Origin of the sequence: uncultured Sulfitobacter sp. (genome assembly GCF_947497275.1) — a bacterium.
GTDB lineage: Bacteria > Pseudomonadota > Alphaproteobacteria > Rhodobacterales > Rhodobacteraceae > Sulfitobacter.
In genome coordinates this window covers 1-54,093 of the sequence record NZ_CANMFS010000014.1, presented here as the reverse complement: position 1 = coordinate 54,093, position 54,093 = coordinate 1, and the positions used below count along the sequence as shown (strand labels likewise).

The 54,093-nt window shown below is 58.1% G+C and carries 67 protein-coding genes, 1 tRNA gene and 2 pseudogenes (1 of these 70 only partly in view); 18 read left to right on the top strand and 52 right to left on the bottom strand.

The window, feature by feature from the left end; genetic code table 11:
• From Q1A06_RS19245 to Q1A06_RS19230, 4 genes and pseudogenes are all read right to left on the bottom strand, one after another.
• On the bottom strand, positions 1 to 443 hold the 5' portion of the coding sequence (locus Q1A06_RS19245) for an efflux RND transporter periplasmic adaptor subunit (RefSeq protein ID WP_299567530.1). It extends 811 nt beyond the left edge of the window; only the first 443 of its 1,254 coding nucleotides appear in the window; it begins with the start codon at positions 441 to 443; its stop codon lies beyond the left edge, outside the window.
• 334 nt (positions 444 to 777) lie between these two features.
• Positions 778 to 1,411: pseudogene (locus Q1A06_RS19240) on the bottom strand (tyrosine-type recombinase/integrase).
• 252 nt (positions 1,412 to 1,663) lie between these two features.
• The gene (locus Q1A06_RS19235; protein ID WP_299567528.1) at positions 1,664 to 2,101 is read right to left on the bottom strand and encodes a hypothetical protein; all 438 of its coding nucleotides are present in this window, start codon (positions 2,099 to 2,101) and stop codon (positions 1,664 to 1,666) included.
• A 134-nt stretch (positions 2,102 to 2,235) separates the two neighbouring features.
• Positions 2,236 to 3,024: a hypothetical protein gene (locus tag Q1A06_RS19230; protein ID WP_299567526.1), complete on the bottom strand. Its 789-nt coding sequence runs from the start codon at positions 3,022 to 3,024 to the stop codon at positions 2,236 to 2,238.
• A gap of 31 nt (positions 3,025 to 3,055) precedes the next feature.
• Between Q1A06_RS19230 and Q1A06_RS19225 the strand changes: the two genes are divergently transcribed.
• Complete coding sequence (locus tag Q1A06_RS19225; RefSeq protein WP_299567524.1) at positions 3,056 to 3,415, top strand: hypothetical protein; 360 nt, start codon at positions 3,056 to 3,058, stop codon at positions 3,413 to 3,415.
• A 279-nt stretch (positions 3,416 to 3,694) separates the two neighbouring features.
• On the opposite strand, the pseudogene Q1A06_RS19220 reads toward Q1A06_RS19225, so the two are convergent.
• Positions 3,695 to 4,903: pseudogene (locus Q1A06_RS19220) on the bottom strand (IS1182 family transposase); the annotation flags it as partial.
• A 10-nt stretch (positions 4,904 to 4,913) separates the two neighbouring features.
• Between Q1A06_RS19220 and Q1A06_RS19215 the strand changes: the two are divergent.
• The 4 genes from Q1A06_RS19215 (at position 4,914) to Q1A06_RS19200 (ending at position 7,704) form a co-directional block, all read left to right on the top strand.
• Positions 4,914 to 5,675, top strand: a complete 762-nt coding sequence (locus Q1A06_RS19215) for a hypothetical protein (protein ID WP_299567522.1) — start codon at positions 4,914 to 4,916, stop codon at positions 5,673 to 5,675.
• Between the two features lie 2 nt (positions 5,676 to 5,677).
• A complete protein-coding gene (locus Q1A06_RS19210; protein WP_299567520.1) occupies positions 5,678 to 6,448 on the top strand; it encodes a hypothetical protein in 771 nt (256 codons plus the stop codon).
• A 263-nt stretch (positions 6,449 to 6,711) separates the two neighbouring features.
• On the top strand, positions 6,712 to 7,098 hold the full coding sequence (locus Q1A06_RS19205) for a hypothetical protein (RefSeq protein WP_299567518.1): 387 nt from the start codon (positions 6,712 to 6,714) through the stop codon (positions 7,096 to 7,098).
• 39 nt (positions 7,099 to 7,137) lie between these two features.
• Positions 7,138 to 7,704 (top strand): hypothetical protein, encoded by a 567-nt coding sequence (locus Q1A06_RS19200; RefSeq protein WP_299567516.1) that lies wholly within the window; start codon positions 7,138 to 7,140, stop codon positions 7,702 to 7,704.
• A gap of 283 nt (positions 7,705 to 7,987) precedes the next feature.
• Here Q1A06_RS19200 and Q1A06_RS19195 read toward each other — a convergent pair whose 3' ends face one another.
• From Q1A06_RS19195 to Q1A06_RS19175, 5 genes are all read right to left on the bottom strand, one after another.
• Positions 7,988 to 8,434 (bottom strand): hypothetical protein, encoded by a 447-nt coding sequence (locus Q1A06_RS19195; RefSeq protein ID WP_299567514.1) that lies wholly within the window; start codon positions 8,432 to 8,434, stop codon positions 7,988 to 7,990.
• Between the two features lie 697 nt (positions 8,435 to 9,131).
• Positions 9,132 to 9,208, bottom strand: a tRNA-Arg gene (locus Q1A06_RS19190).
• Positions 9,209 to 9,286: 78 nt separating this feature from the next.
• The gene (locus tag Q1A06_RS19185) at positions 9,287 to 10,672 is read right to left on the bottom strand and encodes a HAMP domain-containing sensor histidine kinase (protein WP_299567512.1); all 1,386 of its coding nucleotides are present in this window, start codon (positions 10,670 to 10,672) and stop codon (positions 9,287 to 9,289) included.
• Positions 10,673 to 10,747: 75 nt separating this feature from the next.
• On the bottom strand, positions 10,748 to 12,166 hold the full coding sequence (locus Q1A06_RS19180; protein ID WP_299567509.1) for an FAD-dependent oxidoreductase: 1,419 nt from the start codon (positions 12,164 to 12,166) through the stop codon (positions 10,748 to 10,750).
• Positions 12,163 to 12,897: a TVP38/TMEM64 family protein gene (locus Q1A06_RS19175; protein WP_299567505.1), complete on the bottom strand. Its 735-nt coding sequence runs from the start codon at positions 12,895 to 12,897 to the stop codon at positions 12,163 to 12,165. Before Q1A06_RS19175 ends, Q1A06_RS19180 begins: the two co-directional genes overlap by 4 nt.
• 296 nt (positions 12,898 to 13,193) lie before the next feature.
• Here Q1A06_RS19175 and rpmH point away from each other — a divergent pair, with 296 nt between their 5' ends.
• From rpmH to yidD, 3 genes are read left to right on the top strand one after another with little or no spacing between them, the layout of a single operon-like run.
• Positions 13,194 to 13,328: a 50S ribosomal protein L34 gene (gene rpmH, locus Q1A06_RS19170; protein WP_037911188.1), complete on the top strand. Its 135-nt coding sequence runs from the start codon at positions 13,194 to 13,196 to the stop codon at positions 13,326 to 13,328.
• 21 nt (positions 13,329 to 13,349) lie between these two features.
• Entirely contained in the window at positions 13,350 to 13,769 is a 420-nt protein-coding gene (gene rnpA / locus Q1A06_RS19165) for a ribonuclease P protein component (protein WP_299567501.1), read from the top strand.
• Positions 13,766 to 14,005: a membrane protein insertion efficiency factor YidD gene (gene yidD, locus Q1A06_RS19160; protein WP_299567498.1), complete on the top strand. Its 240-nt coding sequence runs from the start codon at positions 13,766 to 13,768 to the stop codon at positions 14,003 to 14,005. Before rnpA ends, yidD begins: the two co-directional genes overlap by 4 nt.
• Here the strand turns inward: yidD and Q1A06_RS19155 are convergent.
• On the bottom strand, positions 14,002 to 14,541 hold the full coding sequence (locus tag Q1A06_RS19155) for a DUF3833 domain-containing protein (RefSeq protein ID WP_299567495.1): 540 nt from the start codon (positions 14,539 to 14,541) through the stop codon (positions 14,002 to 14,004). The two genes, yidD and Q1A06_RS19155, sit on opposite strands and share 4 nt — an antisense overlap.
• An 85-nt stretch (positions 14,542 to 14,626) precedes the next feature.
• Between Q1A06_RS19155 and ttcA the strand changes: the two genes are divergently transcribed.
• From ttcA to Q1A06_RS19120, 7 genes are all read left to right on the top strand, one after another.
• Positions 14,627 to 15,493, top strand: coding sequence for a tRNA 2-thiocytidine(32) synthetase TtcA (ttcA, locus tag Q1A06_RS19150; RefSeq protein WP_299567492.1), 867 nt, complete (start codon positions 14,627 to 14,629; stop codon positions 15,491 to 15,493).
• Positions 15,494 to 15,566: 73 nt separating this feature from the next.
• Entirely contained in the window at positions 15,567 to 17,129 is a 1,563-nt protein-coding gene (locus tag Q1A06_RS19145; protein WP_299567489.1) for a bifunctional diguanylate cyclase/phosphodiesterase, read from the top strand.
• 118 nt (positions 17,130 to 17,247) lie between these two features.
• Positions 17,248 to 19,080, top strand: coding sequence for a membrane protein insertase YidC (gene yidC / locus Q1A06_RS19140; protein ID WP_299567485.1), 1,833 nt, complete (start codon positions 17,248 to 17,250; stop codon positions 19,078 to 19,080).
• On the top strand, positions 19,080 to 19,817 hold the full coding sequence (locus Q1A06_RS19135) for an MOSC N-terminal beta barrel domain-containing protein (protein WP_299567544.1): 738 nt from the start codon (positions 19,080 to 19,082) through the stop codon (positions 19,815 to 19,817). Before yidC ends, Q1A06_RS19135 begins: the two co-directional genes overlap by 1 nt.
• Positions 19,817 to 20,467, top strand: a complete 651-nt coding sequence (yihA, locus tag Q1A06_RS19130) for a ribosome biogenesis GTP-binding protein YihA/YsxC (RefSeq protein ID WP_299567479.1) — start codon at positions 19,817 to 19,819, stop codon at positions 20,465 to 20,467. Before Q1A06_RS19135 ends, yihA begins: the two co-directional genes overlap by 1 nt.
• Before the next feature lie 35 nt (positions 20,468 to 20,502).
• Complete coding sequence (argB, locus tag Q1A06_RS19125) at positions 20,503 to 21,366, top strand: acetylglutamate kinase (RefSeq protein WP_299567463.1); 864 nt, start codon at positions 20,503 to 20,505, stop codon at positions 21,364 to 21,366.
• A 300-nt stretch (positions 21,367 to 21,666) separates the two neighbouring features.
• Entirely contained in the window at positions 21,667 to 22,164 is a 498-nt protein-coding gene (locus Q1A06_RS19120) for a histidine phosphatase family protein (protein WP_299567456.1), read from the top strand.
• A gap of 10 nt (positions 22,165 to 22,174) precedes the next feature.
• Here the strand turns inward: Q1A06_RS19120 and Q1A06_RS19115 are convergent, their stop codons facing one another.
• The 17 genes from Q1A06_RS19115 to rplO form a co-directional block, all read right to left on the bottom strand.
• Entirely contained in the window at positions 22,175 to 22,966 is a 792-nt protein-coding gene (locus Q1A06_RS19115) for an amino acid ABC transporter ATP-binding protein (RefSeq protein WP_299567448.1), read from the bottom strand.
• A gap of 12 nt (positions 22,967 to 22,978) precedes the next feature.
• A complete protein-coding gene (locus Q1A06_RS19110; protein WP_299567430.1) occupies positions 22,979 to 24,277 on the bottom strand; it encodes an amino acid ABC transporter permease in 1,299 nt (432 codons plus the stop codon).
• Between the two features lie 27 nt (positions 24,278 to 24,304).
• A complete protein-coding gene (locus Q1A06_RS19105; RefSeq protein ID WP_299567413.1) occupies positions 24,305 to 25,549 on the bottom strand; it encodes an ABC transporter permease subunit in 1,245 nt (414 codons plus the stop codon).
• A 182-nt stretch (positions 25,550 to 25,731) separates the two neighbouring features.
• Positions 25,732 to 26,748 carry an amino acid ABC transporter substrate-binding protein gene (locus Q1A06_RS19100; protein WP_299567406.1) on the bottom strand — a complete coding sequence of 339 codons (1,017 nt, stop codon included), beginning with the start codon at positions 26,746 to 26,748 and terminating at the stop codon, positions 25,732 to 25,734.
• A gap of 196 nt (positions 26,749 to 26,944) precedes the next feature.
• Positions 26,945 to 27,658 (bottom strand): ATP12 family protein, encoded by a 714-nt coding sequence (locus tag Q1A06_RS19095; RefSeq protein ID WP_299567399.1) that lies wholly within the window; start codon positions 27,656 to 27,658, stop codon positions 26,945 to 26,947.
• A 3-nt stretch (positions 27,659 to 27,661) separates the two neighbouring features.
• Positions 27,662 to 28,342, bottom strand: coding sequence for an HAD-IA family hydrolase (locus Q1A06_RS19090; protein WP_299567381.1), 681 nt, complete (start codon positions 28,340 to 28,342; stop codon positions 27,662 to 27,664).
• Positions 28,339 to 29,388, bottom strand: a complete 1,050-nt coding sequence (locus Q1A06_RS19085) for an RluA family pseudouridine synthase (protein ID WP_299567375.1) — start codon at positions 29,386 to 29,388, stop codon at positions 28,339 to 28,341. Before Q1A06_RS19085 ends, Q1A06_RS19090 begins: the two co-directional genes overlap by 4 nt.
• Positions 29,385 to 29,765, bottom strand: a complete 381-nt coding sequence (gene crcB / locus Q1A06_RS19080; protein WP_299567370.1) for a fluoride efflux transporter CrcB — start codon at positions 29,763 to 29,765, stop codon at positions 29,385 to 29,387. The genes Q1A06_RS19085 and crcB overlap by 4 nt, the downstream gene beginning before the upstream one ends.
• Positions 29,766 to 29,796: 31 nt before the next feature.
• Positions 29,797 to 31,107, bottom strand: a complete 1,311-nt coding sequence (locus Q1A06_RS19075; RefSeq protein WP_299567364.1) for a replication-associated recombination protein A — start codon at positions 31,105 to 31,107, stop codon at positions 29,797 to 29,799.
• Between the two features lie 2 nt (positions 31,108 to 31,109).
• Positions 31,110 to 32,402 (bottom strand): trypsin-like peptidase domain-containing protein, encoded by a 1,293-nt coding sequence (locus Q1A06_RS19070; RefSeq protein WP_366523545.1) that lies wholly within the window; start codon positions 32,400 to 32,402, stop codon positions 31,110 to 31,112.
• Between the two features lie 220 nt (positions 32,403 to 32,622).
• The gene (rplQ, locus tag Q1A06_RS19065) at positions 32,623 to 33,039 is read right to left on the bottom strand and encodes a 50S ribosomal protein L17 (protein ID WP_299567342.1); all 417 of its coding nucleotides are present in this window, start codon (positions 33,037 to 33,039) and stop codon (positions 32,623 to 32,625) included.
• Between the two features lie 131 nt (positions 33,040 to 33,170).
• Positions 33,171 to 34,187 carry a DNA-directed RNA polymerase subunit alpha gene (locus tag Q1A06_RS19060; protein ID WP_299567337.1) on the bottom strand — a complete coding sequence of 339 codons (1,017 nt, stop codon included), beginning with the start codon at positions 34,185 to 34,187 and terminating at the stop codon, positions 33,171 to 33,173.
• A gap of 144 nt (positions 34,188 to 34,331) precedes the next feature.
• The gene (gene rpsK, locus Q1A06_RS19055) at positions 34,332 to 34,721 is read right to left on the bottom strand and encodes a 30S ribosomal protein S11 (RefSeq protein ID WP_067924149.1); all 390 of its coding nucleotides are present in this window, start codon (positions 34,719 to 34,721) and stop codon (positions 34,332 to 34,334) included.
• Between the two features lie 15 nt (positions 34,722 to 34,736).
• Positions 34,737 to 35,105: a 30S ribosomal protein S13 gene (rpsM, locus tag Q1A06_RS19050; protein WP_299567326.1), complete on the bottom strand. Its 369-nt coding sequence runs from the start codon at positions 35,103 to 35,105 to the stop codon at positions 34,737 to 34,739.
• Positions 35,106 to 35,425: 320 nt separating this feature from the next.
• Positions 35,426 to 36,073 carry an adenylate kinase gene (locus tag Q1A06_RS19045; protein WP_299567322.1) on the bottom strand — a complete coding sequence of 216 codons (648 nt, stop codon included), beginning with the start codon at positions 36,071 to 36,073 and terminating at the stop codon, positions 35,426 to 35,428.
• Positions 36,070 to 37,434, bottom strand: coding sequence for a preprotein translocase subunit SecY (gene secY, locus Q1A06_RS19040; protein ID WP_299567316.1), 1,365 nt, complete (start codon positions 37,432 to 37,434; stop codon positions 36,070 to 36,072). The genes Q1A06_RS19045 and secY overlap by 4 nt, the downstream gene beginning before the upstream one ends.
• A gap of 115 nt (positions 37,435 to 37,549) precedes the next feature.
• Positions 37,550 to 38,032 carry a 50S ribosomal protein L15 gene (rplO, locus tag Q1A06_RS19035; RefSeq protein WP_299567311.1) on the bottom strand — a complete coding sequence of 161 codons (483 nt, stop codon included), beginning with the start codon at positions 38,030 to 38,032 and terminating at the stop codon, positions 37,550 to 37,552.
• 266 nt (positions 38,033 to 38,298) lie between these two features.
• Between rplO and Q1A06_RS19030 the strand changes: the two genes are divergently transcribed.
• Entirely contained in the window at positions 38,299 to 39,111 is an 813-nt protein-coding gene (locus Q1A06_RS19030) for an FkbM family methyltransferase (protein ID WP_299567307.1), read from the top strand.
• Positions 39,112 to 39,177: 66 nt separating this feature from the next.
• On the opposite strand, the gene rpmD is transcribed toward Q1A06_RS19030, so the two are convergent.
• The 11 genes from rpmD to rpmC form a co-directional block, all read right to left on the bottom strand.
• On the bottom strand, positions 39,178 to 39,366 hold the full coding sequence (gene rpmD / locus Q1A06_RS19025; RefSeq protein ID WP_299567302.1) for a 50S ribosomal protein L30: 189 nt from the start codon (positions 39,364 to 39,366) through the stop codon (positions 39,178 to 39,180).
• A gap of 12 nt (positions 39,367 to 39,378) precedes the next feature.
• A complete protein-coding gene (gene rpsE, locus Q1A06_RS19020) occupies positions 39,379 to 39,984 on the bottom strand; it encodes a 30S ribosomal protein S5 (protein WP_299567298.1) in 606 nt (201 codons plus the stop codon).
• 119 nt (positions 39,985 to 40,103) lie between these two features.
• Positions 40,104 to 40,463, bottom strand: coding sequence for a 50S ribosomal protein L18 (gene rplR / locus Q1A06_RS19015; protein ID WP_299567293.1), 360 nt, complete (start codon positions 40,461 to 40,463; stop codon positions 40,104 to 40,106).
• Positions 40,464 to 40,474: 11 nt separating this feature from the next.
• A complete protein-coding gene (gene rplF, locus Q1A06_RS19010) occupies positions 40,475 to 41,008 on the bottom strand; it encodes a 50S ribosomal protein L6 (protein WP_299567542.1) in 534 nt (177 codons plus the stop codon).
• A 10-nt stretch (positions 41,009 to 41,018) separates the two neighbouring features.
• Positions 41,019 to 41,411: a 30S ribosomal protein S8 gene (rpsH, locus tag Q1A06_RS19005; RefSeq protein ID WP_299567289.1), complete on the bottom strand. Its 393-nt coding sequence runs from the start codon at positions 41,409 to 41,411 to the stop codon at positions 41,019 to 41,021.
• 12 nt (positions 41,412 to 41,423) lie between these two features.
• Positions 41,424 to 41,729: a 30S ribosomal protein S14 gene (gene rpsN / locus Q1A06_RS19000; protein ID WP_299567284.1), complete on the bottom strand. Its 306-nt coding sequence runs from the start codon at positions 41,727 to 41,729 to the stop codon at positions 41,424 to 41,426.
• 19 nt (positions 41,730 to 41,748) lie between these two features.
• Positions 41,749 to 42,312, bottom strand: a complete 564-nt coding sequence (gene rplE, locus Q1A06_RS18995) for a 50S ribosomal protein L5 (protein ID WP_299567278.1) — start codon at positions 42,310 to 42,312, stop codon at positions 41,749 to 41,751.
• Entirely contained in the window at positions 42,312 to 42,617 is a 306-nt protein-coding gene (gene rplX / locus Q1A06_RS18990; protein WP_299567274.1) for a 50S ribosomal protein L24, read from the bottom strand. The genes rplE and rplX overlap by 1 nt, the downstream gene beginning before the upstream one ends.
• Before the next feature lie 2 nt (positions 42,618 to 42,619).
• Complete coding sequence (gene rplN / locus Q1A06_RS18985; protein ID WP_025045929.1) at positions 42,620 to 42,988, bottom strand: 50S ribosomal protein L14; 369 nt, start codon at positions 42,986 to 42,988, stop codon at positions 42,620 to 42,622.
• Between the two features lie 115 nt (positions 42,989 to 43,103).
• Positions 43,104 to 43,340, bottom strand: a complete 237-nt coding sequence (gene rpsQ / locus Q1A06_RS18980) for a 30S ribosomal protein S17 (protein ID WP_299567266.1) — start codon at positions 43,338 to 43,340, stop codon at positions 43,104 to 43,106.
• Between the two features lie 14 nt (positions 43,341 to 43,354).
• Entirely contained in the window at positions 43,355 to 43,561 is a 207-nt protein-coding gene (gene rpmC, locus Q1A06_RS18975; protein ID WP_299567261.1) for a 50S ribosomal protein L29, read from the bottom strand.
• 203 nt (positions 43,562 to 43,764) lie between these two features.
• Between rpmC and Q1A06_RS18970 the strand changes: the two genes are divergently transcribed.
• Both Q1A06_RS18970 and Q1A06_RS18965 read left to right on the top strand, forming a co-directional pair.
• Positions 43,765 to 44,175, top strand: coding sequence for a DUF6636 domain-containing protein (locus Q1A06_RS18970; RefSeq protein WP_299567257.1), 411 nt, complete (start codon positions 43,765 to 43,767; stop codon positions 44,173 to 44,175).
• A 43-nt stretch (positions 44,176 to 44,218) separates the two neighbouring features.
• The gene (locus Q1A06_RS18965; RefSeq protein ID WP_299567253.1) at positions 44,219 to 44,830 is read left to right on the top strand and encodes a 2OG-Fe(II) oxygenase family protein; all 612 of its coding nucleotides are present in this window, start codon (positions 44,219 to 44,221) and stop codon (positions 44,828 to 44,830) included.
• On the opposite strand, the gene Q1A06_RS18960 is transcribed toward Q1A06_RS18965, so the two are convergent.
• The 13 genes from Q1A06_RS18960 to Q1A06_RS18900 form a co-directional block, all read right to left on the bottom strand.
• On the bottom strand, positions 44,831 to 45,034 hold the full coding sequence (locus Q1A06_RS18960) for a hypothetical protein (protein WP_299567249.1): 204 nt from the start codon (positions 45,032 to 45,034) through the stop codon (positions 44,831 to 44,833).
• 410 nt (positions 45,035 to 45,444) lie between these two features.
• Positions 45,445 to 45,858, bottom strand: a complete 414-nt coding sequence (gene rplP, locus Q1A06_RS18955) for a 50S ribosomal protein L16 (RefSeq protein ID WP_025045935.1) — start codon at positions 45,856 to 45,858, stop codon at positions 45,445 to 45,447.
• Positions 45,859 to 45,869: 11 nt separating this feature from the next.
• A complete protein-coding gene (gene rpsC / locus Q1A06_RS18950; protein WP_299567247.1) occupies positions 45,870 to 46,577 on the bottom strand; it encodes a 30S ribosomal protein S3 in 708 nt (235 codons plus the stop codon).
• Positions 46,577 to 46,957 (bottom strand): 50S ribosomal protein L22, encoded by a 381-nt coding sequence (gene rplV, locus Q1A06_RS18945; RefSeq protein ID WP_299567245.1) that lies wholly within the window; start codon positions 46,955 to 46,957, stop codon positions 46,577 to 46,579. The genes rpsC and rplV overlap by 1 nt, the downstream gene beginning before the upstream one ends.
• Positions 46,958 to 46,960: 3 nt before the next feature.
• Entirely contained in the window at positions 46,961 to 47,239 is a 279-nt protein-coding gene (gene rpsS / locus Q1A06_RS18940) for a 30S ribosomal protein S19 (protein WP_227271726.1), read from the bottom strand.
• 3 nt (positions 47,240 to 47,242) lie between these two features.
• Positions 47,243 to 48,085, bottom strand: a complete 843-nt coding sequence (gene rplB, locus Q1A06_RS18935; protein ID WP_299567242.1) for a 50S ribosomal protein L2 — start codon at positions 48,083 to 48,085, stop codon at positions 47,243 to 47,245.
• Positions 48,086 to 48,340: 255 nt separating this feature from the next.
• Positions 48,341 to 49,441 (bottom strand): PRC-barrel domain-containing protein, encoded by a 1,101-nt coding sequence (locus Q1A06_RS18930; protein ID WP_299567240.1) that lies wholly within the window; start codon positions 49,439 to 49,441, stop codon positions 48,341 to 48,343.
• 266 nt (positions 49,442 to 49,707) lie between these two features.
• Complete coding sequence (locus Q1A06_RS18925; protein WP_299567238.1) at positions 49,708 to 50,742, bottom strand: fatty acid desaturase; 1,035 nt, start codon at positions 50,740 to 50,742, stop codon at positions 49,708 to 49,710.
• Positions 50,743 to 50,918: 176 nt separating this feature from the next.
• A complete protein-coding gene (locus tag Q1A06_RS18920; protein ID WP_299567236.1) occupies positions 50,919 to 51,215 on the bottom strand; it encodes a 50S ribosomal protein L23 in 297 nt (98 codons plus the stop codon).
• A complete protein-coding gene (gene rplD / locus Q1A06_RS18915) occupies positions 51,212 to 51,829 on the bottom strand; it encodes a 50S ribosomal protein L4 (protein WP_299567234.1) in 618 nt (205 codons plus the stop codon). The genes Q1A06_RS18920 and rplD overlap by 4 nt, the downstream gene beginning before the upstream one ends.
• Positions 51,826 to 52,710, bottom strand: coding sequence for a 50S ribosomal protein L3 (gene rplC, locus Q1A06_RS18910; protein ID WP_299567232.1), 885 nt, complete (start codon positions 52,708 to 52,710; stop codon positions 51,826 to 51,828). The genes rplD and rplC overlap by 4 nt, the downstream gene beginning before the upstream one ends.
• Positions 52,711 to 52,729: 19 nt before the next feature.
• On the bottom strand, positions 52,730 to 53,047 hold the full coding sequence (rpsJ, locus tag Q1A06_RS18905; protein ID WP_025063450.1) for a 30S ribosomal protein S10: 318 nt from the start codon (positions 53,045 to 53,047) through the stop codon (positions 52,730 to 52,732).
• A 270-nt stretch (positions 53,048 to 53,317) separates the two neighbouring features.
• A complete protein-coding gene (locus Q1A06_RS18900) occupies positions 53,318 to 53,860 on the bottom strand; it encodes a hypothetical protein (protein ID WP_299567230.1) in 543 nt (180 codons plus the stop codon).
• Between the last annotated feature and the right edge of the window lie 233 nt (positions 53,861 to 54,093).

The following is a 54,093-nucleotide window of genomic DNA, read 5'->3' as shown; positions in this document are numbered from 1 at the left end:
ATTTCGAAATCCGCCTCCGCTTCAAGCAGGCTTGCGCGGGCGCTGGCCACCTGTGCCTCGGCGGCGGCGTGGCTGGCGATCTGGACCGACAATTGTGCATCCAACTGAACCGTGTCCAACCTTGCGAGCACCTGTCCGGCTTTAACGGGATCATTATAATCCACCAACACCTCGGCGATCGTCCCTGACAGTTCGGATGAAATTTCAACCTTGTTAGTCGGCTCTATTGTGCCTGTCGCCGAAACGCTCACCGTCAGGTCACTTTGGCTGACCGGTTCGGTGAGGTAGGTCACTTGAGAACGCTCTTCCGCGCTCTGCATCCACCAGACCACCAGCGCCCCACCCAGGACCGCTGCGCCAATCCACGCCAGCCATTTCACGGGATGGTGCTTTGCTTTTCCAACACCGAGGGACGCCTCAATCTCGCGTTGGGTATCATTCATTTTCCTGGTCCAATCCGATAGGGAACTCGCGCACCCTACAGCTATCGACGGACAGAGCCTTGATTTAAGTCATTCTACGTAGCCGGGAAAGCTTTCCGTCGCAGTTCATGGAATTTTCGATACCAAGATTAACCCCACAAACACCGTGGCCGAAAAGGCAGGTAGGACACCGGTTTGTGTCAAAGCATCGTTTGGGTCTGGTCAAAGGCTAATTCGGTCTTTGAAGAAGCATTTTAACGCACAGCGAAAGCCTGTTTCTGTGAAGCTGCGCCGCAGCGGTTGACGACCTAATTATGGTCCGGTTAGGGCCGTCCTTGTCGAACGGCCCAAATACTCATATTTCAATAGCTTCTGCTATTGCCAACGCATCTTCAAGTTCAACGCCCAAGTAACGAACTGTGCTGTCCATCTTCGTATGCCCCAACAGCAGCTGAACGGCACGCAGGTTGTCCGTCTTCTTATAGATCTGGGTGACCTTCGTGCGTCGCATCGAATGGGTGCGATAGGCGGTCACTTCCAAACCGATGGATGAAACCCAATCCCGCACGAAGCGGGTATATTGGCGTGTTGAGATGTGAAGCCGCTCGTGAAAACGCCCAGGCCAGAGATATTCGGATCCGACCATCAACGGATCTTCCATCCACTTCGCCACCGAGGCACGAGTGCCTTCGGAAATCTCGAACCGCACCGGTTTTTTGGGTTCTGCTTTGCAGCACCGACGCCCGTTCTTTGATCTGTCCGGACGCCATGACATCGACGACTTTCATTCGCGCAAGGTCACAGCCGCGCAGCTTGCTGTCGATCGCCATATTGAACAGAGCCAGATCGCGATGGCTTTCAGCAAGTTCCAGCCTGACACGGATCGCCCAGACATGTTTGGACTTCAGTGGTCGCTTTTGACCAACGATGCGCCCCTTATTCCACGCGGGGCGAAGTGCGCGAATGGCCGCTAAGTTTGGTGTTTGCATGCCAGTTCCTCCGATCCGCCATGCCCTCCCATATCGACAACCTGACGTTGACATTGCATCATATCATGAAATGCTGCTCTGCATCCGAGGTCGGCTTGGAGCCCAGAGCGGACCTGTTGATTTTGTGCTGCGAGCGGGAAACCCGGTCATTCATGCGAGCCGTAGCGAAAACGAAACTCTTAAGGATCAAGTTGCGGGACGAAGCAGACTTGCGCGTTTTGCAATCAGAATGGCGGCTATCGAGAAAAGCTCTTAACGCAAAGCACCGCCAGTTTCATGATGAAAACAGGCTTCTGTATCTTGCCATGTGTTGACGCGTTTTTTGAGTCTGTTAGGTAAAATCTGAAACCTGTGTGAGGAGCTCTGCGAATGACAAAAAAGATATGGTGCTCCTATTTGCTGCGGGACCTCACTGTTTCGACCCCGATGGTGGAAACTAAGCCGGATGTAGATATGTACGGACTCCCGGGACACTTCCTGTAAATTCCCTGATTTGGGATGGAGGAAGTATTCATGACAAACGAAGAACGCGACATTCAACACAAACTTAGAGTGTTCCAACACGCCGAGAAGATCTGCAATGCTCGCAAAGCTTGCCTGGTGCCAGGTTTTCAGTTTGTAGAGTCTTGCGACCAGACCGGAGCCTGAGTGGTTGTTCTCTTCGTCCCACTGTTCCCAATGCTGTTCCACCTCCCCGACCCGTTCTGGATGCTTGGCGGAAAAGCCGACACCGTGGGGCGGCGGGTCCTTGTAGATCTACATCGCCAAGTAGCCGGCATGCCGGCGGCAGGTTTGCCACTGGGCGTTGTTATGAACGACAGTCATTAGCGAACTTCATCGGAGGTAATGAAGTCCCACGGAATTTCACCGGCGAGCGGGTCCTTCCAGTGGTCCTTAAAGATTCGGGCGGTTGCGACCTCGGTCGAGATTTCCCGGTAGTCGGGGTTGCGCCTGAGCACTCGCATGGCAATGCGTTGGATTTCCTTGCTGATTTCGTCGCCGCGTTGCGCATATCCTCCCAGTGACACAAAGAAGCCGTGAAGCCTGTCTTGGGGTTGGTCCGTGAAGTAGCCCGCGTCGATCATCTCGTCCAGAAAGGTGAACTGGTCTTCCTTGAGGTTGACGACGGACATCAGGCTGTCGTTCTCGCCGTCGCGCGTTGAAGCCCAAGGGTCTGCGCCCGCCTTAAGCAGGATGCGCACCCCTTCGAGGTTGGCACCGCCTATGCCCATGGAGCGGATCATCGGCGAGCCATCAGGGGTTTGAAGCCGCGCATCGGGGTCGCCGCCTCGTGCGAGGTAGACCGTCAGGAGGCGATTGAGGTCCTTCTGGTGCAGCACGTCTCCGCTCGGAAGGGTGAGGTAGTAGATGAAATCGCGCGCCGATCCCTTGCTCGGGCGATCGATCTGGCGCAGATCGGCGCCTGCCACCACCAGCGCCTCGGTGGCTGCGATATTGCCCGAGGCGATGGCATGGAAGAGCAAGGTGATCTCGTCGCCGTAGCGGACATCAAGATCCTGCTGGAACGGCGCCAGATCAGCTTGGTCAACTTCTTCGCCACGTTCGATTTTTTGCGTCAGGCGGTAAATCGCGTCACCGTGTGGCTCGAACAAACGGTCAGCGCGTTGCGTAGGTTCGGGCAAGATGATCTCTTGCAGCCGCGCACTTATCGGGGAAAAGAACACCACGGCAGCGCAGGCGAGAAAAACTGCAATGATTGTGATTGGCTTGGGCATCTCAGTTGATCTTTACGACAATGGCCGGATCATGGAATTCTTCCGCTCGGGATGCAACCTTCGGATGATTGGCGCGGCCAAGCGCCTCAATCTAGCCCGCCAACACCGCGCAGCCCCACAATGTGCAAGTTCCCGCGACCGCGCCTACCACAAACCCGCCATTCAGCGGAGATCGGGCAATGACGGCAATGTTCCGCGTCTCGCTTGTCCACGCTGGCCGCAGCGGAAGTGCGGTCTTGGTTCGGGCGGAAATGTCACCCGCGAATAACCGGTCTGGCGACATGCGCTGCGACGCGACGATAGGGTTGCTGCAGATACGGACAGATGCTTCATCAGTAAAGGGTCAAAATCCGATAACGGCTAAGTCCGCTGTGCCGACCTTCACCCTCCGAAAATGCTGCATGATGCACGAATGGCTGCAAAGCGAAAGCCGCAGCGCAGAGTTGTGTGCCGACTTCAATGGCCGGTTAGGGCCGATTCTGTGGAAAAACTAACGTTTACGAGCGCAGAAATAGCTGTTCCAAATACGGCGCGAGCGCTTTTCCTGTCAGGCTTTTCGCGTTTGCTGCGGTGCGGGAAAGATCTTGGCCAATTTCCGGAGGTTTTGGGCGGTTGCGGCGACCAGGAATTCGTCATTTGCGCCGCATGGTCCACGTAATCGAAGCCGGCCCAAGCCAAGAATGCGTTTGAGGTGCGCGAAGAGCATCTCAACCTTCTTTCGGAGCTTCATCGAGATGTCGTATTGTTTGGTCTTGGCGAGGTCGCGTGCAACTTGCTGGGCGTCTTCGTGCTCCTCGCGGGTGATCTTGCGAGCTTCCGCATTTGGGCAGCATCTGGCTTTGGACGGACAGGCCTGACAGACCTCTTTCAGGGCGCGGTAGCGGGCTGTGCCTTTACCGCTCGGCCCACGGTTCGGGTCAGAGTAGTTGCGGCGGAACTGCTTTAGGGTGTGACCTTCAGAGCAGATGTATTGGTCGTTCTCGGCGTCCCACTCGAAGTCAGCCCGCGTCCAAGTGCCGTCGCTGCGCCCGGACTTGTCGAACACAGGGATGTGGGGCGCGATCTTGCGATCAACCAGCCAGCCCAGCATGGGTCCGGTGCCATAGACGGTGTCCGCGATCAGGCGTTCGGGATGCAAATCGAACCTGGCTTTCACCCTATCCAGCATGGTCCTGGTCGATCCGACCTCGGCTTGCCGGATGGATCGCGTGGCTTCGACATCGACAATCACACCATGATCCGTGTCGATCAGGTAGTTGTCGGAATAGCTGAAAAATGCCGGCCCCTTGCGTGCTGCGGTCCACTGACTGGCCGGGTCGGAATGCGAGCTGAACTTTGGCTACACCTTGCTGGCCGCACCGAATACTGCCTCATCCAGCGTGTCGAGATACTCCCGAACCGCGCGGGGTGCATCCGCCGGGTCGATAGTTGATGCGTCCCATTCCTCTTTGGGCGTCGAGTTCTGTTTGTTGGCGTCTGCTTCGATAAGGCTGGCATCAATCGCCATGCGCTGCCCACTAACAAGACCTTCCGCGATGCATCGCGCGACGGTTGTCTCGAACAGGTGTCGCAGAAGTTCACTCTCGCGGAAGCGCCCATGTCGATTCTTGGAGAAGGTGGAATGATCCGGGATCCGGTCACTTGGATCAAGGCGGCAGAACCAGCGATATGCGAGGTTAAGATGAACCTCTTCGCAAAGCCGCCGCTCCGACCGAATGCCGAAGCAATAGCCGACCAACAGCATGCGGATCAGCAGTCGGTACGTATTGGACTATTCCGACGTGACCTTTGGAGCGTTCTTTAACAAGTTCCGCATCGATATTCTTGGGCAAGAGTATCAAACATACGGCACCTCGAAGGCAAAGAAGATGCGGGCTTTTGGGGAGCAAGAGCCGGACCCAATCGTGGGAAAGGTATTGTCGGAGATGTTGGACTCGTATGTCGCGACCTGTGAACTCGGCGGAACCGAAATAGACAAGCCCGTCTTCGAAAAAGGCCGCGCCATTGTTGATCGTCTCCTCGGCAACAAAGCGAAAACGACGAGTGCTCCTAGCGAGAGCAGCTTTCTCGACACTGAGTTCACCATTCCGAACATTGGGAAGCTGCCTATCGATGCGCTTGTCGTACCTGTCATCGAGAAGCGTCTTGCAGAGGCCCGAATTGCCTTGAAGGCCGGTGCAAGCCTGTCAGTGATCTTCCTCTGCGGGAGTGTCCTGGAAGCCGTGTTGCTGGGCGCAGCGCAGAGGCACCCTGCGAAGTTCAACAATTCGAAGGCCAGTCCAACAAATAGCGCTGGCAGCGTGAAGAAGTTTCATGAATGGAGCCTTGCGCAGTTTATCGATGTTGCGTGTGAGATCGGCATGCTCAAACCCGATGTAAAAAAATTCGGGCACGGCCTTCGCGACTTCCGCAATTACATACACCCGTATCAGCAGCTTGCATCTGGTTTTACGCCGGATCAGCACACCGCCAAAGTCTGCTTTCAAGTCTTGAAAGCGGCCTTGGCCGGCGTAGCGGGAGAGCGCTGACGATGGACAGCTCTTATACTGCCTTTCACTTCTGGTCTGGGCACCGACGGCATTTGATCGACGAACACAACTTTTTCGTCTCACAGGCCCGCGAACGATTATTTTCGAAATTCGATGACGAGGAAATGAAGAGTGCGGCTGAGGCGCACGCAGATGAAACATGGGAGGGGATGGGTCGGCATTTTGATCCTGATCGACACGATCCGGGAGACTTCGCCGAACAGGCGTACGAAGCGGGCATGGACCTTTACTTGAGCCTTTGTGACATGCGGGAACAGGTTCTTTTTGCGATATTGGTTTCGATCTTCCACCGATGGGAAAAAGAGATACGCGACTGGCTCGTCAGAGAAATGCAGCACTGGTTGCCCGATGAAACGGCATTTCGCCGCGTCTGGTCTTCCAGCTTTGTTGAGGTTCTGAACCTTCTGAAAGACCTCGGCTTAGATGTTCGCGAGAAGCCTTATTACAAGGCGCTTGATGCCTGCCGTTTAATGGTCAACGTTCACAAACACGGAGACGGCAAGTCACTTGATGACTTAAAGAGGCGGTACCCAGAGTTGATCGCGTCCGAGGAAGAAATCGGGCAAGATCGAGAGTTAGCCCTCTTGTGGAAGGATCACACCAGCCTGCAAATTTCCGTGGAACAGTTCGAGATCGTTTCAGACGCCATCGTTCAATTCTGGAATGATCTGCCCGAGACAATCACTTTGGGTGAAATAAAGAAGTTGCCAAAATGGCTGCTTGATGCAGCACCAAGCATGAGCGTCAAGTGAAAGTCTGGTGGGCGAGCTGGCGCACAAATCATAACTCTTGCGCCAGTCGCCAAACTCTCGAAAACCGGGAACGAGAGATGGCGCACAAGCCCGGTGCAGATCGCAGATGAAGCGTGCATAAATCAGGACTCCTGCACGATGTTTGACCTGGTATGGAGACTATGATGAGACTTGAGGATATCGCTCCGGGCTTGCGCAGCCGAGCATTCGAATTTTTCTATTAGTTTTCGAGGTTTGAGTTTGCGCTCAAAGAGAATAGGTTCTTGAAGAACCCGAAACTAGGCTCACGCGCTGAACCTGGATGGGACCAGTTCATCGAGGCGCACGAAGCAGACTATGACCTATCCTCCGCGGGCTCCCAGCTAGTTGACGAGGCCCCACAGCGTCAGATTGTTGGGCTACACGGGCTTGAGTTCGTTCCAGTCGGCTTTGGCGATCAGCCATCTGAACTAGCGAGAGTTGTGCGGCTCCTCAAGACGGTTCGAAATAATCTCTTCCACGGAGGCAAGCACGGTGTCGAAGGTTGGGATGATCCAGAACGTACACTGCTTCTTATGAGCCTGTGTATCCGTGTTCTCGACGAACTAGACGAACTAGACGAACTAGACGAGCTAGCTGGGATAGACGCGGACTACAAGCGCTACTACTGACCGAAGGCGTCGGGCATAAGGCACGTAAGGAGCTTGTATATGGGGAACATGGGCGAACTGCACAGCAGGCTTCACGGCGGGTTGTGGCACACCACCCGTCCTGACCGCTTACTGTCCATCGTTGAAGCTCAGGCAATCTTAGTAGAACCGGATATCCATGATCGAGATAGGTCAAATACTGCCAATGGGCCGAAAAATTATCCAATTTCTCGAACGATTGGAGGCATAAGCCTATTTGACTTCAATGGGCTCCATCCAGAGAGCTATGAGAAGCAGTTTCCAGTGAGCTCCTGGCACTTCTTTGTCCCATATGTTCGGAGCTGGCAAGGTTCTGTGTGGCTTGAAATCGAACGCGACGTTGTAAGGGAACAATTGGTGTCATCCGAAGCTCTACTCCAAAAGTGGAAGAAAGAAGGATTTCACGGTCATAATATCTTGCCGGGATTGGAGGCCGCGCACGTTGGTGACCTGCCGATTTCGGCAATTAGATCTGCATTTCTAACGTGGGACGATGGGCGAGAAATTCGCGAATTTAATATCCGAGACTTCGATCACGAGTTCTTTAATCAGATGCTAAGAGAATGGCAGGAGGCTATCGGAAAGTAATTCACTAGTGCTCTGCACCTGACGCAAGATACCCGTGTGAATGCAGGCGTGAGGTTGTGAAGCAAGTAATGCGAGTGAAAACGACAAATGACTGCCGGCAGCCCTTTGCAGACGGTCATGCCGGGTGCGGCACCCGTCATGCCGCAACTGCGAAATGAGGGGCATCGTGGGGGTCTACCATGCGGACCTTGCTGCCACTCGTTGATTAAGCATCTGTAGCTGACATTCCCTAAGTGGCCTGCCACGTGGGAAATGTCGGTTAAGGGGATTGCGTCAGTCAGAACTAATCTCCCTCGCCTTGGAGGCGTTTGATCTCTTTTTCTGCGCAGCGGATGAACTCTTGTGCTTGTGCAATTTCGCTTTTTAGGAGGGCAATCCGCTTTGAATTTGGCTCTTGCTTGTGAACTGTTCGCGGCCGCTTGACGACAACCTCAAGTGGTTTGGCGATTGCCGATTTGTCCTTTCGATTTTCACGTTCTTGTTTCTTTTGCAGTTTCTTTTTGACTAGCTCATTGAAGCCCGCCTGCTTTGATACCCATGCCTCTAATGTCCCAATCCGCGCAACATCCTGTTGGACTTCGTCGCCAATGTTCTTCGGAAACTTCAGACCTTGTTTCCTGTTCGAAACACGGGCATCGGCAGCGATATTCAAGAGGATTTTTCTTTGTGCGCTCAACGATAGCGGCATAATTTGTTTTGCCGCTTTCTTGGCTGACTTCGTCTTATTCATTTTTCGCATCGGCTCATGTCTGGATACAGCAGGGTCATACGAGCTGAACGAACCGTCCGCCCTGACGATGGTATGACCGCCGCTGTAACCCCCTCGGCTCAATGCAAACCTTTCTCAAACTGTTACTTCAAGCATATTTGGTGCCAGAGGTTGGAGCAAGAATAGTCTTATTCAGTTCACCTGGATTTCCTGAGGTGGCGATAGAGCAATTGAGGTAATGGTGAAATTTCACTCCTAAGTTGACGCTGTTTGTGAGCTTCATCTGTGCGTGGCCAACCCCCGGCTTTGCAAAGCCGACGCTCGGACCGTCGTCCGAAGGTTAAAGGCGCACCAGATGAAAACTGGGAATCTTGCGTCAGGTGCAGAACACTAGCGGGCTGTCATTTTGGCGACGGGGCAGGCACGCTGCCGAGCGAAGCAGCCTCCAGCCAGTCATTGGCCAACATATACTATTTTTGAAATTCGGTTGATGTAGTGACGGTCCAATGTCCGCTCTGCGGGCTGCAACTGCAGCATTGGTCGGCACTGGTCAAAGGCAGATTTGGGCCGGAACCGCCATTTTCAATTAAGTACTTGAATCGACAAACCCCACTAGACAGGGCGCTTTTTTAAACGCTCCGTACCTATCTCTTTTTTCGAATAAGGTCAGTTTATGACGTAAAGGTCAAAGTCATGTGACGTCTTACAGAGGGGTAAATGGCGGACCGAGGAGGATTCGAACCCCCGACCCCCTGATTCGTAGTCAGGTACTCTATCCAGCTGAGCTATCGGTCCACTGCGTCGCGGTTTAGTCGGGCCGCTCCGTCAATGCAAGCCCTGTCTGACGCAAAAAATCACTCGCTCTGCATTTCACTATAATGTGTCATCGCCTTTGGGCAGTTGGATCCTGAATTCGGTCCCCTCTGGCCCGGTTTCAACAAGCTGGATGTCGCCGCCGTGCCCGCGCAAAAGTTCAGCGGAGATTGCGAGGCCAAGGCCCGAGCCGCCCTTACGAACGGACCCCTGAAAAGGTGCAAATAGGTGCTCCCGAGCCTTTGATGGTAACCCCGGGCCCGTGTCTGCGACGAAGATCGACCAGGCTGCGGGAGTCTCGCTGGCCCGGACGCAGACGTCGCCTGCCGTTCCGGACGCAATAATGGCCTGAGACGCGTTACGGACCAGATTACTCAGGACGCGGTGCATCTGTTCGGGGTCCGCGCGTATTTCCATATCCTGAGGCACCTGTGCACGCAATGTCACGGGATGCTGACCGACCCCCAGCCTTTCGCTCTCCAGAACTTCCACGACTAGATCGGCCAACCTCATCACAGTCAGCCTTGGGCCCGGCTCTTCGGCCTTGCCGAACGCGAGAGTGGATTCGCACAGGTGAACGGCCCTGCTGATGGAATTGACAAGTTTCGGAGCCAGCCGCGCCACGGCCGGATCCTCCGACATCTCGATCCGGTCCGTGAACAGTTGTGCGGTGGTCATGATGTTACGCAAATCATGGCTGACCTTGCTGACAGCCGCGCCAAGTTGCGCCAACCGCTCTTTCTGACGCAGGGCCTGTGTCAGATCGGTTTGCAGCTTCATCAAGGCTTCCTCCGCATCACGGAGTTCACGTACACCGGCGGAAGGCACAATGATCCGGCGGGCATCTTCCGGCGCCGCGGCGTAGCGTTGCATATGGGACACGACCCGCTCGATCGGATTGACCAGAAAAACGCGCAGCGCCATGAATAACAACACCGCGGTGATCATACAGATCGCGGCGGAAAGCAGAAGAATGCGCAAGCCGTAGTCGATCATCGCAGCCCGCAGCGGTGCGGTTTCCATCGTGACCTCGATCAGCAGTCCGGCGTCCCGCACCGGCGCGCCGATAACGCGGATCACTTCGTTCTTGGGCGATACAAGCCTGCGCAGCGCATCACCGATGAGAATGAGCGGGGAATCGTCGCGCAGATCGAAAGTACCGGCGATCTGCTGGGGCATCGGCGATGATAGAACCAGCTGGCGGACTTCGTCCCGGCGCAGGACGACGTTAAGCACTTCGGCATTGCGCAAAAGCTCCGCCTCCAGCTCCGCATCGATCATCTCTTCTGCAAGCAGCGTCAGCGAAGCGATCTGCGCACGCTCCAACCGATTGAGCATGTAATCTTCGCGAAAGCGCGCAATGGAAGGTACGAAAATCAGGATCTCGGCCAACATAACGAAGATCGTTGTGAGGATCAGCAATCGTCCCGAAAGTGAATTGAACATCGCCTTACCTTGCAATCGCCTGTCGGGACGGCGGGTGGGCTGTCGCCGCCAGGCGCAGGTCTCCCGCCGTCCTTATCATGGAACGACCCTCTGGACAAAGCCCACAACCTGCTTCACCAGATCGCTCTCGAAAAGTCTCGGGCTGAAGTAGGCGCCCGCCGCGCGTTTGTTGATTTCGCCAATCGTCGGATAGGGTGCGACCATGGCGGCGATCTCGCTCATCTTCATCTTGTTGGCCAGCGCCAGCGCCCACAAGTTGATCAATTCGCCCGCTTGATAGCCCACGATCGATGCCCCGACGGGCCGCCCCTTCACTACCATGACCTTGATGAAACCCTTCGTCTTGCGCTCGGCAATCGCGCGGTCGTTGTGATCATAGCCAAAGCGGACGATCTCGACCGAGGCGCCATGCTTGCTCTTTGCCTGTGCCTCCGTCAGGCCAACCTGCGCCAGTTCGGGATCGGTATAGGTGGCCCAGGGAATATGCGCTGTCTTGGCCTTCAAGGGCAGTGCAAACAACAGGCTCCGGATGATGACACTCGCGTGGTAACTGGCAACATGCGTGAATTGCATTCCCCCGGCGACGTCGCCGATCGCATATATCTTTCTGTTGGTAGTTCTCATACCTTCATCCACCTCGATACCCGTCTTCGTCGTTTCAATCCCGGCCTTGTCCAGATCCAGCCTTTCAGTGTTTGACTGTCTCCCGACCGCTATCAAAAGATGCGACCCTTTGAAAACGCGCCCGTCCTTCACTTCGACTTCGATCGCCCCGCTCTTGCCGCGCACCTGCGCAGCCATTGCACCTTCGGCGATCTCCACACCCTCGTCGCGCAAACTATCCAAAACCACTTTTGCCAGTTCCGGATCGTCCTTGCCCAGGGCCTTGTCGCCTTCGATCACTGTCACTGCACAGCCGAGCCGGACATGCGCCTGCGCCATCTCCATGCCGATCGGTCCGCCGCCGACGATCAGCAAGTGCTTGGGCTTTTCGCGCAGATCGAACAGGGTTTCATTCGTATAATACGGGACGTCCGCCAGGCCCGGAATGGGAGGGACAAGCGGAGAGGACCCTGTCGCGATGACGGTCCGGCGCGCAGAGATCACGGTGTCGCCCGCCTGCACCTCGGTCGGGGAAATGAAGCGTCCGAATTCGCGGATTACTGTGATGCCGAAACCTTCAAATCGTTCCTGGCTGTCGACTGGCGCAATCGTGGCGATCACGTCGGCGACATGATCCTGTGCGGCAGCATAATCCACCTCGCCAGCGCAATTGGCCACGCCGAACCGCGCCGAATGGCTTTGGCCATAGGCGGCCTTGGCGCTGGCGATCAAAGCCTTGGACGGCACGCAACCGTAGTTCAGGCAATCTCCCCCCATCTTGTGCCCCTCAAGCAGCACAACATTTGCACCCATCTGCGCAGCCCCGGCCGCCACCGACAGACCCGCAGATCCCGCACCGATTATCAGAACATCCGTTTTGATCCGCGTCATTTCAAAAGCTCCTTCTTGCCGGTAACGGCCTTGAGTCCGACGGGCAGCAGCGAAAGGGCGCAGAGACCGAGAATCGGCAGCAGAATATGCGGCTCGAAAATGATGCCCAGATCCGGCGTCTCGCCCCGCGCGAATACCGTCCCCAATCCGGCACCGACAGAAGTATACACCACCGATCCCGGTATGATGCCCAGAAACGTCGAGATGACAAACCGGTGCAGCGGCACCGCCAGCAGCGCGGGTATCAGGTTGGCGACAAAGAAAGGGACAGCCGGCACAAGACGGATGAAGAACAGCATCGACCACTGGTTCTCGTCGATCCCCTTCCTGATCTTCGAGACCCGCCCGTCGGACCCGTCCATCCGCGCTTTCAGTTTCTGCCCCAGACCGAAACGGGCCGCCAGAAAGATGAGGGTCGCCCCGATGGTCGCCCCGGTCACATTCACCGCGACGCCCAATACCGTACCGAACAGAAATCCACCCGTCAGCGTCGCAATGGCTGCACCCGGCAGCGAGAACCCGACAATAAGGACATAGGCAAGGAGGAAAACCGCGACGGTCAGTACGAAATTGCCATCACGAAACGCGATCAGCGCCTCGCGGTTGTCGCGCAAGGTCTCAAAGCTGAGATAATCACGCAATGCGAATGCACCAACGGCGGCGACGACCGCGATGATTGCAATCGGTCCATACCGCGCAATTGCGGATTTCTCTGTCTCTGTCTGGTTCATTCCGTGCTTCTTTCACTGCCCATGCCGCCTGCGGCCTTCCGGTCTTACATGGCGGTATCCGTGACGCACAGATACCCCCTCTCACGCGCGATTGATCTGTATGGTCCGCTATGCCGCGCATTCACCGTGGTTTGAAACATTCCGGACCCGGCCAGCGCCCCATTTGTTGCAGATAGCGCGAAATTATAGTGCGGCAGGGTTTGACTTGCCCGCCATGGCGCTTTAGAGGACGGGTCTGAATTGATGTGAGGCCGCGAATCTGCGGCCCGACCTGAACATGAGATGGAGCCGGAGCGATGAAACGCACCTACCAACCTTCGAACCTCGTCCGTAAGCGCCGCCACGGCTTCCGTGCGCGCATGGCGACAAAAGCGGGCCGCAAGATCATCAACGCGCGCCGTGCCCAGGGACGGAAATCGCTGAGCGCGTAAACCGCGCCGCGACGGAAATGTATGGCACCGCCGGAGACTGACCTGATTGGCACGCGCGCCGTCGGGGATAACGCTCCGGCGGTTTTGTCATGTTCTGCTCTCACCACTCTGACGAAGCGTCGTGAGTTTCAGCGTGCCTCGCGTGGCAAACGCGTTGCGATGCCCGGTTTCATCCTCCAGACGGTCCGCCGCCCCGCCGGAGAAGCGAACGGCATCCGCATCGGGTATACCTGCTCGAAAAAAGTCGGCAATGCGGTGGCCCGCAACCGCGCGAAGCGTCGTCTACGCGAGATTGCACGACATATCCTGCCGGGTGCAGGACGTGACGGTCACGACTACGTTCTTGTGGGGCGCCGGGAAACAACGGCTGCGTTGCCGTTTTCGCTGATGCAGGCCGATCTGGCCAAAGCCCTCGGCATCCTGCACGGAAAACGCTCATGACCCCGTTCGCGCGTCTCATTTCGCTTCCGGTCCTGTTCTATAGACTGGTCTTCAGCCCCTGGGTCGGCTTCAACTGCCGATACCAGCCCACCTGTTCTGCCTACGCTCTTGAATCGCTGGAAAAGCACGGCGGCGTCAGGGGCAGCGTGCTCGCTGTCCGCCGGATCTGCCGGTGCCACCCTTGGGGTGGCAGCGGATACGACCCGGTACCGGACCCTAGCGCCCACAGCGACTAGCGCTTTGCCTTGTCGAAAGTGATGATAACCTCGCCGATGTCCACGCCGTACTTGCGCATGTAGGCCCGGTTCAACACGCGCGTTTCCGAGGTTTTCCACATCCAGTCGTCGAAATTGACGCGCAGTGTGCCATCCGGCACCGGCAGGTCGATGCGGTACTTCCAGTTGAAGGTATCCCCACTCTCGACACCGACAGCCTCTCCAAGAACGCCGTCGGCGGTGCCGCGCCACGTCTGGTCCGCGACAATCGGTCCGGTTTTCTGCAGTCGCCATATGCGCTGCTCCGTAGTGCCGTCGGCATATTGGAAATCCTCGACTAGCTTGAGCGTCTGCCCGTCCCAGGTCCCCGTTACCACTACGTCAAACCGCCTTCGGACGGTTCCAAACACATCCTGAAACTGTCCCGTGGCCAAGGTGCGCCCGTCAAAGAACTCCTCCAGATCGAACTGCGCGTTCGACAGCTTTTCGTCGTTGATCGCGGGCTTGCCGACACACGCACTCAGGGTCACTGCCGCCACCATTGCCAGATACCGCATACGCCACACTCCTCGCCTGCAGGGCTTCAGCTTCTGAGGTAACGTGATATAGACAAAATCAACCCCGAACGGACGGACCTTCGCCATGCTAGACCAGCCAGAAGACATTCATGCGTTGTTCAACGGCGCCCCACGCACGACGGAATTCAAAAAGCTGCGCAAACGCATCGTGCGCCACACCCGCGAGGCGATCGAACAATACGGCATGATCGAGCCGGGCGGCAAATGGCTGGTCTGTCTGTCGGGGGGCAAGGACAGCTATACACTGCTTGCGGTGCTGCACGAGCTACAGTGGCGCGGGCTGCTGCCGGTCGAGCTTCTTGCGTGCAACCTTGACCAGGGGCAGCCTGGTTTTCCGGCAACAGTGCTTCCCGAATTTCTAGGGAAAATGGGCGTTCCGCACCGCATCGAGTATCAGGACACCTATTCCATCGTGATGGACAAGATCCCCGCTGGCCGTACTTTCTGCGCGCTCTGCTCACGGTTGCGCAGGGGCAATTTGTACCGGGTCGCACGCGAAGAGGGCTGCACTGCCGTCGTTCTGGGCCACCACCGCGACGATATTCTCGAGACGTTCTTCATGAACCTGTTCCACGGTGGCCGGCTGGCCACGATGCCACCCAAGCTGTTGAATGAAGAGGGTGATCTGTTCGTATACCGTCCGCTTGCCCATGTGGCTGAGGCCGATTGCGAAAGGTTCAGCACCGCGATGGAATACCCGATCATTCCCTGTGATCTGTGCGGCAGCCAGGACGGATTGCAGCGACAACAGGTAAAAGCGATTCTCGACGGTTGGGAAAAGAACAGCCCCGGTCGACGTCAGGTTATGTTCCGGGCGCTGATGAACGCGCGTCCCTCGCATCTGCTCGACCCGAAACTCTTTGATTTCGCTGCGTTGTCCCGAAACCCCGCTATTCCCGGTGATATGCCCGGAATAAATGTAGAACATTAACACTCGCTTGATCTGATTCCCTCTAAAGTAGCGATACCAGAGCGCCCGTTGCGTTCTGATTGGAGGTGCATCAGTGCAGCAACGCAATGTGAGAATCGACGCGGCATCCTTCAGACGGTTGCGCAAATCCGTTTTCGATCTGCTGACGGGGCCGCCTGCGCTTGCGTTCGTGCCCGCATTTTCACTCGCGGCGTTCTGGTTTGGCGGTGAAGGGGCACTGTTGATCGTCGCGGCCCTGGTTCCCGTTTTCTATCTCGCGTCAGGTGGGTTCGGCCCTGGTTTGCAAAGTATGCGTGGCCACGCCACCAACAGCAACGGTCTGCTGACCCGCACCGCACTGGAGGCCCGCTGCGGCGAGGTTTTCGACGCGTGCTGCGAGGCAGGCCTGTTGTCTTGTATGCATATCGTAGAAATCGACAATTTTTCCGAAGTGATCGACCGCTATGGCCAGTCCGCCGGAGACGCGGTGCTGCAGCGGATGGGTGATCGGTTGAGCGGAGCGATGCGCGAAGGTGATTTCATTGGCCACATCGGAGAGGCGCGTTTCGCAGTGTGCGTCAGCCCTGTGCGTCAACTCTCCCTTGAACTGTGTATCCAACAGGCAAGCCGTCTTCAAAGCGCGGTGGAGGAGCCGGTTTCGATCGACGGAACGGTGATCTACGCAAGTGTTTGCATCGGGTTCTGTCAGCACGCCCGTGCGCCAGTACGCACGAGCGCCGATTGGTTGCGCGCCGCCGGCATCGCCTTGCGGCAGGCGCAGGCCCGGGGGCCGTCCAGTATCCGCGCGTTTTCCGAACAGATGTATACGGAGGCGCAGACCCGCCGCGCATTGCACGAAGACGTGGTTGCCGCACTTGACAGCGGTGAGATCGCAGCCTGGTTCCAGCCGCAGATCTCGACCGATACGGGCAAACTCAGTGGCTTCGAAGCATTGGCGCGTTGGACACATCCCGTACGCGGCGTCATACCCCCCGCCGAATTCCTCCCGGCGATCGAGGCGGCGGGCCTGATCGAGCGTCTTGCCGAAGTCATGATGCACAACAGCTTCCGTGCGCTCAAGACATGGGACGCCGCGGGTGTCGAAGTTCCCCAGATCGGAGTGAATTTTACCGGATCGGAACTGAGCAACCCGCGCCTTCTCGAGAAAATAGAATGGGAGCTTGACCGGTTCGAGTTGACACCCGATCGGCTGGCCGTCGAAGTGCTTGAAACGGTGGTCTCCGGCGCGCCGGACGATGTCGTCACGAAGAACATCAATGCTCTCGGAGCGATCGGTTGCCGAATTGATCTGGACGACTTCGGCACGGGAAACGCGTCCATCGCATCGATCCGCCGTTTTTCCGTCAGCCGGATCAAGATTGACCGCAGCTTCGTGATGAAAGCGGATCGCGACCAGGAACAGCAGCGCATGATCAGCGCTATCCTGACGATGGCAGAACGGCTCAAGGTCGAGACGCTGGCGGAGGGTGTCGAAACCGTCGGCGAACACGTCCTGCTCGCGCAACTGGGCTGTGATCATGTGCAGGGCTTTGGTATTGCCCGACCAATGCCATTCGACCAGACGATCGATTGGATACATGCACACAATGCCAAGCTGCGCGATGTGCTGCAGATCCTGCAAAGCCGTCAAAAATAGGCTCGTAGCGCGCGCCGTTCCTGGTTCTGCACGGTTCGGGACCTCGAATCCGCTTGACCTTTCTGGCTTCAGGTTGTGTACCCACCGGACAGTTTTCAGACATCAGGTGGCGGTGCCCATGGACGATCAAAACAAGAACCTAATCATTGCAACAGCGCTCAGCTTTGTCGTGATCCTTGTCTGGTTTGTACTCTTTCCGCCGCCGGATGCCGAAACACCCGTCGAAGGCACTACGATCACCGAGACTCAGACGACAGAGGGCACCCTCGCCACGCCCAGCGCCGATGTCCCCGTGAACGCGCCTGCGCCCGCGACGACGACCGGAACGCAAACCGCACCCAGCGCCCTGGAGGCAGCCCCGAGGGTTGCGATTGAGACGGACCGAGTCTCGGGGTCGCTATCGCTCATGGGTGGCCGCATCGATGAACTGGCGTTGAAGGACTATCAAACATCTCTGGAGCCTGACGCGCAGGTCGTGACCGTTCTCAATCCGGTCGGCGAAGAGAACGCTCAATACGCGGTTCACGGCTGGGCCGCCGCAGGCGGCGTTGACCCCTCTGCAGTTCCCGGTCCCAACACCGCGTGGGAGCTTGTCAGCGGCGATGTACTCGGCGTCGGTTCGCCGGTTACCTTGGGCTGGAATAACGGCGCGGGTCTTCAGTTTACCAAGCAGATTTCGATCGACGACAATTACATGTTCACGATCACGCAGTCGGTCGAGAACACCGGCGATGCGCCGGTTTCGGTGGCACCTTACGGCGTTCTGGCCCGCCACGGGGAGCCGACCAATCTCAAGAATTTCTTCATCCTGCACGAAGGTGTCGTCGCCATGACGGACGGCGAATATTCGGAGATCAATTGGGACGACATGCCCGAATTCGAATTCAACGCCCGCGCCGGTGCCCGTACGGACGAGAAAAACATCACGGAAAACGGCTGGATCGGCTTTACCGACCACTACTGGATGAGCGTTTTGGTCCCGACACAGGGGTCGGCGTTCAAGTCCGTCGCGAAATACGATGAACGCCGCGATATCTATCAGACCGAAACGGTGATGCCGGTCCAGACAGTGGCCGCAGGCGCGACGGCGACGACGACGACACAGTTCTTCTCGGGTGCGAAGGAATGGGATATTCTGCGCGACTACGAAGCGCAAGGCATCTACAACTTCATCGACGCCATTGACTGGGGCTGGTTCTCTTTCCTGACCAAGCCGATCTTCTGGCTGTTGCATCATCTCAACCAACTCATCGGCAATATGGGCATCGCGATCATCTGTCTTACACTGTTGATCAAGGCGATCCTCTTCCCGCTCGCGTATAAATCCTATGTCTCGATGGCAAAGATGAAAGAGCTTCAGCCCAAAATGGAGAAGCTGAAGGAAGCTGCGGGCGACGACCGCCAGAAGATGCAGCAGGGCATGATGGAGCTTTACAAGAAGGAAAAGGTGAATCCGGCCGCCGGTTGTCTGCCGATCCTGCTGCAGATCCCGATCTTCTTCTCGCTTTACAAGGTGATCTTCGTCACAATCGAGCTGCGTCACGCACCGTTCTTTGGCCCGTTCCGGGATCTCAGCGCGCCTGACCCGACTTCCATCTTCAACCTATACGGTCTGCTGCCCTGGGCCGCTCCGGAAACCGGGTCGATCATGGCGCTTGTCTTTATCGGGATCCTGCCACTGCTTCTGGGTGTTTCGATGTGGTTGCAGCAAAAGCTGAATCCAGCCCCCACCGATCCGACACAGCAGATGATCTTTGCCTGGATGCCCTGGGTCTTCATGTTCATGCTCGGAAGCTTCGCAAGCGGCCTTGTGGTCTACTGGATCGCGAACAACACGATTACCTTCACGCAGCAATATCTGATCATGCGCAGTCAAGGGTATAAACCGGATCTCATGGGCAATATCAAAGGCGGCTTTACCCGCAAACCGAAGGCGGAGCCGAAAAAGTGATGGAGGTGACGGCGGTTTGGCGCCACCCCCTGAAATCACACGGGCGTGAGGCGCTGAAGCGGGTCACGCTCAGGACCGGTGAGGTAATGCCCTACGATCGTACGTGGGCCGTTGCGCATGACGCCGCCAAGATCAAGACCGACGGCTGGGCACCTTGCCAGAACTTTAGCCGAGGCGCGAAATCTCCCGCGCTTATGGCGATAACCGCGACCCTGGATGAAGCAACCGAGACACTGACTTTGCGCCACCCGGAGCGACCAGATCTGACAATACGACCAGACCACGACTCCGACAGACTGCTTCCCTGGCTACGGCCCTTGGTCGACCCCGACCGCGCGCAGCCCGCCCGTGTGTTTCGCCTTGACAAGCGCGGATATACCGATACGCCCTTCGCATCCGTGTCACTATGCAACATGGCGTCACACGCGGCGGTCGAGTCTCTCGCCATGTCACCACTGCAAACCGAGCGCTGGCGCGGAAATATCTGGTTCACCGGCGCCCCAGCCTGGGCTGAATTCGACTGGATCGGGCGGGATGTGCAGTTGGGCGGCGCCCGCCTCAAGATAAAAGAGCGTATCACACGGTGTCGCGCAACCATGGCTAATACGGACACCGGCCAGCGCGACGTTGATACATTGGCCGCACTCAACATGATGGCACATCAGGATTTCGGCGTTTATGCAGTCGTCACCGAGGGCGGCCCGGTCGCCGTTGGCGACAGGGTGGAGCTGATCTGATGCAACTGGCGTTTCCGGTCTTTGAAGAGGGCGATGCACAGAAACTGGAACAGGGCCGCTTGCTTTTTGCGGGCGAGACCGATTTTGTCAAAGGGGTCGTGGCAATGTCCGGTCTGCCGGCTCCGGACCGTCTTGAGGTATGCTTTGCCGGGCGATCCAACGTCGGCAAGTCGAGCCTGATCAACGCGATCACAGGCCGCAAGGGCCTTGCGCGTGCCTCCAATACCCCCGGACGGACGCAGGAGATTAACTATTTTACCGCCGGTGATGATTTGTATCTCGTCGATCTCCCCGGCTATGGCTATGCGAACGCACCTTTGCCAGTGGTTGAGAAATGGCAGCGTCTGCTCAAGCAGTTCCTGCAGGGCCGCCAGACCTTGCGCCGCGCTTTCGTTCTGATCGATGCGCGACACGGCGTTAAAAAGGTAGACGACGAAATCATGACCCTGCTCGACAGTGCCGCCGTGACGTTTCAGGCTGTCGTGACAAAGGCGGACAAGGTCAAGGAGAAGGAGCGCGATAAAGTGCTCGACCAGATCAGGACCGCGCTGTCGAAGCATCCTGCCGCCTACCCCGAATTGATTGTAACGTCGTCCGAAAAGGGCTGGGGCATACCGACCCTGAGATCCGTGATTGCGACACTGGAATAACTATCTATGATCCCGGAGAATACGGGAACACAGACATGAGAAAACAAGACATGAACCGCGATTGGGCCGCAACCGCCGCCACCTTGTCACAGGCGCTGCCGTATATGCAGCGGTACAACGACGCGACCGTCGTGATCAAACTGGGCGGTCATGCAATGGGCAGTGACGCGGCGATGATCGAATTCGCGCGCGACGTCGTGTTGATGCGGCAGGTCGGTGTGAACCCCGTCATCATCCACGGCGGCGGCCCGATGATCAACAGCATGCTCAAGCGGCTCAATATCAAGTCAGACTTCATTGATGGAAAACGGGTCACCGACGCCGCGACGATGGAGGTGGTCGAGATGGTTCTGTCCGGCCTCGTCAACGCCAAGATCGTGCAGGCGATATCTGCCCAGGGCGGTCGCGCCGTTGGCGTTTCGGGAAAAGACAGCGGGCTCATCATCTGCGAGCCGGAAGATCCTGCCTTGGGTCTGGTTGGCAAACCGACCAATGTGAACCCCCGCCTGCTCCTCGATATGGCGGACAAGGAGTTGATTCCGGTGATCGCCCCGCTCGGCATGGGGATGGACGGAGAGACATTCAACATCAACGGCGACACCGCCGCGGGCGCCATCGCGGCGGCCCTGAAGGCAGATCGCCTGCTCTTGCTGACGGACGTTTCGGGGGTGAAGAATGCAAAAGGCGAAGTGATTACCGACCTGACAGCGACGCAGATCGAAGAGATGACCAGAGAAGGAACCATCGCGGGCGGAATGATCCCCAAGACGCAAACCGCACTCGATGCGCTGAATGCGGGGGTCCGCGCGGCAGTAATCCTTGATGGACGCGCCCCGAATGCCTGTCTGCTTGAACTGTTCACCGAACATGGTGCGGGCAGCATCATTCGGGCGGGCTGACGCTTAGTCACAAGGGTCCGCACCTGTCGCCGCACGTGATTCGTTGACGGGTACCGGGAAAATCCTTTGACGATCTGATGTCGCACGCCACATCGCATAGTCAAATGCTAATGGGGTTCTGGCCCATCCCGAAACCCCGACCAACGGCTTTGCGGTCATCGGGTATCTGTCCACGCTTGCCGTGCAGGGCTTATGTATGCAACGTGGGTGTCAAAAGCAGTACCCTGCCCCGTCAGTGCGATGTTCAACCGTACATCCGAACAATCCGCTTTCTACGAGAAGGCCGCCAAAGGAGCTCGAATGAAGCGATTGATCCTTATGCGCCACGCCAAGTCAGATTGGTCCGGTGGCGCCCTCGCTGATATTGAACGGGGTCTCAACGCACGCGGCGAACGGAGCGCGACAGCGATGGGCGACTGGTTGCGTGCGAAGGCTCTGGCGCCGGATCAGGTTCTGTGTTCCACGGCGACCCGCACGCGGGAAACACTCGCCCGGCTCGGGCTGGAACGTGACATCCCCGTCACACACTCCCGCAGCCTGTACCTTGCGTCCGCCGAGGTGATGCTGAAAGCCCTAAGAGCGCAGCAGGCAGCGTGTGTGATGATCCTTGCACATAACCCCGGCTGCGCGGTGCTGGCAGAACTGCTGGTGCACGTTGCACCCGAGCATCGGGATTTCGATAGCTACCCCACCTGTGCCACCCTGGTGGTGGATTTTGACATCCAGAACTGGAACGACCTGCCCCTTGGGCAAGGGCAGGTCGTTCATTTCATCGTGCCGCGCGATTTGACCGATTAGGCAAACGCTCTCAGTGCCCCAGAATTTGGCTCAGGAACAGCTGGGTGCGCGGGCTTTGCGGGTTGTTGAAGAATGCCTCTGGCTCGTTCTGCTCGACGATCTGACCCTCATCCATGAAGATGACCCGGTTCGCCACCTGCCGGGCAAAGCCCATTTCGTGGGTTACGCAAAGCATCGTCATGCCCTCTTCGGCAAGCTCGATCATCGTGTCGAGCACTTCCTTGATCATCTCGGGATCAAGCGCCGATGTCGGCTCGTCAAACAGCATTACCCGCGGCTTCATGCACAGCGACCGTGCGATCGCGACCCGCTGCTGCTGTCCGCCCGACAACTGGCCGGGATATTTATTCGCTTGATCGGGGATTTTGACTTTTTCCAGAAAATGCATGGCCGTGGCTTCGGCCTCTTTCTTGGGTGTCTTGCGGACCCAGATCGGTGCCAAAGTGCAGTTTTCGAGAATTGTCAGATGCGGAAAGAGATTGAAGTGCTGAAAGCACATGCCGACCTCTGACCGGATCTTGTCGATATTCTTGAGATCAGACGACAGAACGGTCCCGTCCACCTCGATCCTGCCTTTCTGGTGCTCTTCCAACGCATTGATGCAGCGGATCAATGTCGATTTTCCCGAGCCGGAAGGCCCGCAAATGACGATGCGCTCGCCACGGTAGACCGTAAGATCGATGTCGCGCAGAACATGAAAGGTGCCGTACCATTTGTTCATGTTCTCGATGGAGATGGCAACCTCATCGGAAATCTGCATTTTCGCAGCTTTCGGGGCTGTGTTTTCAGCAATGTCAGCCATGTTTCGGCCTCCTTAACGGTGATCTGTCGCGAGGCGGCGTTCGAGCCACTGCGAGTATTGTGAAATGCCGTAGCAAACGACGAAGAACAGCAAAGCGGCGAACCCGAGCAATTCCCAGTACACGCCATTCCAATCGGTCGAGGCCAGGATCGGGCCCCGGATCATACCCACCAGATCGAACATCGAAATGACCGAAACGAGCGTTGTATCCTTGAAGAGGCCCACGGCGATGTTGACGATACCGGGGATCGAGATCTTGAGCGCCTGCGGCAGAATGATCAGGCGCATCGACTGCGCGTAATCCAGCCCCAGACTGTCGCCCGCCTCGTACTGCCCCTTTGGCAGCGCAGCAAGACCGCCGCGGATTACCTCGGCGATATAGGCCGACGAGAACATGGTGATCATGATTACCACCCTCAGGAACAAGTCGACGGTCGCTTCGGGCGGAAAGAAGTAAGCAAGCATCACACTTGCCACGAAAAGCAGTGTGATGAGCGGCACGCCACGGATGAACTCGATGAACACCACGCAGATCCATTTGATCAGCGGCATCGAGCTTTGCCGTCCGAGCGCCAGCGCAATGCCAAGAGGGATGGAAAGCGATACACAGGTGACGCCCAGCATGAGGTTCAACATGAAGCCGCCCAGGTCGCGGCTTGGTACCGGTGTGAGCCAAGGAGTATCGGACGCAAGGGCACCGACGATGTAGTCTCCGATGATCCAGATCACAGCAGCCGCTGCGATACCGCCGAAAAAGCCGGCGGCGAAGTTGCGGGTGACAAGTTTGCTATAGACGACGTAACCGCCGACGAAACCCGCAAGCGCCATGATCGGTATCAAAATGCTGCCGCCCCAGATCAGCCAGTAGGCGACGAACGGGTAGAGCGCCGTCAAGATCAGCAGCTTGCGCGGCAGGTCGAAAAACAGGACCGGAGCGAACGCGATGAACAACAGGACAAAGGCGATGCCCGGACGCCAGTAGAGCTCACTTGGGTATTTGAACCCGAAAAGAAGCTGGTTCCACCGTTCCGACAGAACCGAGAAGCAAGCGGCGGACTTGCCTTGCAAGATTTCGCGACACTCCGCGAGCGAGCTTGTCGTCCACAGCCCGCCGAAGATCCAGGGCAATGTGGATGCAAGGATGAGGTACAGCACATAAAGGGCCGCGACCGTCAGCAAAGCATTGGCCCAGGTGGCGAACAGGTTATCGCGCATCCATTTGACCGGACCGGCAGCATTCACCGGCGCGGGTGCGGGGGGTATGGCCGTCTCGCGGACGTAGGCGACGGATTGTGCGTGTGTATCGCTCATTGTGGGCGCTCCCTTGATACGGCCATCTCAGCGCTCCTTCAGTTTCATCGAACTGTTGTAGACGTTCATCACCGCAGAGATCACAAGCGAGATCACAAGGTAGAAAAGCATCAGCAAAAGGACACACTCAATCGCGCGCCCGGTCTGGTTCAGGGTAATGCCACCCAACGTGGCCGTGATATCCGCATAGCCGACAGCGATGGCTAGTGACGAGTTCTTCGTAATGTTCAGATATTGCGAGATCAGCGGCGGGATGATGACACGCAGCGCCTGTGGCAGAACGACAAGGCTCATGACACGCCGGGGCCGGATCCCAAGCGCCGACGCCGCCTCTGTCTGGCCTTTCGATACGGCCTGGATGCCTGCGCGCACGTTCTCGGCGATGAAGGCACCGGTGTAGATCGACAGGGCAAACCAAAGCGCGATCAATGGCGCGCCGATCTGGAGACCGCCGCGCAGGTTGAAGCGGTTGGCAAGCGGATCGGGCAAATCCCAGCTGAGGCCCAGCACGAGGGCCAGTACCACCAGCGGAACGAACCAGACAGCCAGATTGAGCAATCCTGTCTTGGGCCGTACGCCCGTTGCTTCCTGTTTGGCATCGGCGGAGTGGGTGATAAAGCGCGTCGCAAAGAACGATCCGGCCAGAACCGCCAGCACGATAAGCCAGTTCAATCCGCTCCCTTCGCCGCCGCCAAAGCCGGAGGTAAAAAACGGGGACGGTACATAGATGCCGCGGTTGGTCAATGCGATCACGCCGCCCAGCATGTCCCGCTCCGGGTCATCTCCCAGATAGGCGCGGGCACCGGGCAGCACGGCGGTCATGATGGTGAAAATGATGATGATCCAGATCAGGACCGGAATGTTCCGGAAGATCTCGACGTAGGCGGCCATCAGCTTGCGCACGAGCCAGTTGTTCGACAGCCGCAGTACCCCTGCGATCACACCGAATACCGTAGCGGTGACGCAGGCCAGAACCGCAACCAGCAGTGTGTTCAGGATACCGACGACAGCGGCACGCAGATTGCTTGACTGGCTGTCATATTCGATCAGGGTCTGGTTGATGTCATAGCCAGCCGAACTGCCAAGGAAGTCGAACGAGATATTCAGACCGGCGGCGCGCAGGTTCGCCGCGAGATTGGAATAAAGATAGAACAACAACGTCGCTAGTACAATCGCCGCGATGACCTGAAGCGTCATGGACCGATATCGCGTGTCGTTCAGCAGCATAGACAGCCGGAACGATCCCGTTGGAGGGTCGGTAAGTGTCGACATTGATTATTTCCCCGTAACCCCGACTGTTATTGAACCTGCGTCTTTTGACGTCTGTGCCGGGCTATTTATCTGGTCGTCTTGTTCAGCATTCATTTCCAAGCGGCCTGAAACGTCGCACGCGAAACTTGATCTGCTGGAAAACGCAAAGGGCGCGCAATATGCGCGCCCTTTGACTTGTTCGTTTAACGGAACGGTGGGGAGTACAGAAGACCGCCGTTGGTCCACTGTGCGTTCAGGCCACGCGCAAGACCGATCGGCGTTTCTTCACCGATGTTCTTGGCAAAGATTTCGCCATAGTTGCCGGACGCCATGATGGCACTCTTTGCCCAGTCAGCGTTCAGGCCGATCATCGAGCCCAGATCACCTTCGGTTCCAAGCAGACGCGCGACTTCGGGGTTGGTTGTGGATTCAGCCATCTCGTTGATGTTGGCAGAAGATACGCCCAATTCCTCGGCTGCGATCAATGCGTTGAGTGTCCAGCGGACGACATCGCCCCATTCATTGTCACCGTGACGCACCAGCGGGCCGAGTGGCTCTTTGGAAATAATCTCGGGCAGCAGGATATGGTCGCCGGGTGTTTCGAATGTCGCACGCGACGAAGCCAAGCCAGATGCGTCGGTAGTGTAGGCATCGCACGCGCCGGCAGAATACTGCTGGATTGCTTCCGCATTGGTTTCGATTGGAACAGGCTCATAGCTGATATTGTTCGCGCGGAAGAAATCCGCGAGGTTCAGCTCGGTTGTTGTGCCCGTCTGGATGCAGACAGTCGCGCCATCAAGATCCTTGGCGGAGGACACGCCCAGCGATTTGGGGACCATGAAGCCCTGGCCGTCATAGTAGTTGACCCCGGTGAAATCGAATTTCAGATCCGTGTCGCGGGAGAACGTCCATGTGGTGTTGCGTGCCAACATGTCGATTTCGCCTGACGCCAATGCGGTAAAGCGTGTCTTGCCCGTGGTCGGGACGAATTCGACAGCTGTCGCATCGCCGAGAACGGCAGCGGCGACAGCGCGGCACACAGCCACATCAAAGCCGGTCCATTCACCATTGGCGTCAGGTGCCGCAAAACCGGCCAAGCCGGTAGCAACACCACAATTCAATGTGCCGCGCTCTTTGACATCGTCGAGCGTTGCGGCCGCTGCTGCGCTTGCAGACAGACCCGCGACCGTCAGCGCGCCTAGAATTACTGATTTCTTCATTTTTACCTCTTCCTGATTTTCCGCCGCATTTCAGACGGATCGAACCGCCGCTTCACGCACCGGTAGCGATACTCCGCGTCATCGCAATCACGCAGTGATCCATAGTTTGGGCGGATTCCCGCGCGAAGGTCAAGTACGAGTGGTTAGAAATGCCGCACAAACCGGCACTGACGCAAAGGAAACCCGTCAGCCGTGCCTATTGGCTGTGCGCAAGGTCGAACATGCGTTTGGCGTGACAAAACGCAGTCTCCTTGATCCGCGCCATGCGCGTCGCGTCGTCGTCTTCACCCCATTGTTCCTCTTCCCAGATCTCGTCCAACCGCGAAATGCGCCAGAGCGCGTCGGCGGGCAGAAAATCATGGGTCGCGGCAAAGCCGATCACAAGCGAGCCGGACAGGCTCACCAGATCGTGAAACGCCGCCAGTTCGAACGCGGTCAGCGCAAAGGTGCGTGCGCGCAGGATTTCCAGTGATCGCGAGTCCTGCGGGACGTGCATCACGCCGGTATGTGATTGCAACGGAGCGCCGAGCGTCTGCGCGCTCCACTCCAGCAACGGGTCCCACATCTCTGCCTGACGCGCCACCAAAGCCTCGGGCGCGGGCGCGCGGTAGCACAGCAGATCGCTGTCGCCGTAGGCCGCCAGCATCTCCGCAACTTCGGCGTGTTGCACGGCGACCTTGTCGATCGCGGAGTTCGCCGTTTTGGTCACCGGCATCGTCTCGGGTTGAATCACTCCGTCCTGGGCATCCCATTCGATGGCAATCGCCTTTGCCATTTCTTTGGTCGGAACGATCAAATGCCGTTTTGCCGGGGTCCGGACAGGTCGTCCGTCAAGAGCGACGGAGAACCCGTCATCCTGCGGCATCACTTCCGCTTCTTTCCAGAACCGCTTCGCTTTCCATTCGCTCATGGGTCAGTCCTTCCAGATCGTATCAAGCAGCGGCGCCAGATCACCAAAGCTGTCGAGCATGTGAACAGCCGCCGTCAGCCTCTCCTGGCCGTGATAGCCCCAGCGCACGCCGATCCCCGTAACACCCGCTGCCGCTGCCATTTCCATGTCAAAGCTGGTATCACCGATCATCACGGCACTCTCCGCCGCCACCCCGGTTTCCGACAAAGCCTGCATGATCATCGACGGATGCGGTTTGGATGGATGTGTATCGGCGACCTGCTGGGTGACGAAGATGCCCTGCATCCGGTGCCCCTCGATCAGCTTGTCCAGCCCGCGGCGCGATTTTCCAGTCGCCACGCCCAGCACAACCTCCGGGCGCGTACGCAACTCCGCGAGCATCTCCGCCGTACCGGGATAGAGCGGTGACGACACCGCACTCCCCTGCTCGGCACGCAACGTCGTATAGGCTTCGCGGTAGCCTTCCACCAACCGTGCCTGTGTGGACGCGTCGGCGTCGGCGGCCAGTACCGTCATCAGCACCGGCAAAGACAGGCCCACAACGCCGAGAATTTCGCTCCGCGCGGGGCAGGACATCCCCTCGGCGGCAAAGGCCAGTTGCATTGCCCCGAGGATGTCGGACTGGCTGTCCGCCAGCGTGCCGTCGACATCGAAAATCACCAATCGGCGCTTGCCTTCGCTCATCCCCAGTCTTCCTCGAACGGATCCTCGGGGACGTCCGCAGGAGACCATTGAAAGGTCTGCCATGTCCGCGTCATGTGCTCGGGCAACGGCGCGACAAGGCTCAGGATCGCCTTTGTCGCTGGATGTTCGATCTTCAGACTGCGCGCGTGCAGATGCAGCTTCTTGGAGATTTCTCCGCCCAGCTGCGCGCCCCAACCGTCGCCGAGATTTTCCTGCCCGGACCCGCCGTACTTGCCATCACCCACGATCGGATGCCCGATCTCGGCCATGTGCGCGCGTAACTGGTGTGTGCGCCCCGTCACCGGGATCAGCGCCATCCAGCAACAGCGGCTGCCCGCCTGCTCCAGCGTCGCATAATCAGTCAGCGCGCGCTTGGCGCCTTCGGTGCTGTCGATGTCGCGCGGATGCACGGCAATCATTTTTTCGCCCTCACCGCGTGCCCCGTGACCGCCAGCCTTGACCAGACCGAACTTGATCGTGCCGTTGCGCGGCTGCGGAACACCGGCAACCACGGCCCAGTAGATCTTGCGCGTCTCGCGGTGTCGGAAATTCGCGGTCAGCGCCTTTGCCGCCTCGCGCGTCCGCGCAAGCAGCAAGACACCCGATGTGTCCTTGTCCAGCCGGTGCACAAGGCGCGGCCGCTCGTCGAGATCGAACATCAAGGCTTCTGCAAGGGCATCGACGTGCCGGTCGCCCTGCCCCGATCCGCCTTGCACCGGCAGGCCCGGCGGCTTGTTCAACGCGATCACATGATCATCACGGTAAATCACGCACGAACGGATGAATTTCGCGTCCGCCTCCGTCACCCGCGTCCGCTTGGGCGGTGGCGGTGCCTCACTGTCGGGCAGTGGCGGAATGCGGACCTGCTGGCCCACTTCCAGACGGGTAGACGCCTTGACCCGCCCGCCCTCGACGCGGATCTCACCCTTGCGGCACATCTTTTCCAGACGCCCCTGACTGATCAGCGGGAACTGCCGCTTGAACCAGCGATCAAGCCTTTGATCCCCATCGCCCTCTTCTACGGTAAGTGTCTGAACACGGCTCATGTCAATACTCCTCTGGTGGCCATCAGCCCCAGCATCAGACCCAGAATACTCAACCCCACGGACAACGCGACATAGGCCGATGCCGCACCGTAACTGCCCCGCTCGATCAACGATACGGTTTCAAGAGAGAAAGCGGAGAATGTGGTGAACCCGCCCAGCAGTCCGGTCATCATGAACGGGCCAAGATGAGTCAGGCCCTTGTGGGCGGCGACGGCCACAAAGACCCCCATCAGCAGCGATCCGATGACGTTGACTCCAAGCACCGCCAACGGAAACTCCAGCGGCCCTGCCATGCGGAATACGGCCACCCCCACAAGGTACCGGCACGCGGCACCGATGGCACCGCCCAAAGCGACGAGAGCGACTGTTGATATCATGCGCCTGCCATCGCGCGGGCGGGGCCGAGAGTCAACTCTCCCGCTTGGCCCGCAGCTTGATGAAATAGTCCTGCCGTTTCTTCAGATCCCGCTCGAACCCGCGCTCCACCGGCGTGTAAAAGGACGGTCGCGCCATGCCATCTGGGAAATAGTTCTGCCCGGAAAACCCGTCTTCGGCGTCGTGATCATAGGCGTATCCGTCGCCAAAGCCCTGATCCTTCATCATTGCTGTCGGCGCGTTTAGGATATGTTTCGGCGGCGGCTCGGACCCGGTGGCCTTCGCGGATTTGCGCGCCGCCTTGTAGGCGACATAAGCCGCGTTCGATTTCGGTGCCAGTGCCAGATACGTCAGCGCCTGGGCCAACGCCAACTCACCTTCCGGCGAGCCCAAGCGTTCGAACGTCTCCCAGCTTTGCAAGCAGATCGCCTGCGCCTGCGGATCGGCCAGACCGATGTCCTCGACCGCCATCCGCGTGATCCGCCGCGCAAGGTACCGTGGATCTTCGCCGCCCTCCAGCATCCGTGCAAACCAGTACAGCGCAGCATCGGGATCACTGCCGCGCACGGATTTGTGCAACGCGGAAATCAGGTTGAAATGCGCGTCCCCGCCCTTGTCATACTGCGCGGCCCGCTTTGACAAACGTTTTGCCAGCATCGACTGATCCAGCGGTGCATCGACGCTCCACGCCGCGATTTGCTCGATCAGATTAAGCAGCGCCCGCCCGTCGCCGTCGGCCATGTCCAACAGCGATTGCCGTGCCGCCGGCTCCAGCGGCAAGGTGACGCCCAATTCCGCTTCCGCGCGCGCCACGAGCCGCTCCAGATCCTCATGCGGCAGACGCTCGAGCACGAGAACCTGGCTGCGGCTGAGGACCGCACGGTTCAACTCAAACGATGGATTCTCGGTGGTCGCCCCCACCAATAGAATCGTCCCGTCCTCCATATGCGGCAGGAATCCGTCCTGCTGCGCCTTGTTGAACCGGTGGATCTCGTCGACGAACAAGAGCGTGCCCTGCCCGTTCTGACGCCGTATCTTGGCAGCATCGAAAACGCGCCGCAATTCCGGTACGCCGCTGAATATCGCTGATATCTGCACAAAATGCAGATCGGTTTCATCGGCCAGAAGACGGGCGATGGTCGTCTTGCCCACCCCCGGCGGCCCCCAGAAAATCAACGAGCTAAGCGCACCGCCTTTCAGCATGATCGTCAAAGGACCATCCGGCCCGAGGATCTGCTGCTGACCGATCACCTCGTCCAGAGATTGCGGCCGCAAACGGTCTGCCAAGGGTCGGTGCGCCGTCGTATGCGTTGTATCCGGCGCATTCCCGAAAAGATCCGCCACCCCTAACCCCGAAATCTCAGCGCGATGCGTTGCGCTCCGCGCTGGATCAATATTTCGACACGGGCGGACGATCCGGACAGGGCGGCGACCGCTTCTTGCGGATGCGAGATGGAGTTGCCGTTTATCGCGACGATCACATCACCGCGCCGCAGCCCTGCGCGCACGGCGAAACGCCCCGGATCAATGACGGCGACCCCCTGCGCTTCGAGGGAAAGATTGAGTTCGGCAAGCACTGAAGGATTCAGCTGGACGAGCATAAGTCCTGGAAAAAGGCTCCGATCCGGCATCGCCGTCAAATCGCGCGGCGGCGTTTCCGGTGCAGCGATAAGCGGCACATCCACAGTCTGCATTTCTCCCGCGCGGGAATAAGTGACCTGCGCCGCCGCCCCCGTCCCGGCGACACTCATGCGATAAATCATCTCCGAGGGCGTATTGACTGGCTGGCCTCCGACAGCCAGGATCACATCCCCGACGTCGAGGCCCGCCTCCAGAAACGGGCTTACCGCGTGCAGCCCCGAAATAATGATGCCACCCGGCCTGTCAAAGCCCAGCGTCGCGGCCATATCCGCATCAAGAGGTTGACCGCTGATGCCCGCCCACGGGCGGATAAATGCCTCGTTTCCGGCCTGCGCCTGCGCAACGAAGGCCGCCACAAGATCCGCGGGAATCGCAAAACCGATGCCATTCGATCCGCCGGACCGTGTCAGAATCGACGTGTTCACCCCGATCAATCGACCCGCCACATCAACAAGCGCACCACCCGAATTACCGGGATTGATCGGCGCATCGGTTTGAATGAAATACCCCTGCCCGCTCCCTGCCGATCCGCCCGATCGGGCAAGACCGGAAATAATCCCGCTGCTGACCGTCTGGCCCACGCCAAACGGATTGCCTACCGCCAACGCCAGTTCGCCCACCTCCACACTATCGCTCCGGCGCAGGTCCAGATAGGGCAAGGCACTGTCCACATCGATCTTCAAGATAGCCAGATCACTCTCGGCATCCCCCAGTACGACCGTTGCGGTGAACTCGCGCCTGTCCGCCAACACGACACGGATATCCGTCGCTGTACCGACCACATGGTAGTTGCTCACGACATACCCGTCCGCCGACAGGATGACCCCCGACCCAAGCGAGTTTTGCACTTGCGGACGCCGCAGCGAGAACGGATCGTTGAAGAACCGCTCGAAAAACGGATCGGAGCGCAGGGGCGTCGCCTCGGGTGCCCGCATGATCTTGGCGTAGATGTTCACGACAGCAGGTGCCGTTTGTTTGACAACAGGCACAAAGCTCATTTGAATCTCAGACGCAGAGCCGGGCACCTGCTGAGCTGCCACAGAGGTCGTCAACAAAGAGAATATCAAAACAAGCATTTTCATAGGCCGAGATATGCGCATCGCCCGCCCCCGTTGCAACTCCCCTATTTCTTTTGGCTAAAAATATCCAGCCGCATCGCACGCAATAAAAAACCCCGCCAAAGTGGCAGGGTTTTTCCGATCAGATATAAGATGATGCTCAGTCAGCCGACTCTTCGGCCGCAACCCGGGCTTTGTCTGCTGCGCCCTTGGCATCGCGGTCGCGGTCCACGAACTCGATGATCGCCATCGGTGCCATGTCACCGTAGCGAAAACCGGCTTTCAGGATGCGCACATATCCGCCCTGACGATCTTTGTAGCGGGGTCCAAGAATGTCGAACAATTTCGCGACATACTGATCTTCTTTAAGGCGTGCGCGCGCCTGGCGGCGGGCGTGCAAGTCACCGCGCTTGGCGAGAGTGATCATCTTCTCGATGATCGGACGCAGTTCTTTTGCTTTTGGCAATGTCGTCTTGATCTGCTCATGCTCGATCAACGAGCCGGCCATGTTGGCCCAAAGCGCCTTGCGGTGCTCATGTGTGCGGTTCAGACGGCGGTATCCACGTGCGTGACGCATTGTTCAGTCTCCAATTTGATGCCCTCTACGGGCTGTTTTGCTTTGTCCGGCCCGCGATGCGTGTCTTGGGCTCTCCTTGGGGTCTTGCGACCCGGTCGTATCCGGAGCGGGTATCCCCGCCCCGAAGTGCTTTAGAACGAATCCTCGAACTTCTTCGCGAGGTCTTCGATGTTATCCGGTGGCCAGTCCTCGACATCCATGCCAAGGTGCAGACCCATTCCTGACAGCACTTCCTTGATCTCATTCAAGGATTTGCGGCCAAAGTTCGGAGTGCGCAGCATTTCCGCTTCGGTTTTCTGGATCAGATCGCCAATATAAACGATGTTGTCGTTCTTCAGACAATTGGCGGAACGGACAGACAATTCCAGCTCGTCCACTTTCTTGAGCAGAAGCGGATTGAACTCAAGACCGTCATCGTCGTCCTGACGTGATGCGGATTCGGGCTCGTCGAAGTTGACGAAGATGCCCAGTTGGTCCTGCAAGATGCGTGCGGCGAAAGCCACGGCGTCATCCGGCGTAATGGAGCCATCCGTTTCGACCTTCATCGTCAGTTTGTCATAGTCCAGAACCTGTCCCTCGCGGGTCGGCTGCACGTCGTAGCTGACTTTTTTCACGGGCGAGTAGATCGCGTCGATCGGGATCAACCCGATTGGCGCATCCTCCGGCTTGTTCTTATCCGCAGAGACATAGCCTTTGCCGGTGTTGACCATCAGCTCCATATAGATGTCGGCACCGTCATCGAGGTGACAGATCACATGGTCGCGGTTCAGGATCTCGATGCCCGCCGATTCGCTGATATCGCCGGCAGTGACGACACCGGGACCTTTCGCGGAGATCGACAGCCGCTTTGGCCCTTCGACTTCCATGCGGATCGAGACACCCTTGAGGTTCAGGATGATGTCGGTGACGTCTTCGCGCACGCCCGATACGGACGAGAACTCGTGCAGCACGTTGTCGATTTGTACGGATGTGATCGCGGCACCCTGCAACGACGACATCAACACGCGGCGCAGTGCGTTGCCCATGGTCAGACCAAAGCCCCGCTCGAGCGGTTCGGCGACAACGGTCGCCTGCCGTGCCGGATCGTTACCGGGTTTGACGTCAAGCTGCTGTGGCTTGATCAATTCTGCCCAATTCTTGTGGATCATATGTCCCTCCATTCCTGTTCGCACCCGTATGTCCAACCGAGGCAAACTCCCGAGGTTTCAAAAACTCGCACGCGATCCGCGCGCAATCAGAAAGTCACAAGGGGTCCGCGACAATGCGCGGACCCCGGATAGAATAACGATCGCTTAAACGCGGCGGCGCTTGGGCGGACGGCAGCCGTTGTGCGCCATCGGGGTCACGTCACGGATGGACGTGATGTTGAACCCGGCAGCAGCCAAAGCGCGCAGCGCGCTTTCACGACCCGAACCCGGCCCCTGCACTTCGACTTCCAGCGTCTTGACGCCGTGGTCCTGTGCCTTGCGCCCGGCATCCTCGGCAGCCATCTGGGCCGCGTAGGGTGTGGATTTGCGCGATCCTTTGAAACCCATCGTACCGGCAGACGACCATGCGATCGCATTGCCCTGCACATCGGAAATCAGGATTTTTGTGTTGTTGAAGGAGGAGTTTACATGCGCCACACCGGCGGCGATGTTCTTGGATACCTTCTTCTTAACGCGTGTCTTTTCACGAGCCATTGGTCAAACCCTCCCTTATTTCTTCTTACCGGCAATGGCCTTTGCGGGGCCTTTGCGGGTGCGAGCGTTGGTGTGCGTACGCTGACCACGCACGGGAAGGTTGCGGCGATGACGCAGGCCGCGGTAGCAACCCAGATCCATCAGACGCTTGATGTTCATCTGCGTGTCACGACGCAGGTCGCCTTCGACGGTATAGTTTTCGTCGATGTGCTCGCGAATTTTGAGAACTTCGGAATCGGAAAGCTCGTTCACACGGCGCGAGAGATCAATGCCAACCGCTTCGCAGATTTTCTCCGCCGAAGAGTTGCCGATACCAGTGATATAAGTGAGGGCGATTGGAACCCGCTTTGCAGTCGGGATGTTTACGCCGGCAATACGTGCCACGTCTGATATTCCTTTTCGTTGCGGGTCCGTTGTTCCAGACCCTTTTTTCACAACACGAAGCCCGGGGCGTGGTGCCTGCGGGCTGGGGCTGATCAGGTGTTCACACGGGCCGGTGCGGCCGGTCCCATGATTTGATTCTCATACGAGATGGTGGTCACTATGAAGTTTTCACGGGGCCGTCAACCCACGCCCTGACATATGACCGCGTCACGCAGATCCATGCGAGGTAATTCCGCGCAGCGACGGTAATCAAACGCCAGGGCGCCGGGACTGGCCCCGCACCTGACCACTGTGGATTCGGTACGAAAACCCGCCCGGTCTCAGCGATCGAGAACCGCGGCGATGCTGGCCCTGACCTCGTCCATCGACGCCAGACCGTCCACAACACCCAGAAGACCCTTGGCGTGATAGTACCCAACCAAAGGGGACGTCTGTTTATAGTAGGCCATAAGACGGGTTTTCAGGCTTTCCTCGTTGTCGTCGGCGCGCCGCTTGAATTCGGTTCCGCCACAGTTGACGCATTTCCCGTCCGCCGGAATCGGCTTCGTATTATCGTTGTAGACTTCGCCACAGTTGGCGCACGTCGAACGGGCCGTAATCCGCTCCACCAGTGCTTCGTCATCCACTCTCATTTCGATGACCGCGTCCAGCGTTTCTCCCTGCGCGGCCAACAGATCGCCCAAAGCGTCGGCTTGCGCCAACGTCCGTGGAAAGCCGTCAAAGATGAATCCGCCGTGCTCGGTCTTGGCCTCCAGCTTTTCGCGGATCAGACCAATTACGATTTCATCGGTGACCAGCGCCCCACGCGCCATGACGTCTGCGACGATGTCGCCCATTTCCGTTCCGCTGTCTTTCGCTTCGCGCAGCATGTCGCCTGTGCTCAGCTGGACCATATCGCGGTTTTCGACGAGATAACGTGCCTGGGTGCCTTTACCGGCACCGGGCGGTCCGAGAAGAATAATGTTCATCGACGCAGCGGGCTCCGTTTTTTGCGTGGCTTGCCGGATTTGCCGCGCAATTGCGACTTTTCGAGCAGACCTTCGTATTGATGGGCGAGCAAATGACTTTGCACCTGCTGGATCGTGTCCATCGTAACGGACACAACGATCAGGACGGACGTGCCGCCGAAATAGAACGGGATCGCGAATTGCCCGCGCAGGATCTCGGGCAGGATACAAACGGCGGCAAGATAGGCCGACCCCAGCACCAGCACGCGATTGACCACATATTCAAGATATTCCGCAGTACGTTTGCCCGGACGGATCCCCGGCACAAAACCGTTCTGGTTCTTCAGGTTGTCGGCGACATCATCGGGTTTGAACGCTACGTTGAAGGTGTAGAAGTAGGCAAAGAACACGATCATCGCGATGAAGAAAATAATGTAGAGCGGCTGACCCGGTCCGAAGTTGGCAAGCAGCCAGGACATCACGGGGTTGGTCGTATTGCCCGAAAATGTGCTGATCGTCACCGGCAACAGCAGGAGCGAGCTTGCAAAGATCGCCGGGATGACCCCTGACGGATTGACCTTGACGGGAAGGTGGCTCGACCCGCCATCGTAGACCTTCATACCGACCTGACGACGCGGGTACTGGATTGAGATTTTGCGCAGGGCACGCTCCATGAACACCACGAACATGATCGTCGCGATAACCATCACCAGCACCGCGACAATAATCGCCGGGCTGATCGCGCCGGAACGGCCGGAGGCGAAGAACTGTGCAATAGCGGCAGGCACTTCGGCAATGATACCGACGAAGATGATAAGCGAGATGCCGTTGCCGATGCCGCGCGCGGTGATCTGTTCGCCAAGCCACATCAGGAACATCGTCCCGCCGACGAGCGTGATCATACAGGCGATGCGAAAGTACATGCCCGGATCCGCCGCGATATCCCCCGCCTCAAGCGAGACTGCGAGGCCATACGCCTGTACCGTAGCGAGCGCTACCGTACCGAAGCGCGTGTATTGGTTGATCTTCTTGCGTCCCTGCTCGCCCTCTTTCTTCAACTGCTCCAGCGAAGGAACCATCGAGGTCAACAGCTGAACGATGATAGAGGCCGAAATATAGGGCATGATCCCCAAGGCAAAGATACCCATACGCCCCAGCGCACCACCTGTGAACATCGACACCATGCCGCCGATGCCCTGCCCCGCGCTTTCCATGAACTCACGCAAAGCGGCACCATCGATGCCCGGAACGGGGATGAACGTGCCAAGGCGGTAAACGATCAGGAGCATCAGGGTGAACAGAATGCGGTGGCGCAGGTCGGTTGCCTTGCCAAAGGCGGACCAGCTGCTGTTGGCGGCCATATTCTCGACGGCAGATACCATGTTGAGGGCTCTCTTTATTGAACAAAACGCCGCCCGGGCCGTTTTCCGGCGGGCGGCGTTTGGGAAAACTTGAAGACTATGTAAGCGGCTCTGACGCCGCTCACAAGCCCGAAGGTTATTCGGACGCTTCTGCCGCAGCTGGCGCTGTGATGGTCAGGCTGCCGCCTGCCTTCTCTACGGCTGCGATCGCCGACTTCGACGCGCCTGTGACTTGCAGGTCCATCTTGGCCGAAACATCACCTTTGGCAAGAACGCGGATACCGTCGCGCTTGCGCCGCACCAGACCCGAAGAGATCAGCGCGTCTTCGGTGATCGCGGATTTTGCGTCGATCTTGCCGTCGTCGATGAATTTCTGGATCAGGCCTAGATTGACCACTGCGAATTCCTTGCGGTTCGGCTTGTTGAAGCCGCGCTTTGGCAGACGTTGGTACAGCGGCATCTGGCCGCCTTCGTAGCCCTTGATCGCCACACCCGAACGGGATTTTTGACCTTTGATACCACGGCCACCCATCTTACCGGTGCCGGAGCCGGGACCACGACCAACGCGTTTGCGTGATTTCGCGGCGCCTGGATTGTCGGAAAGTTCGTGCAGTTTCATGTCGCTTCTCCTTTTGCCGGAATTGGCCCCCAGCGACGGGAGCGGCCAAACGCGGCGTTGCGATTCTGTATGGCCCCACGGACCATGCGGCGCGTATAGACGAGGCCGTTGTCCGGATCAAGAGGGCCAGACCTCAAGCCGACGGCTAAGGCGATCGAGAGCCGACTTCGCCCGCTTGCCGGCGGCGCCCTGCAGGCACGCCCCAACAGCCTTGACGGGCTGACACCGCCAAAATACGGTCACTTTTTCTTTGTAAGGTCTTTTCCATGAAAAAGAATTTGGTCGGCACGGCGCTTGGGCATCGGCTCCTTGAGGCGTCGCAATATCTCTCACTCAGGCGCGTCCCGGCAGCGAACCCCGAGACCGCGTCGATGGTGGCAAACGCGATACTTGCGGACCGTCTGATAACCCGCCTTTGTCCGCCGGGCGGAACATTCGTCGATGTCGGTGCGCACATCGGGTCAATCTTTACATCCGTCCACCGGTTCGACGACAGCATACGCATCCTCGCTGTCGAAGCAGATCCGGGCAAAGCACGTCATCTGGCCCGCCGGTTCCCCTATTGCACGCTTCATGCCTTTGCCGTCGGGGAGCAGACCGGTCAGATCGAGTTTTACCTCAATCCGGAGGCAACCGGATACAATTCGCTTATCAAGGACCATGCGCGCCAGCAAGTTGCCATCTCGGTGGAGATCAGGCGCCTTGATGATGTCCTGCAAGATGAAAAGCCCGATGTGATGAAGATCGACATCGAAGGTGCCGAGTTGGGCGCACTGCGCGGCGGTGCCACCGTTATTGCGGCGCACAAGCCCACAATCATGTTCGAAAGCACAGAACCGGGCGTGAACGCCATGGGCTATTCGCCGCAGCAGGTCTGGGGCTGGTTTCGGGACATGGGTTATGGGATCTATGTCCCGGACAGGTTGGCCCATGACGCAGATCCGATTGGGTGCGAGACATTCCTGGACAGCCATGCCTACCCGATGCGTACCCTGAACTATTTTGCGGTCCACAGGGACAAGCGGATCACCGTGCGGGACCGCGCACGCCACATTCTGGGTGTCAGTGTTCAGACGTAAAAAGGCCGCCCGGAAAGGCGGCCTTGAGTATCCGGAAAAAAGCAATCAGGCGCTGAGCCGACGCTCTCAGCCTTTTTCTTCGAGGATCTCGACCATGTGAGGGATCGAGTTGATCATGCCACGCACGGACGGCGTGTCTTCCAGTTCGCTCACGCGGTGCATCTTGTTGAGACCCAGACCAATCAGCGTTGCACGCTGTTTGGCGGGACGGCGGATGGGCGAACCGATCTGCTTGATTACGATTGTCTTGGCCATGATGTGCTCTCCTTACGCGTCGGTCGTGGCTTGGGCGGAGGGGCTGTTGTGGGCCACATCGCTTTGCTCGTTGATCTTCGCGTCGTTGCGCAGAATATCAGCCACTTTCTTGCCGCGACGCTGTGCGACCGACCGTGGGCTTTGTTCCTTGCGCAATCCGTCCATTGTGGCGCGGATCATGTTATACGGGTTCTGCGACCCGATGGATTTGGACACCACGTCCTTGACGCCGAGCATCTCGAACACGGCACGCATCGGACCACCGGCGATGATGCCTGTACCTTCCGGTGCGGTGCGCATGACGACCTTGCCGGCACCGTGACGACCGGACATGTCATGGTGCAGCGTGCGGCCTTCGCGCAGCTGAACGCGGATCATCTGGCGTTTTGCCTGCTCGGTCGCCTTGCGGATCGCTTCGGGCACCTCTTTGGCTTTACCCTTGCCGAAACCGACACGGCCCTTCTGGTCACCGACCACCACGAGGGCAGCAAAACCAAAGCGCTTACCGCCTTTTACCGTTTTGGAAACGCGGTTGATCGCGACCAGACGGTCTGCGAATTCTGGGGTCTCGTCGCGCTGGTTGCGGCGGTTGCCACCCCGGTTGTCATCTCTGGCCATGCGGGCCTCCTGTCCTTGCGGGCCAACGGCCCTGTTTGTTCAACCCTTGGTGAGCGGATCCGCTCCCGGGTCATCGAGGCGGCCACGCATGGCCGCCTTCAAATGGGGGAAACCCCGATTTAGATCTTCAGACCGCCTTCACGCGCAGCGTCGGCCAATGCCTTCACCTTACCGTGAAACAGGAAACCGCCCCGGTCGAAATAGGCTGTCTCGATGCCGGCCTTCTTGGCACGTTCGGCGATTGCCGAACCTACCTTGGTTGCGGCTTCGACGTTGTTCTTGCCGACAACACCCAGATCTTTTTCGAGCGTTGATGCGGAGGCGACTGTCACCCCATTCACATCGTCGATCAACTGGACGCTGATGTTCTTGTTCGACCGGTGCACCGACAGGCGCATACGGCCTGCGTTGGTGCGGCGAAGTTTGTTCCGAACGCGCAGGCGGCGTTTGATGAACAGTTGTCTTTTGCTGTTTGCCATCTGTGCGTTCCTTACTTCTTCTTGCCTTCTTTGCGGAAGACGAACTCACCCTTGTAGCGGATGCCTTTGCCCTTGTAGGGCTCGGGCTTGCGCCAAGCGCGGATGTTCGCGGCGACCTGACCAACAAGCTGTTCGTCAATGCCTTCCACAACGATTTCGGTCTGCTTCGGCGCCGTTACAGTCACGCCTTCGGGCGGTGTGTAATCGACGTCATGCGACAGGCCGAGGTTTAGTTTCAGTGTGTTGCCGGTCATGGCAGCACGGTAACCAACACCCTGGATTTCAAGCTCTTTCTTGAAACCCGTGGTAACGCCGGTGACAAGGTTGCTGACCATGGTGCGGGACATGCCCCACTGCTGGCGCGCGCGCTTGGACTTGCCGCGAGGTGTCACGCTTACAGCGTCGTCCTCGATGGCGATGGTGACGTCGTCGGTCGCTTTAAAGCTGCGGGTCCCTTTGGGGCCTTTCACTTCGATGGTCTGGCCGCTCATGCTCGCGGTGACACCGCTGGGCAGATCGACCGCTTTCTTACCAATACGAGACATCAAATTCTCCTTAGAATACGGTGCAAAGCACTTCGCCGCCAACGTTGGCTGCGCGTGCGCTTGCGTCCGACATCACACCCTGGGGGGTGGAGACAATCGACACACCCAGGCCCTGACGGACGGATGGGAGGTCATTTGCGCCCATGTAAACGCGGCGACCGGGCTTGGAAACCCGCTTCAACTCGCGAATGACAGGTTCGCCCTCGTAGTACTTCAGGCTGATCTCGATGGCAGGATGACCGTCGGTGCCGGTCATCTTTTCGTAGCCGCGAATGTAGCCTTCGTCTGCCAGCACATCCAGCACCCAGGCACGCAGCTTGGAGGCCGGCGTGACGACTGTGGATTTGCCGCGCAACTGGCTGTTGCGGATGCGTGTCAGCATATCTGCAATAGGATCGTTCATCTGATGCGCTCCTTACCAGCTCGACTTGACCATGCCGGGGATCTGGCCGGAGGAGCCGAGATCACGCAGCGCGATACGTGAGATTTTAAGTTTGCGGTAATAGGCGTGTGGACGCCCGGTCAACTGGCAGCGGTTGTGCAGACGCACGGCGCTGGAGTTGCGGGGCAGTTTCGCCAGCTTCAGGGAGGCGCGGAAACGCTCTTCCATCGGCTTGCTTTCATCACTGACGATGTCTTTTAACGCGGCCCGCTTGGCTGCGTACTTCTTGACCAGTGCTTCACGCTTCTTTTCGCGTTCGATCATGGATTTCTTAGCCATATCTTTTCCCTTCCCGCGCTTACGAGTTGAACGGCATGTTGAAGAGCTTCAACATGGCTTTCGCTTCTGCGTCGGTTTTCGCCGTGGTGGCGATAACGATGTCCATGCCCCATGTCTCATCGACCTTATCAAAGTCGATTTCGGGGAACACGATGTGCTCTTTCATGCCCATGGCATAGTTGCCCCGGCCATCGAAAGATTTGCCCGGTACGCCGCGAAAGTCACGAATGCGGGGCATTGCGATCGTGATCAGACGATCAAGGAATTCGTACATGCGGTCACCACGCAAGGTGACTTTCGCGCCCAAAGGCATGTCTTCGCGCACCCGGAAACCCGCGATGGATTTCTTGGCAACGGTGGTCAGCGCCTTCTGGCCCGCGATGGATGTCAGATCTTCCTGAGCGGATTTGGCTTTCTTGCTGTCACGGACAGCTTCTGCGCCACAACCGATGTTCAGGACGATCTTGTCCAGACGCGGGATCTGCATGTCGTTCTTATAGCCGAACTCTTCTTTCAGGGCCGCGCGGATGCGGTCCTTGTAGTCGGCCTCGAGGCGGGGGGTGTATGTCGCGGTGTCGAGCATCAGATTACATCCCCTGTTGTCTTGGCAAAGCGCACTTTCTTGTCACCGTCCATCTTGAAACCGACGCGTGTTGCCTTGCCGTTGGCATCGACGATCGCGAGATTGCTCAGGTCGATCGGCATTGCCTTCGGGATCCGGCCACCCTGCGACGTCTGGCTCTGACGGGTTGCGCGCACGGCCATGTTGATGCCTTCCACGATGGCCTTGTTGGCCTGTGGATCGACGGACGTGATATTGCCTGTCTGGCCCTTGTCCTTGCCGGCCAGCACGATGACCTTGTCACCTTTTTTTAGCTTAGCAGCCATGATTACAGCACCTCCGGAGCGAGCGAGATGATTTTCATGAAGTTCTTGCCGCGCAGCTCACGAACGACGGGCCCAAAGATACGGGTGCCGACAGGCTCGTTGTTGTTATTCAGAATAACGGCCGCATTGCGGTCGAACCGGATGGCCGTGCCATCGTCGCGACGAACTTCCTTGGCGGTGCGAACGACGACGGCTTTGCGCACGTCACCCTTTTTCACACGGCCGCGTGGAATGGCTTCCTTGACCGACACGACGATGATGTCGCCGACGGACGCGTACTTACGCTTGGAACCACCCAGGACCTTGATGCACTGAACACGGCGCGCGCCGCTGTTGTCAGCAACATCCAGGTTGGTCTGCATCTGGATCATTTGGTTTCTCCCGACCTTCTGGGGGGCGATGCGTGCCCGTTCCCCAGGGTTTCGATTAATGTCATGCGCCCGGAACGGGCAACGCGGCGCCCCGCGAAGGGCACCGCGCGAAGGATCACGCTTCGGCGGTGATCACTTCCCAACGCTTGGTTTTGGATCGTGGTGCACATTCGATGATGCGAACGCTGTCGCCCACCTTGTATGTGTTTTGCTCATCGTGCGCCCGATATTTTTTGGACTTACGAATGGTCTTTTTCAGAACCGGGTGCGTAAAGCGGCGCTCTACGGAAACGGTGACTGTCTGTTCATTGGCGTCCGAGGTTACGGTGCCTGTCAGGATACGCTTTGGCATGGTTCAGGCTCCTCTTACGCGTCTGTCGCCGCAGATGCGGCTTTCTGGTTCAAAACTGTCTTCACACGGGCAACGTCACGCTTGACGGCGCGCAGACGTGCCGCATTTTCCAACTGGCCGGTGGCCTGCTGAAAACGCAGGTTGAACGATTCTTTCTTCAAGTTCACAAGCTCGTCGCGGAGCTGGTCCGGCGTCTTGTCATGCAGTTCGCTGGCTTTCATGCCATTTCCTTTCAACATCACCAGTAGGCCCCGAAAGGGTGACCATGATTCTGATGGAGTTCATGATGAAGCTGCCGTTTAGGCGCAATCGGCCTGCGGCGCAACCCTGAATTTCGACCCGATCGGGATGCATGCGGGGGCAGACACACTACCATTTACTGCATATTATGTGCCTCCATAGATATTTGATAAAGGATTTAACAATGCTCTTCCGGTTTTTGCTGGCATCAAGCGCCCTCGCCGTTCCGGCACATGCAGACGTCTGGTCGTTCAACACTCCCTCCGGTAATATAGAATGCGTGGTCGGTGAGGGTTTCGAAGGCTCCGACATCGAATGCACGATATTCAAAAGGAGCCAACCCGCAAAAGTTCAAGCACTGGCGTCCTGCCCACTTAACCGAGGGATCACATTTTCCATGAACAACACCGGCGGCGTTCAAGGAGCCTGCACTTCCGCCGGGGCCCGCCCCACGGGCGCCCAAAGCGTGGCCGAGTACAACGTAGAGGGCAAGTTCGGCGGCTTTACCTGTTATTCAGCGACTAGCGGGCTACAATGCCGCAATGAAAGCGGGCATGGCTTTCACCTGTCTCGAACAAATCAGCAGGTTTTCTGATCCAGCTCTCGCACCGCGCAGCCGGGTCGGCTATGACGTTCGTATGACCCAAATCAGATCGCTTTTCGCCACCCGCCTGTACCACGCCGCCCTTGGCGATGCCATCAATACCGACGAGATGGAGACCTCGTGTTATTCCATCGCCGAGGATGACGAGGCGGGACAGGAATGGTGCGAGGAAAACGGCTATCCCGGCTATACGTCATATGCCTCGCTGACCGATCTGGGCTGGCGCTTTCCGATCTTCGCTGACCTGATCAAGCAGCTGGATGCCCATGTCGCCGCCTTTGCCGAGGATCTCCAGCTTGATCTGGACGGACGCGAGCTGAAGCTCGAAGACATCTGGATCAACATCCTGCCAGAGGGTGGCATCCACACCGGCCACATCCACCCCCATTCGGTGATCTCCGGCACGACCTATGTAGCCATGCCCGACGGCGCGAGCGCGGTCAAGTTCGAGGACCCTCGCCTGCCGATGATGATGGCCGCGCCCGGCCGCGTGAAGGACGCACGTGAAGAATTGCGGACATTCCACTACGTCGCCCCCGCCGTGGGCGATGTGCTGCTGTGGGAGAGCTTCGTGCGGCACGAGGTGCCGATGAACATGAGCGAGGACGACCGGATTTCGGTGTCGTTCAACTACGCATGGACCTGATCACTTGGGCGCCTTCTTCCGCGCCTCTTCCTGCTCCTTGACCAAGGCCTTCTCCTCCTTGGTCATCTTGTTGCCCCACTGATTATTGCTGAGGCCGAGATCGGCAGGCATCGGTTTGGTCTTACCCTTCTTGATCGCGCCGCCCTTGTTGAGGAACTCTGCGATGAGGTCTTCGTCGGTGGTGGGTTTGGGGACGTGTTTCATGGTGGGCGTCCTGTAATGCTTAGTTCAGTGCACTCAGACTAATCGGAACCAACCCCGATTTCCAGCGCTCCCTGCAATTAGACAGGCCGCGCCCGAACCGAGGGGTGCGCGAGGAGCGCCCGCCCCGTGGGGGCGGTTCGGGCGCGGCTTTTAGCAAGGCCAAAGGTAAAGGTTACAAATCTCTGTTCTGGTCAACTACATGGGCAACAAGCGCGCATCCAAGAATAAGACTCGAAAAAGAAATTCCATTACCTGCTCGCCAGCTATTGGTTCATAAGAAACGCCCATCGTATCGCGGAATTTATCGAAAAAAGCCCCCGCCGTTCAACACAGTGGGGGCTCTTCAATTTAAACGGCGCTGGAAGGGGCAATTCTGTGAAATACCCTGCCTCCAGCTGCTTAGAGAAGATTTACCAATCTTCTCTAACGACAACGCGTGTTTTGATCGGCAGCTTCATCGCGGCAAGGCGCAGGGCCTCGCGGGCGATGTCATCGTTGACGCCGTCGATTTCGAACATCACGCGACCGGGCTTTACTTTGCAGGCCCAGAAATCCACGGAGCCTTTACCTTTACCCATACGCACTTCGACGGGCTTGGAGGTGACGGGCACATCCGGGAAGATGCGGATCCAGACGCGGCCCTGACGCTTCATGTGGCGCGTCATGGCACGGCGTGCGGCTTCGATCTGGCGCGCTGTTACCCGCTCCGGCTCGATGGCTTTGAGACCGTAAGTGCCGAAGTTCAGGTCAGACCCGCCCTTCGCCAGGCCCTTGATGGACCCTTTGAACTGCTTACGGAATTTCGTACGTTTTGGCTGTAGCATCTATCTACTCCTTAACGCCGACCGCCGGCACCGCGGGGTGCTGGGCCGTCTTGCATTTCTTGCGCCTTGCGGTCACGGGCAGCGGGATCGTGCTCCATGATCTCGCCTTTGAAGATCCAGGTCTTGATCCCGATGATGCCGTAAGCTGTGGCCGCTTCGACGTGGGCATAGTCGATGTCCGCACGCAAAGTGTGAAGCGGCACGCGGCCCTCACGGTACCATTCGGTCCGCGCAATTTCGGCACCGCCAAGACGGCCAGCGAGGTTCACACGGATACCAAGGGCACCCATACGCATGGCGTTCTGAACCGCGCGCTTCATGGCGCGGCGGAAAGACACCCGGCGCTCCAGCTGTTGCGCGATGGATTCGCCAACAAGGGCGGCATCCAGCTCGGGCTTGCGCACTTCGACGATATTGAGGTGCAGCTCGCTGTCGGTGAACTGCGCCAGCTTCTTGCGCAGACCTTCGATGTCCGCGCCCTTCTTGCCGATGATCACGCCGGGGCGCGCCGTGTGGATCGTAACGCGGCACTTCTTGTGCGGACGTTCGATGATCACACGGGAAATACCGGCCTGCTTGCACTCTTTCTTGATGAAATCGCGGATCGCGAGATCTTCGAGCAGCAGGTTGCCGTAGTCCTTCGTATCAGCATACCAGCGGCTGTCCCAGGTGCGGTTGACCTGCAGACGCATACCGATCGGATTAACTTTGTTACCCATTATGCTTGCTCCTCAACCTGACGCACGACGATGGTGATCTCGGCAAACGGCTTCATGATCTTGCCGAACCGACCCCGTGCGCGTGGACGCCCACGCTTCAGAGTCATGTTCTTGCCGACATATGCTTCGGCCACGACCAGTTCGTCCACATCGAGGTTGTGATTGTTCTCGCCGTTGGCAATCGCGGACTGAAGACATTTCTTCACGTCCACTGCGATACGCTTTTTCGAGAAGGTGAGGTCCGTCAGGGCCTTCTCCACCTTCTTGCCCCGGATCATGGCAGCAACGAGATTCAGTTTCTGCGGCGACGTTTTCAGCATGCGCAGCTTTGCGCGTGCTTCGTTGTCGGCCACGCGGCGGGGATTCTTATCCTTGCTCATGGCTTATTTCCGCTTCGCTTTTTTATCGGCGGCATGACCGTAGTAGGTCCGCGTCGGCGAGTACTCGCCAAACTTCTGACCGATCATGTCTTCGCTGATGTTGACTGGGATATGCTTGTGACCGTTGTAGACGCCGAACGTCAGGCCAACAAACTGCGGCAAAATTGTGGAACGGCGCGACCAGATCTTGATCACTTCATTCCGGCCGCTTTCGCGGGAGGCTTCGGCCTTCTTGAGGACATAGGAGTCAACAAAAGGACCTTTCCATACTGAACGAGACATCTATTAACGCCCCTTCTTCTTGGCGTGACGCGAGCGGACGATCAGCTTGCTTGACGCTTTGTTCTTGTTGCGGGTTTTTGCACCCTTCGTAGGCTTGCCCCAAGGCGTCACTGGGTGACGACCACCGGACGTACGGCCTTCACCACCACCGTGCGGGTGGTCGATCGGGTTCATCACGACACCACGCACAGACGGGCGGATGCCCTTGTGGCGCATGCGGCCCGCTTTACCGTAGTTCTGGTTGGAGTTGTCGGGGTTCGACACGGCACCGACGGTGGCCATGCATTCCTGACGGACCAGACGCAGCTCGCCCGAGGACAAACGGATCTGGGCGTAGCCACCATCACGGCCCACGAACTGAGCGTAGGTGCCTGCAGCACGGGCGATCTGACCGCCTTTGCCGGGCTTCATTTCGATGTTGTGAACGATCGTACCGATCGGCATGCCGGAAAAAGGCATCGCGTTGCCGGGCTTGATGTCGGCCTTCTGGGCGGCGACGATCTGGTCGCCGATGGCGACACGCTGGGGGGCAAGGATATACGCCTGCTCGCCATCATCATATTTCACCAGCGCGATAAACGCGGTCCGGTTCGGGTCATATTCAATACGCATGATCGTCGCGGTGACGTCCAATTTGTTGCGCTTGAAATCGACGATACGGTAGAGGCGCTTGGCTCCCCCACCCTTGCGACGCATTGTGATCCGTCCGGTGTTGTTCCGTCCGCCATGCTTGGTCAGACCCTCAGTGAGGGACTTGACCGGGCGGCCTTTCCAAAGCTCCGAACGGTCGATCAGTACCAGCCCACGCTGGCCTGGCGTCGTCGGTTTGTACGACTTGAGTGCCATGTTCTCTGTCTTCCGTTTTGCTTGTCTGCGGCCCCGTAGGTCCACTGTGGTTAGAGGGCCCCGAAGGTCCCAGACGTCTGTGACGGGTTGCGCCGTGCACAAAAACGAAGCCCCAGACGAATCCGGGGCCTCGATCGATGTGTTCACCTAGCCAATGAGCGGTCCGGTGTCCAGACCTATGGCACTATATCGTCGGTTTTCTTCCTGGCAGCCGCGCGACAGAACTATCCTGTCGTGCTGCGTTTACCTGACTGTTCAGTCCAGACCGATTTCTTCGGCCAAACGCACGCCCGGATCGAGCAAACGAACTTCGCTCTCATCGAATTCAGGCATACTGGTCAGACGCTCTTCTGTAACGCCGGGAATGATGATTTCATCGCCGCGTGCGTACATTTTGTCCACAGGGATCGCGACTTCGTTCTCACCCATTCCGAGGAACCCGCCTACACCGACGATGGCGACCAGCGTGTTGCCACGGACACCGATGAAGTCAATTTCACCCACGTCTTCGCCAGCTTCGGTTGCGACGCTGCGACCAACCAACTCATCGCTGCGCAAGTTAAACAATGGCAGGTCCTTGACGCGCTCTTGGTACCGGGTCAGATCAGCCTCTTCCATCTCACCGCTTTCACTTGCGTTGAAATCTTCGGTGATGACACGCGCTTGGGCCTGATCAATGTCGATTTGAGCTTCGCCGCCGTCAACGACATTAACGGTAGGATCTTCAGTTGGTTCGGAAACCTGAACATCTGCACCATCGGCCTGCTCTACGTTGACCTCCGCATCGGCTTGATCGACATCGATACGCGCTTGTTCGGCAGCATCGACATTTACATCAGCTTCGGCCTGCTCGACAGAAATCCGTGGTTCGGATTCTTCGATTGTGATCTTCGGTTCGGGCCGAACGAAGCGGACAACAGGTTCCGGCTGCTCAAGGTCAACCTTTGGCTCGCCCGTGTTCACATCAACTTCTGGCTGTGGCACCATCACTGTGACCACCGGTTCGGGAATGCGCACGGTGATCTCCGGTTGGGCCTGCTCGACTGTAATGATCGGTGCTTGCTGCTGCACACGTACTGTCGGCTCGGGGACCACTACAGTGATCTCTGGCTGTGGCTGTTCAACGGTAACGACAGGCGCGCCCTGGTTTACGTTGACATCCGGATCCGGCACAGTAACGTCGACAGTCGCATCCTTCTGTTCTACGACAACCTGTCCGCCCGCCACGTTCGCTGTTGCCGCTGGATCGGTGGAATCTGCGGTTTGGGCGGAAACGGGCGCGGCCAACAAGAGCGTAGCTGTGGACACCGTTCCGAGTAGTTTATGCTTAAAAGTCATCATTTCATTCTCCTTCATTTTCTCAGTCGATACGGCGATACGGCGATGCCTGTTCGGCTGCAAAATCACGCGCTCTGATGGGAGAAAAAGACTGAAATCGACCTGATCGTTCCAATAATATTGAAATTTTTTGATGGAACGCTTTGCGCAGTTACGCGTTCGCGGACAGATCCCGCTTCGCTGATCGCTGAAGTGGAATTAAGGGTCGTGGCTGCGTAAATATGAAGAGGCGCAGCCGTGCAGCAACGCCGTCTTTTTCAGGAGCCGTCAGCCTTTCTTAGGCGTCAGACGGCAGCCTTCCGCGCCTGAGCGAACGACAACAACATCCGGGACTTCTCGTCCCAGAGATGCAAGCGCGCGTTTCTGAGGCTTTCGCGGATCGTCATGCGATTCATGGTGCCGAGCGCCGCGTTGTCGCGCAGTACTTCCGGCAGGCGATAGAACGGGATACGGCTGTAGAGATGATGCACATGGTGGATGCCAATGTTGGCGCTTAACCACTGCAGGAACGCGGGCAGGACGTAGTGTGAACTGCCGTGCAGGGCCGCATCGTGCAGGTCCCAGTCCTCGTTCTCTTCCCAATGAGTCGTCTCGAATTGGTGCTGTACATAAAAAAGCCAGACGCCCGCCGTCGCGGCAAGCAAGGTAGACGGGAGGAAGATCAGTAAAATCGGCATCACGCCGCCAAAGTACAGGATGGCCGCCAGTGCCGCGATGATCGCTGCGTTGGTCATCATCGCGCTGACCCAATAGCGCGCATTCGCCATGAGACCCAACGGTATGCGATTCTGAAGAAAGAACAGGTATCCAGGCCCCAGTCCGAAAAGCACGATGGGATTGCGGTACAGCCGGTACTGCAGCCGCCGCCAAAAACCTGCCTCGCGGTATTCCGTCACCGTGAGCGTATAGACATCGCCCATCCCGCGCCGCCCCAGATTGCCCGAAGAACTGTGATGCATCGAATGGGTGCGGCGCCAGACATCATAGGGCGTCAGCGTCAGGACACCGATGATGCGGCCGATCCAGTCGCTCAGGGTGCGGTTCTTGAAGAACGCGGCATGTCCGCAATCGTGCTGAATCGCAAATAACCGCAGGAGCAGGCCGCCGTTGAACAAGGCGATGGCGAAAGCCAACCATCCGCTGACTGACAAGGACCACCACGCCAGCGCCCAGAGCCCGACGAAAAGCCCCAACGTCACGGCAAGTTCATACGCACTGCGCAGCGTGGACGGTTCGCGGTAAGCCGCTAGAACCTTTACCCAATCACGTGCTTTTTCGACCTCTCTGACGGGCCGACCGGAAGCGGAATTTTCAATCATGTGCCTGCTTTGTATTATATTTATCGAACACTCATAGACGATCCGCACCGACAGACAATGTCTAAAGGCGGTGAGGCCTGCGGCCTTTTCACCATACCCTGCCCAGGTTGCTGTCAGCCATCAAAAAAAAGGCCCCCGCTTTCGCAGGAGCCTCCAAAATCATGAACGGTCAGGTTTCAAAGACCGGTGGACACGTCAATCGTGTTGCCTTCTTCGAGCGTCACATAGGCTTTCTTCACGTCGCGGCGTGTGCCCAGCTGCCCGCGGAACCGCTTGACCTTGCCTTTGGTGATGGACGTGTTCACGGCCTTCACCTTGACACCAAAAAGCGCCTCGACCGCCTCTTTGATCATCGGCTTGTTGCTGTCCATCGCCACTTCGAAAACGACGGCATTCGCTTCGGATGCCATTGTCGCTTTTTCGGTAATGATTGGCTTGCGGATCACGTCGTAATGTTCTGGTTTCGCGCTCATTTCAAACGGGCCTCCAGTGCTTCGATACCGGCGCGCGTGATCACGAGCGTGTCACGCTTGAGGATATCATATACGTTTGCGCCCATTGTCGGCAGGATATCCAGACCTTCAATGTTGCGCGCGGCTTGTGCGAAGTTCTCGTTTACCGACGCGCCGTCGATGATCAACGCGCGCTTCCAGCCCAGTGCCTTGACCTGCTTGGCCAACGCGGCTGTTTTGCTTTCGCCGGCAGCTTCGTCGATGATGACGAGGTTGCCTGTCTTTGCCTTGGAAGACAAAGCGTGGCGCAGACCCAGCTTGCGGAACTTCTTGGTCAGCTCGTGGCCGTGGCTACGCGGGGTCGGACCCTTGTAGATACCGCCCGACCGGAAGATCGGAGCAGAGCGCGCGCCGTGGCGTGCGCCGCCGGTGCCCTTCTGGCGATAGATCTTTTTGGTCGAATAGCTCACTTCGGACCGCGTCTTGACCTTATGCGTGCCCTGCTGCGCGTTGTTGCGCTGCCAGCGGACCACACGGTGCAGGATATCGGCGCGTGGCTCAAGGCCGAACAGCGCCTCGTCCAAGTCTACCGATCCGGCCGTGCCGCCGTCGAGTTTGATGACATCGAGTTTCATGCGTCACCTTCTTTCTTGTCGCCACCGCCATCCACATCGGAATTGTCGGCATCGGATTTCTCTGCTTCGATTTCGGCCTCGGCAGCTTTCAGCTGTTCGGCTTCCTGCGCGGCTTGCTCTTCAGCCAATCGCGTGGCTTCGGCTTCCGCCTCAGCTGCGGCTGCGGCGGCTGCTTCTTCGGCTGCTTTCGCAGCTTCCTCAGCAGCGGAGCGCAGCGCGGCGGGCAAGATCGCATCGGCGGGGAACGGTTTCTTCACCGCGTCCTTGACCGTGACCCATCCACCCTTGGAACCGGGAACGGCGCCCTTGACCATGATCAGACCGCGTGCGCTGTCGGTTTTGACAACTTCGAGGTTCTGCGTTGTCACGCGGGCAGCGCCCATATGACCGGCCATCTTCTTCCCTTTGAAAACCTTGCCGGGATCCTGACACTGGCCGGTGGAACCGTGCGAACGGTGCGAGATCGAAACACCGTGTGTCGCACGCAGACCGCCAAAGTTGTGACGCTTCATCGCACCGGCGAAACCTTTACCGATCGAGGTGCCCGCAACATCCACGTACTGACCCGCATAGTAATGGTCCGCGATGATTTCCTCGCCCACGGCGATCAGGTTGTCGGCGTCGACGCGGAATTCCGCAACCTTGCGCTTTGGCTCAACCTTGGCTGCGGCGAAGTGGCCGCGCATCGCCTGGGACGTCCGCTTTGCCTTGGCAGTGCCGGCACCGAGCTGAACCGCTGTGTAGCCGTCCTTCTCTTCGGTGCGCTGTGCCACGACCTGAAGCTTGTCGAGTTGAAGAACGGTTACCGGAACCTGGCGGCCGTCTTCCATGAACAGACGGGTCATGCCCATCTTTTTTGCAATAACGCCTGAGCGCAACATGATATTACCCTCCTTAGGCTTATGACTGCAGCTTGATCTCGACATCCACACCAGCGGCGAGGTCGAGCTTCATCAGCGCGTCAACGGTCTGGGGGGTCGGATCAACGATATCCAGCAGACGCTTGTGCGTGCGGATTTCGAACTGGTCACGGGATTTCTTGTCAACGTGGGGACCACGCAGAACGGTGAATTTCTCGATCTTGTTCGGCAGCGGAATGGGGCCGCGAACGGAAGCGCCTGTGCGCTTGGCGGTGTTGACGATTTCCTGCGTGGAGGCATCAAGCACCCGATAATCAAACGCCTTCAGGCGGATGCGGATGTTCTGGCTGGCAGCCATGTGCATATCCCTTATCTTCGGGATGGAGACGGAGAGGAGGATGCACGCTCATCGTGAACCCTCGTCGCGCTTTCGTGTAACGTCAACGGGGCACGCAAAAGGCGCACCCCGGTGAAGTATGGGCCGTATAGGGCGAGTCGAATGGCGTGGCAAGGGGCAAAGCAGCATTCCTCACGCGGTTGAACCAAGGGGCTGTTGCCGGACCGCTCTGCGGAGCAGCCTACGCCCGCCCCTGCTCAGGCCCGCGCCGAAAAGTCAGAGCGTCGCCGCTCAGTCCTGCCGCCGCAGAAGAGCCCGGATTTCTTTTTCAGGAACACCGTTGTGCACCCGTCTGAACAGGAGGTTCAGACCGTCTTTGACCAGAGTGCGGTGATATTCCTGCAACTCGTACTCACCGATTTCGTTGATGGACAACGAATATACTGTGAATGTATCCCTCTCTATACGCGCCCACACGAACGGTTCTCCCTGCAGGGGATCCAGCGGAGTGGGTTTGCCGAACCGGTTCGTTGCCATCGCGGATTTGTAGATGTGGTCACGCGTGCTCGGCACGAAATCGACGGTATAGGATTTCTGCTTGCTACGTCCGTCGCCCCTGTAGGTCAGGGAGGTCCAAGTGACCGTAAAACCCTTCTTCGTTGCCCTGATCGACGTGCTCAATTCCCGCGTGTGCCAGGCATCTTCGAATTCGAAGATAGCGCTGCCCGCATAGTTTCCTGCAAAGCGATCAATCTCGGCCGTCCGTCCCGCTCCCGGCAAGAGGGCGCAAACCAGCAACAGGAATCCGAAGGCATAGGGCAAAGCGTTTCTCATGCGCAATACTACCGCACGCCACCTGATCTGTCAGCAATCCCTGTTCACAAAGCGGAGATCTTTCATGCGTTGAAGAAACGGACCGAATGATACTGACGGCCCGGCACCTGGAAGCCAGACGTATTCCCGCACGATCGCTCCTTGAACAGTCGGCAACCTGCAAACGATCCCCGCAGCCGTGCGCCGGATGCAACAAGGGCCTCCCGATGGGAGGCCCTTGCGGTGTTTGTCGG

Coding starts and splice junctions, on each gene's coding strand:
- Q1A06_RS19120 (WP_299567456.1), top strand. CDS start 21,667: ATGAAGCGATTGATCCTTATGCGCCACGCCAAGTCAGATTGGTCCGGT.
- Q1A06_RS19185 (WP_299567512.1), bottom strand. CDS start 10,672: ATGTTCAATTCACTTTCGGGACGATTGCTGATCCTCACAACGATCTTC.
- rpsJ (WP_025063450.1), bottom strand. CDS start 53,047: ATGGCTGCCAGCCAGAACATCCGCATCCGCCTGAAGGCGTTTGATTAT.
- Q1A06_RS19085 (WP_299567375.1), bottom strand. CDS start 29,388: ATGAGCCGTGTTCAGACACTTACCGTAGAAGAGGGCGATGGGGATCAA.
- yihA (WP_299567479.1), top strand. CDS start 19,817: ATGCAACTGGCGTTTCCGGTCTTTGAAGAGGGCGATGCACAGAAACTG.
- rpsQ (WP_299567266.1), bottom strand. CDS start 43,340: ATGCCAAAGCGTATCCTGACAGGCACCGTAACCTCGGACGCCAATGAA.
- rpsS (WP_227271726.1), bottom strand. CDS start 47,239: ATGTCTCGTTCAGTATGGAAAGGTCCTTTTGTTGACTCCTATGTCCTC.
- ttcA (WP_299567492.1), top strand. CDS start 14,627: ATGCTAGACCAGCCAGAAGACATTCATGCGTTGTTCAACGGCGCCCCA.
- Q1A06_RS18965 (WP_299567253.1), top strand. CDS start 44,219: ATGACCCAAATCAGATCGCTTTTCGCCACCCGCCTGTACCACGCCGCC.
- rpmC (WP_299567261.1), bottom strand. CDS start 43,561: ATGAAAGCCAGCGAACTGCATGACAAGACGCCGGACCAGCTCCGCGAC.
- Q1A06_RS19195 (WP_299567514.1), bottom strand. CDS start 8,434: ATGAATAAGACGAAGTCAGCCAAGAAAGCGGCAAAACAAATTATGCCG.
- Q1A06_RS19045 (WP_299567322.1), bottom strand. CDS start 36,073: ATGAACATTATTCTTCTCGGACCGCCCGGTGCCGGTAAAGGCACCCAG.
- rplQ (WP_299567342.1), bottom strand. CDS start 33,039: ATGCGTCACGCACGTGGATACCGCCGTCTGAACCGCACACATGAGCAC.
- rpsN (WP_299567284.1), bottom strand. CDS start 41,729: ATGGCTAAGAAATCCATGATCGAACGCGAAAAGAAGCGTGAAGCACTG.
- rplE (WP_299567278.1), bottom strand. CDS start 42,312: ATGCTCGACACCGCGACATACACCCCCCGCCTCGAGGCCGACTACAAG.
- rplX (WP_299567274.1), bottom strand. CDS start 42,617: ATGGCTGCTAAGCTAAAAAAAGGTGACAAGGTCATCGTGCTGGCCGGC.
- Q1A06_RS19060 (WP_299567337.1), bottom strand. CDS start 34,187: ATGATCCACAAGAATTGGGCAGAATTGATCAAGCCACAGCAGCTTGAC.
- rplV (WP_299567245.1), bottom strand. CDS start 46,957: ATGAGCAAGGATAAGAATCCCCGCCGCGTGGCCGACAACGAAGCACGC.
- rpsH (WP_299567289.1), bottom strand. CDS start 41,411: ATGAACGATCCTATTGCAGATATGCTGACACGCATCCGCAACAGCCAG.
- Q1A06_RS19100 (WP_299567406.1), bottom strand. CDS start 26,748: ATGAAGAAATCAGTAATTCTAGGCGCGCTGACGGTCGCGGGTCTGTCT.
- Q1A06_RS19090 (WP_299567381.1), bottom strand. CDS start 28,342: ATGAGCGAAGGCAAGCGCCGATTGGTGATTTTCGATGTCGACGGCACG.
- Q1A06_RS19180 (WP_299567509.1), bottom strand. CDS start 12,166: ATGACGCGGATCAAAACGGATGTTCTGATAATCGGTGCGGGATCTGCG.
- rpsK (WP_067924149.1), bottom strand. CDS start 34,721: ATGGCTCGTGAAAAGACACGCGTTAAGAAGAAGGTATCCAAGAACATC.
- argB (WP_299567463.1), top strand. CDS start 20,503: ATGAGAAAACAAGACATGAACCGCGATTGGGCCGCAACCGCCGCCACC.
- Q1A06_RS18925 (WP_299567238.1), bottom strand. CDS start 50,742: ATGATTGAAAATTCCGCTTCCGGTCGGCCCGTCAGAGAGGTCGAAAAA.
- yidD (WP_299567498.1), top strand. CDS start 13,766: ATGACCCCGTTCGCGCGTCTCATTTCGCTTCCGGTCCTGTTCTATAGA.
- rpmH (WP_037911188.1), top strand. CDS start 13,194: ATGAAACGCACCTACCAACCTTCGAACCTCGTCCGTAAGCGCCGCCAC.
- Q1A06_RS19135 (WP_299567544.1), top strand. CDS start 19,080: ATGGAGGTGACGGCGGTTTGGCGCCACCCCCTGAAATCACACGGGCGT.
- Q1A06_RS19115 (WP_299567448.1), bottom strand. CDS start 22,966: ATGGCTGACATTGCTGAAAACACAGCCCCGAAAGCTGCGAAAATGCAG.
- rplC (WP_299567232.1), bottom strand. CDS start 52,710: ATGTTGCGCTCAGGCGTTATTGCAAAAAAGATGGGCATGACCCGTCTG.
- Q1A06_RS18900 (WP_299567230.1), bottom strand. CDS start 53,860: ATGAGAAACGCTTTGCCCTATGCCTTCGGATTCCTGTTGCTGGTTTGC.
- Q1A06_RS19110 (WP_299567430.1), bottom strand. CDS start 24,277: ATGAGCGATACACACGCACAATCCGTCGCCTACGTCCGCGAGACGGCC.
- Q1A06_RS19105 (WP_299567413.1), bottom strand. CDS start 25,549: ATGTCGACACTTACCGACCCTCCAACGGGATCGTTCCGGCTGTCTATG.
- crcB (WP_299567370.1), bottom strand. CDS start 29,765: ATGATATCAACAGTCGCTCTCGTCGCTTTGGGCGGTGCCATCGGTGCC.
- rplP (WP_025045935.1), bottom strand. CDS start 45,858: ATGCTACAGCCAAAACGTACGAAATTCCGTAAGCAGTTCAAAGGGTCC.
- secY (WP_299567316.1), bottom strand. CDS start 37,434: ATGGTATCTGCCGTCGAGAATATGGCCGCCAACAGCAGCTGGTCCGCC.
- rplO (WP_299567311.1), bottom strand. CDS start 38,032: ATGAAACTGCACGAACTTTCCGACAATCCAGGCGCCGCGAAATCACGC.
- Q1A06_RS19030 (WP_299567307.1), top strand. CDS start 38,299: ATGAAAAAGAATTTGGTCGGCACGGCGCTTGGGCATCGGCTCCTTGAG.
- rpmD (WP_299567302.1), bottom strand. CDS start 39,366: ATGGCCAAGACAATCGTAATCAAGCAGATCGGTTCGCCCATCCGCCGT.
- rplF (WP_299567542.1), bottom strand. CDS start 41,008: ATGTCTCGTATTGGTAAGAAAGCGGTCGATCTGCCCAGCGGTGTCACC.
- Q1A06_RS19070 (WP_366523545.1), bottom strand. CDS start 32,402: ATGAGCTTTGTGCCTGTTGTCAAACAAACGGCACCTGCTGTCGTGAAC.
- Q1A06_RS19095 (WP_299567399.1), bottom strand. CDS start 27,658: ATGAGCGAATGGAAAGCGAAGCGGTTCTGGAAAGAAGCGGAAGTGATG.
- rpsE (WP_299567298.1), bottom strand. CDS start 39,984: ATGGCCAGAGATGACAACCGGGGTGGCAACCGCCGCAACCAGCGCGAC.
- Q1A06_RS18930 (WP_299567240.1), bottom strand. CDS start 49,441: ATGAAGGAGAATGAAATGATGACTTTTAAGCATAAACTACTCGGAACG.
- rpsC (WP_299567247.1), bottom strand. CDS start 46,577: ATGGGTAACAAAGTTAATCCGATCGGTATGCGTCTGCAGGTCAACCGC.
- Q1A06_RS19175 (WP_299567505.1), bottom strand. CDS start 12,897: ATGAACCAGACAGAGACAGAGAAATCCGCAATTGCGCGGTATGGACCG.
- Q1A06_RS18970 (WP_299567257.1), top strand. CDS start 43,765: ATGCTCTTCCGGTTTTTGCTGGCATCAAGCGCCCTCGCCGTTCCGGCA.
- yidC (WP_299567485.1), top strand. CDS start 17,248: ATGGACGATCAAAACAAGAACCTAATCATTGCAACAGCGCTCAGCTTT.
- Q1A06_RS18920 (WP_299567236.1), bottom strand. CDS start 51,215: ATGAGCGCGAAACCAGAACATTACGACGTGATCCGCAAGCCAATCATT.
- rplD (WP_299567234.1), bottom strand. CDS start 51,829: ATGAAACTCGATGTCATCAAACTCGACGGCGGCACGGCCGGATCGGTA.
- Q1A06_RS19200 (WP_299567516.1), top strand. CDS start 7,138: ATGGGGAACATGGGCGAACTGCACAGCAGGCTTCACGGCGGGTTGTGG.
- Q1A06_RS19210 (WP_299567520.1), top strand. CDS start 5,678: ATGGACAGCTCTTATACTGCCTTTCACTTCTGGTCTGGGCACCGACGG.
- Q1A06_RS19155 (WP_299567495.1), bottom strand. CDS start 14,541: ATGCGGTATCTGGCAATGGTGGCGGCAGTGACCCTGAGTGCGTGTGTC.
- rnpA (WP_299567501.1), top strand. CDS start 13,350: ATGGCACCGCCGGAGACTGACCTGATTGGCACGCGCGCCGTCGGGGAT.
- rplR (WP_299567293.1), bottom strand. CDS start 40,463: ATGGCAAACAGCAAAAGACAACTGTTCATCAAACGCCGCCTGCGCGTT.
- rplN (WP_025045929.1), bottom strand. CDS start 42,988: ATGATCCAGATGCAGACCAACCTGGATGTTGCTGACAACAGCGGCGCG.
- rplB (WP_299567242.1), bottom strand. CDS start 48,085: ATGGCACTCAAGTCGTACAAACCGACGACGCCAGGCCAGCGTGGGCTG.
- Q1A06_RS19225 (WP_299567524.1), top strand. CDS start 3,056: ATGATCTCTTGCAGCCGCGCACTTATCGGGGAAAAGAACACCACGGCA.
- Q1A06_RS18960 (WP_299567249.1), bottom strand. CDS start 45,034: ATGAAACACGTCCCCAAACCCACCACCGACGAAGACCTCATCGCAGAG.